Here is a 41516-nt window from a genome sequence, read left to right on the forward strand (position 1 = left end):
TGTTCATCCGTGAGCATTTGTCGGGGCATGGCAGGCTTGCAGTTTGTTGGCGTAGGAACCTTTATTCTGCGAGCTTGCCCCTATCCTGCCAATACCCCTGCCATGAAACGTCAACAGACCCTAACAACCGTCATCAAAGCTATTGCATCATCACCCAAGCTATCTACCAGAGACTCGCTCAATGCACAACGAATCTGATCCGGACTATCGCAGCATGCCGCTTCACGCCACCCTGGCGCTGGCCTCGCTGGTGATCATCGTTGCCGGCATGAAGCTGGGGGCCAGCCTGCTGGTGCCGCTTTTGCTGGCGTTTTTTATCGCCGTGGTATGCACCGAGCCGGTGCAGTGGCTGCACCGCCGCGGGCTGCCCATGCGCGCTGCCGTATTGCTTACTCTGCTGGTACTGATGGGGCTGGTCACGCTGCTGGGGTTTCTCGTCGTCAACAGTTTCAGCACTTTTGTCGAGGCGCTGCCGGACATCGAAACCCGGCTGCGCCAGACGTACTGGCAGGTGCTCAACCAGCTATCGGCGTTCGGTCTGGCAATTAACACCGAAGAGATCGAAGCGCTGTTTGGCGGGGCAGAGGACACGACTTGGGTCTCCATGCTGCTCAGCGAGCTGGGCAACTTTTTCATGCAGAGCATGGTGGTATCGCTGCTGGTAGTGTTCATGATGTTTGAAACGCTGCACTTCCGCGGGAAAGTGTCGCTGGCGCTGGCCAACCCGGCTCCCAGCCTTGAGCGCTTTGCCGAGTTCAGTTTGACGCTGAAGCGCTACCTGGCGGTAAAAACGGTGATCAGCCTGACCACCGGGGTTCTCATCTGGCTGGCCTGCCTGCTGGTGGGCGTCCAGTTTGCGCTGCTTTGGGCCGTGCTGGCGTTTGCGCTGAACTTCATTCCCAACATCGGCTCGGCAATTGCCGCGGTGCCGCCGGTGTTGCTGCTGTTGGTCAGCCAGAATGGCGGCATCGGCGAGGCGTTTTTGCTTTCGCTTGCCTACCTGGGGGTCAACTTCGTGCTAGGCAACCTGGTGGAGCCGCGCCTGATGGGACGGGCGCTGGGCCTTTCCACCCTGGTGGTGTTTTTGTCGCTGGTGGTGTGGGGCTGGATTTTCGGCGTGGCGGGACTGCTGCTGTCGGTGCTTTTGACCATGACGCTCAAGATCGCACTGGACAGCCACCCGCAAACCCGCTGGATGGCCCATCTGCTGGGGCCAGGGTCGCGTATGGGCGGAGAAGAAGAGAGCCGCCGGCTGCGTCAGGCCAAGCGCCCGCCTTCACGGCGCCGGCGAGAAGCCGAGGGCGAATGATGGGCAGTAGTGATAGGTAGTGAAGGGGGCAGGTGCGCGCCTGAAGCCCGGCCGCGTCAGCGGCCGGGCTTGCGCTAGTAGGTTCTGTCCTAAGGGTTCGGTGCTAAGGGGGCTGCGCTATCAGGCGTTCTGGTCGAGAAACTGGCTGAGCTGGGACTTGGACTGCGCGCCCACCAGCGAGGCCACCTTGGTGCCGGACTTGAACAGCATGACGGTGGGGACGCCGCGGACGCCCTGCTCGGCGGCGATTTCCGGGGCATCATCGACGTTGATGCTGGCCACCTTGACGCTGCCATCGCGCTCGTCGGCGACTTCGTCGACCACCGGCGCCATTACCTTGCAGGGGCCGCACCAGGGCGCCCAGAACTTCAGCAGCACCGGCTGCTCGGCGTTGAGGACTTCCTCTTCAAAGTTGGTGTTGGTGACGTCTACGTTGGACATTATCTTCTCCCGTTTGCGTTGCTCTTGATGTGTCGTTGCCGTGTCCCAAGCAACGGCTCCAGGCGTGTTTCGAGCGCTTTTTCACCGCGCCAAGCCGGCAAATGTTAGCCGGCGTGGCCAGGGCTGGCAACTCTGCGGACGCCCGGTGCCGCTGATGATGCGCTGACCGCTTTTGAAACGGGCCGCGATGCTGGTATTGCCTATGCTTTAAAAGTATTATAAAAATGTTTTTTATTCGTTATTGAAAATGTCAGCCGCTTGATCGGGCTGCCACCAAGAAAAGGCCAAAGCATGAAGCTACAGCAGCTACGCTACATCTGGGAAGTCAGGCGGCACAATCTTAACGTTTCGGCCACCGCGCAGAGCCTTTACACCTCGCAGCCGGGGATCTCCAAGCAGGTTCGCCTGCTGGAAGACGAGCTGGGCGTAGAGATCTTTGCCCGCAGCGGCAAGCATCTTACCCGGGTTACGCCGGCGGGTGAGGCGATTATCGAGCTGGCGGGTCAGGTGCTGCGGCTGACGGAAAACATCAAGGACGTGGCCCAGGAGCACAGCGACGAGCGGCGCGGCAGCATGGCTATTGCCACCACGCACACCCAGGCACGCTACGCGCTGCCCCCGGTGATTGCCGAATTTACCCGCCAATATCCGGACGTGGCGCTGCACATGCAGCAGGGCACGCCCAAGCAGATCGCCCAGATGGTCAGCGAAGGCCAGGCCGACTTTGCCATTGCCACTGAGTCGCTTGAGCTGTTCACCGACCTGATACTGCTGCCGTGCTACCGCTGGAACCGCTGCGTGCTGGTGCCCAGGGGCCATCCGCTGACTCGCCTCGACGGCGGCCTGACCCTGGAGGCCCTGGCCGGCTACGCCCTGGTCACCTACGTGTTTGGCTTTACCGGCCGCTCCCAGCTGGACGACGCCTTCAAGGCCCAGGGTCTTGCGCCCAACGTGGTGCTGACCGCGGCCGATGCCGACGTGATCAAAACCTACGTGCGCCTGGGTATGGGCGTGGGCATTGTGGCCGGCATGGCGGTTGACGAAGTCCTGGACAGTGACCTGGTCGCGCTCAGGGCCGACCACCTGTTTGAAAGCTCGACCACCAAGATCGGCATTCGTCGGGGCACCTTCATGCGTGGCTACATGTATGACTTCCTCGCCCGCTTTGCGCCGCACCTGGACCGGGACCTGGTAGACGCCGCCCTCACGGCCGGGCCGCGCCATGAGAAAACATTGTTTGACGACATCCGCCTGCCGGAATACTAGCGGCCGCGCCGGGCGGCCTTTTGTTTTCAGTGCTGCAGGTGCAGCCCGCATTCGCGCTTTTCTTCGCCTTTGGTGGGGTCAAAATAGTCGAGGTTGTTGGGCAGGTCGTGCGCCACCAGGTAGTCGTGCATCTGTTTGGCGCTCCAGTTAAGTACCGGGGCGATTTTTACCAGGCCGTTTTCGCCCGGGCTTGCCGGCTGCATTTTGGCGCGCGCGGCGGTGTCCTCGGCGCGCAGGGCGGTGAACCAGACGTCCGGGCGCATCTCGCTCAGGGCGCGTTCGAACGGCTCGATCTTGACCTCCCGGGTAAAGGCGGCGTGGCGCGGATCGTCAATGTCGGGAAAGTCGCCCTCTAGCGCCTCGCGGTGGGCTCGGGTGCGCCGGGGCACGTAGCTGATGACGTTGAGGGCAAGCCGGCGGACAAGCTCGTCGGCAAAGCGATAGGTGGCCGGCGTGTTGTAGCCGCTGTCCATCCACACGATCGGAATATCCGGCTTCACCCGGGTGACCATATGCAGAATGACCGCTTCAAATGGGCGGAAGTTGGTGGTGCAGAGGGGCCGGTTGCCCTGGCGCATGGCCCATTCGATCAGGGCGCTGGGGTCGTGACCGAGGTCGCGGTTGACGGTATCAAGCGCTGGAATTGCCATATTGTCTCCTGTGGCCGTGGGGTTGGCAGAAAGGCTAACAATAAGGCCAACCGGGGGCCCAATACCGTTTTGTTTGGTTTTTATATTCCTAAATATTTGGTTTTATCACTTTTTTATTCCAAAGAAGCTATCAGATGGCGGATTTTGTCCAGGGTCTCGGCGTGTTCGGCGTGCGGGTCAGAGTCGGCGACCAGGCCGCCGCCGCCCCAGACGTGGAGCGTCTCGCCGTCGGCCAGCACCGTGCGGATGGCAATGGAGGTGTCCATGCGCCCGCGCACGTCCACGTAGCCGAGGCTGCCGCAGTAGAGGCTGCGCTGGCAGGGTTCCAGCTCATTGATGATCTGCATGGCGCGGATTTTCGGCGCGCCGGTAATCGAGCCGCCGGGGAACGCGGCTTCCAGCAGGGCAAGCGGTGAGTAGCCGGCGGCAAGCACGCCCTGCACAACGCTGACCAGGTGATGCACGTTGGGGTAGCTTTCCAGCCCGCAAAGCAGCGGCACGCGCACGCTGCCCGGCCGGCATACCCGGCCGAGATCGTTGCGCAGAAGATCCACGATCATCACGTTCTCGGCGCGGTCCTTGGCGCTGTGCCGCAGCTCCTGTGCCCGGGCACGATCGCTTTCCGGCGTGTCGCCTCGGGGCCGGGTGCCCTTGATCGGGCGGGTTTCCACCCGGCCGTCGCGGACCTGGATAAAGCGCTCGGGCGACAGCGACATCACGGCCTTGTCGTCCCATGCCATGAAGGCGGAAAACGGCGTCGGCGTCGCTCGGCGCAGGCGGCAGTAAGCGGCCCAGACATCGCCCCGGTAGCGGGCAGAAAGCCGCTGGGCGAGATTGATCTGGTAGCAGTCACCGGCGCGGATGTAGTCCTTCACCCGAGCGAAGCGCTCGGCATATTCGTCCTGGCTCATGTCGGCACGAAACGGCGCGACAAGATGGAAGTCTCCGCTGGCGTCCGCCGGCTGATCAAGCCATTGCTTGACTGCCTCGGCGCGCGCCGGCGTGGCGGCAAGCCAGGCCCGATGCGCCTCGTGGTCGAATATGATTGCCCAGTTGTAAAGCCCCAGACGCGCGGCAGGAAGCGACGTCGCGGCGGGTTGGGCGCCGGCAACCCCCTGGTGCTGGCGGCCCAGGTCATAGCCCCAATAGCCCACCAGGCCGCCGAGAAAGGGCAGTTCGCTGGAAAGCCCGGGGGCCGGCAGCTGGTCCAGTAGCCAGGCCTGGGCAGCAAAGGCATCGGTAAGCTCGGCGGGCAGCGCGGCCAGGGCGTCGTCATGGCGCATTAGGCGCGGATGACCGCCGGCGTCTACATGAAGGGTGCCCAGCGGGTCGCTGGTCATGATGTCGTAGCGGCCGCGGGTCTCGGGGCGGCCGCTGTCGAGCAGCACAGCACCTGGGCGATGGCGCAGCCGGGCAAACAGCGCCAGCGGATCGCGGGCGTAGGACAGCGGGGTAAGCGTTAGCGGCTGGGTCATGTACGGGGTGTCGCCTTGCCGGAATGGGAGCGTCTTAAGTTCATATGAGCGCCTTATTCTAGGGGCGAGCCGCCGGCCTTGCCAGATACCGGCGGCGCTGCCGGGCAAGGGCCGCCGTTACGCGCGCAGCGTTTATACCTTTGGAGTAAACCGGGGGCCGCTGCTGGCTGGCGCATGAAACGATCTGTAGTATTTGGGGAAGTCTTTTCAGCGAGGATGACCATGACCGCACTCACCCCCGGCGCGCGCTTTCGCGCCGCGCTCAACCGGAGCCACCCGCTGCCGATCCTCGGCACGATTAACGCCTACACTGCGCTGATGGCCGAGCGCGTGGGGCACCAGGCGATTTATCTCTCCGGTGGCGGGGTGGCCAACGCCTCTTTTGGCCTGCCGGACCTGGGCATGACCACCATGAACGACGTGGTCGAAGACGCCCACCGCATCTGCGGCGCCACGGAGCTGCCGCTGCTGGTGGATATCGATACCGGCTGGGGTGGGGCCTTCAATATTGCCCGCAGCGTCAAGGAGATGCAGCGCGCCGGCGTGGCCGCCGTGCACCTGGAGGACCAGGTAGCCCAAAAGCGCTGCGGCCACCGGCCCAACAAGGCGATCGTGTCCCAGGCGGAAATGGTGGATCGCATCAAGGCCGCCGCCGATGCGCGCCTCGACCCCGAGTTTTTCCTCATGGCGCGTACCGACGCCTTCCAGAAAGAGGGGCTGGACGCCGCCATCGAGCGGGCCAACGCCTGCGTCGAAGCCGGCGCCGACGGCGTGTTTGCCGAAGCGGTGCACAGCCTTGACGACTACCGCGCCTTCTGCGAGCGCGTCGATGCGCCGATCCTGGCCAACATTACCGAGTTCGGCGCCACGCCGCTGTTCACCCAGGCCGAGCTTGGGGAGGCGGGCTGCGACATGGTGCTTTATCCGCTGTCGGCGTTTCGCGCGATGAACGCGGCAGCCCTCAACGTTTATCAGCGCATCAGGGACGAGGGTCACCAGCAAAGCGTGGTGGATACCATGCAGACTCGTGACGAGCTCTACGACATCCTTGGCTATCACGAATACGAGCAGAAACTGGACGCGCTGTTTGTCGGGCAGAGCGATGACGACTGATAGGGGCACGCTCTGACGCGGCCGGCGCGCCTGCGCCATTCACTTTTGTTCAGGAGACAACTATGGCGGAGCAGAAACTCAGCGGTGCCGGCCTGCGTGGCCAGAGCGCCGGCGAAACCGCGCTTTGTACCGTGGGCAAGTCCGGCTCGGGGCTGACCTACCGCGGCTTTGACATCCAGACGCTGGCGAATAACGCCCGCTTTGAAGAGGTGGCCTACCTGCTGCTCAAGGGCAAGCTGCCCAACCGCGCCGAGCTTGACGCCTATGTCGCCCGGCTGAAAAGCCTGCGCGGGCTGCCCGACGCGCTCAGAACCGTGCTCGAGCAGATTCCCGCCGATGCCCACCCCATGGACGTGATGCGCACCGGCGCCTCCATGCTTGGCAACCTGGAAACCGAGGAAAGCTTTGACGCCCAGCAGGATGTGGCCGACCGCTTTGTCGCCGCGCTGCCCTCGATTATTGCCTACTGGTACCGCTTCAGCCACGGCGGCGAGCGTATTGATACCCAAACCGACGATGAGTCCACCGGCGCGCATTTTCTGCACCTGCTTCACGGTAAGGCGCCGAGCCGGCTGCACGCCGACGCCATGAACGTCTCGCTGATCCTCTACGCCGAGCACGAATTCAACGCCTCGACCTTCACCGCCCGGGTGTGCGCCTCGACGCTCTCCGATCTGCACTCTTGCGTCACCGGCGCTATCGGCACCCTGCGCGGCCCGCTGCACGGCGGCGCCAACGAGGCCGCCATGGAGATGATCGAAGGCTTTGACTCTCCGGGTGACGCCGAGCGCGGCATGCTGGAAAAGCTCGAGCGCAAGGAAAAAATCATGGGCTTCGGCCACGCCATTTATCGCGAGTCCGACCCGCGCAACGCCATCATCAAAAAGTGGGCGGAAAAGCTGGCTGATGACGTGGGCGATACCGTGCTCTACCCCGTCTCGGTGCGCTGCGAAGAGGTCATGTGGCGGGAGAAGAAGCTGTTTTGCAACGCCGACTTCTTCCACGCCAGCGCCTATCACTTCATGGACATTCCCACCAAGCTGTTCACGCCGATTTTCGTCATGGCCCGGGTGACCGGCTGGTGCGCTCACGTATTCGAGCAGCGCGCCAATAACCGCATTATCCGCCCCAGCGCCGACTACACCGGCCCCGAGCACTGCGACTGGGTGCCCATCGACCAGCGCGACTGATGGCGCTTTTGCCAGCCCGATTTCCGCCAATGAAGCAAAGAGGTTTGCATGTCCGACGACAATCAGCGCCCCGACTATGATCACGAACTGCAGCGCATTGCCGACTATGTGCTGAGCGCACCGGCGCCCTCAGCCGAGGCCTGGGAAACGGCTCGCTACTGCCTCATGGATACCCTGGGCTGCGGCCTGTTGGCGCTGCGCTTTCCCGAGTGCACCAAGCACCTGGGGCCCCAGGTGCCCGGCACCCAGGTGCCCCAGGGCGCGCGGGTTCCGGGGACGTCGTTTTGCCTGGACCCGGTCAAGGCGGCCTTCGACATCGGCACCGCGATCCGCTGGCTGGACTACAACGACACCTGGCTTGCCGCGGAGTGGGGCCACCCCTCGGATAACCTGGGGGCGATTCTCGCCGTGTCCGACCACCTATCCCAGCAGCGCACGGCTCGGGGTGAGGCGCCGCTGACCATGGACGACGTGCTTCAGGCGATGATCATGGCCCACGAAATCCAGGGCGTGCTGGCGCTGGACAACAGCTTCAACCGCGTGGGACTGGATCACGTGGTGCTGGTCAAGGTGGCCTCGACCGCGGTGTCGGCGTGGCTGATGGGCGCGGACCGCGAACAGCTGCTTTCCGCGCTGTCCCACGCCTTTGTCGACGGCCAAAGCCTGCGCACCTACCGTCACGCGCCCAACGCCGGGTCGCGCAAAAGCTGGGCGGCGGGGGACGCCACCGCCCGGGGCGTGCGCCTGGCCGACATGGCCATGCGCGGCGAGATGGGCATCCCCGGTGCGCTGAGCGCCCCCCAGTGGGGCTTTTACGACGTCGCCTTCAGCCATACCAACCGGGACCTGGCCACCAAGCCGGAAGGCGAGCGCCGCTTCAGCTTCCAGCGCGAGTTTGGCTGCCACGTGATGGAAAACGTGCTGTTCAAGATTTCCTTCCCCGCCGAGTTTCACGCCCAGACCGCCTGCGAGGCGGCGATGGCGCTGCACCCGGACGTTGCCGGCCGGCTGGACGAGATTGAACGCATCGAGCTTGTCACCCACGAGTCGGCCATTCGCATCATTGCCAAGACCGGGCCTTTGGCCAACCCCGCCGACCGCGACCACTGCCTGCAGTACATGGTCGCCGTGCCGCTGATTTTCGGCGCGCTTGAGGCCGAGCACTACGAAGACGACTTTCACGCCGCGCATCCCCAAATCGACCGGCTCCGTGGGCTCATGCAGGTGGTGGAAGAGCCGCGCTACTCCGCCGACTACCTGGACCCCGACAAGCGCTCCATTGCCAACGCCGTTCAGGTGTTTTTCAACGACGGCAGCCATACCGACAGGGTCGAAGTGGAATATCCCATCGGCCATCGTCGCCGGCGGGAAGAGGGGATGCCGGAGCTGGTCGAGAAGTTTACCCGCCATCTGGCCACGCGCTTTCCGCCCCGGCAGGCGGACGCCATCCTGGCCCAGTGCAAGAGCACCGACGCGCTGGAAGGCACGCCGGTGCACCGGTTCATGGATCAGTGGCGGATATAGCGGGCGCTTAAAACTCGACTTCGTCGCGAATCTTGTCCACCGTGGCCTCGCCGATACCGCTGACCCGGGTGAGGTCGTCGGCGTCTTTAAACTCGCCGTTGGCTTCGCGTTCCTTGATCAGGGCTTCGGCGCGGCTGGGGCCGATACCCGGGAGTTCTCCCAGCAGCTCGGCGTCGGCGGTGTTGACGTTGATGGGGGCTACCTGCTGCGCGATAGCGCCGCCGGAAAGGCCGAGCGTAAGGCTGAGCAGTAGGGCAGCGGTGAGTCCTTTGAGCGTCATGTTGATCCTCCATGGGAGTGCTGTACGGGCAACGTGCGTGGCGGGAAGGCCTCACGCCCTTTCACGTTAGCCGGCGGGCAAGCGCGGCATGTCAGCCAGCCCGGGCCGGGGATGTAAGACAACGGCTACGGCGCTGTCATCCATGGCGTACAGGCATTGCTGGCGTACAGGGCTTGCCGGGTCAGGCTTCACCGGCGCGCCGCGGCTGATATACTGCGCCATGCTGACACTCTCCCGGGGAGCCATAACGTGACGACGCCACCTTCGCTGATTATCGCGCTGGATTACCCTTCGCTGGATGCCGCGCTGTGCATGGCCGACCAGCTCGATCCCGCGCGCTGCCGGCTGAAAGTCGGCAAAGAGCTTTTTACCCGTAGCGGCCCGGCCGTGCTGGAAGCCCTTCACGGGCGCGGCTTCGAGGTCTTTCTTGACCTGAAATTCCACGACATTCCCCACACCGTGGCCAGCGCCGTCCAGGCGGCAGCGGAGCAGGGCGTGTGGATGGTCAACGTGCACGCCGGCGGCGGGCGCCAAATGATGGCAGCCGCCGCCGAGCGCCTGGCCGCTCATCGCCTGGCCACCCACCTGATTGCGGTGACCGTGCTGACCAGCATGGAAGCATCAGACCTGGAAGAAGTGGGGGTCGGCGGAACGCCGGAAGACCAGGTTCGGCGCCTTGCGCTCCTGGCCCGCGACAGCGGCATGAGTGGGGTAGTCTGCTCGGCCCGGGAGGCGCCGCTGCTGACCGCCTGCTGCGGCGAGAACTTTTTGAAAGTGACGCCGGGCATTCGGCCGCGCTTTGCCGCCGCCAACGATCAGCAGCGCATCATGACGCCGGCGGACGCCATGCGGGCCGGCAGCACGCACCTGGTGGTGGGGCGACCGGTAACTCGGGCCGATGCCCCGATGGCTGCCCTCGAGGCGATTGAAGCCGAGCTTGCCGGCGATTGATGCGATGGCAGCCGCCGAGCAGCGGCTACTCGCCTTCGACCCCGGTGATCGGCTTGACGCTTCCCCAGTGGCGGCAGCTGGGGCACTGCCAGGTAAGGGTTTCGCCGCTGAAGCCGCAGCGCTGGCAGCGATAGCGGGGGCGGTTTTCCAGCAGCGCCCGGGTATGATGCTTGAGCAGGAAAAGCCGCGAGTCCGGGGGTTCCCGCCCGCTCAGGCGCTGGCTTTCAATGTAGAGGTCGAGCAGGTAGTCGAGCCCGCCAAGGCTTGGCGATACGCCCAGGCGCTCGCCGGTGCGTTCAATGGCGACGTCTACCCCGTCGCGCCGGTGAGTCAGTTCGCCAAGGGTCACGATGACGCTGGTATAGGGGGCGTCTTCCAGCAGGGCGAGCAGGTGGCGCTCGAAGCCGGCCTCGTCACCGGCGCGGCGGTAGGCACGCTGCAGGCCCGGCAGCATGGTGGGAATATGCGCTTTTTCTTGGTCAGCGACCTGGCCCAGCCGGGCAATGGCGTCCGAATAGTGGCCTTTGTCCATGGCCAGCTCGGCGAGCAGCAGGTTGGCGCGTACGCAGCGGGGGTCAAGCTGCAGCGCTTTTTTTAGCCGGCGCCGGGCCAGGGTCCGGCTGGCCTGGATCACGTCCTGTTCGGCCAGCTCGCACTGCCAGTGGGCGGCCGCCCCCTGCATGTCGGGCTGCTGTTCCAGCAGCGGCTGCATGACCTCAAGCGCGCTCTGCCAGTCTTTCTCGCGTTCAAAGAGATCGATCAGTAGCCGCCTGGCGGTGGTCCGGTGGGCTTCGTGGCGGCTGTCGGCATCGACCTGCTGCAGGAGACGCTGGGCTCGGTCGTGTAGCCCAAGCGCCATGAAGTCCCGCGCCAGCTCCAGCTGTACCTGCTCATTCTGCAGGGCAGGAAGCGCCGGGCGGGCGAGCAGATTCTGATGGATGTTGACGGCCTTGTCGGCTTCGCCGCGAGTGCGGAAGAGTTTGCCCAGGGCGATATGGGTATCAACGGTGTCGCTGTTGACCTCAAGCGCCTGGATAAAGGTATTGATGGCTTCGTCGGGTTGCTCGTTGAGCAGGTAGTTGAGCCCGATAAAGTAGTCCCGGGACAGCGCCTCGGACGGGTCTGGCAGCGTTTGTCTGGCACGGCGAAGCGCCTGGCGGTAACCCAGCCCGAAGCCGATGGCAATGGCGGCCACCAGCACCCCCAGCAGCACGGCATCGAGCATTCAGGCGCTGTCCTTCATTCAGGCGAGCTCCTTGAGCTCCCGGGTGCGCAGGCGGTCAAGCTCCTTGCGCTGCTGTTTATTGCTGCGCCGGGCGCTGGCTAGCCGCGCCTTGAGGCGCACGTAGACGCCGAGCATGGCGAGCATCCCGACGATCACCCCGGCGGTAAGCGTTGCCAGCAGCCAAACCGAAAGCGATACCGGCGGCAGCTCCAGCCAGATAAGGTCGAGTGCTATGGTTTGTTGGTTGTTGACGGCGAAAAGAATGCCGACCAGCAATACCACCAGCAAAATGGCAGCAAGTAAAAGCCCTTTGATCCAGCGCATGATGAATGTCCTGATTGGTAGCGTATCCGGTGCCCTATTGTGTATGACTCGGGGCGCCGCGTCACCCCGCGGCGGCCGTGGCCGGGAGCGGACTGACCCGTGCTAATAGCCCTGGGTGCGGCTCTCGTCGACCTGCTCGCGCAGCTCCTTGCCGGGCTTGAAGTGCGGCACATATTTGCCGTCGAGCTCCACCGGGTCTCCGGTTTTGGGGTTGCGGCCGGTGCGCGGCTCGCGGTAGTGGAGCGAAAAGCTGCCAAAGCCGCGGATTTCTACCCGGCTGCCGCTTGCCAGGGTATCGGTAATGTCGTCGAGTATCAGGCGCACGGCGGTTTCTGCTTCCTTGAGGGAAAGCTCCGGCTTCTGCAGTGCAATCTGTTCGATCAGCTCTGATTTGGTCATCGGTTGGCTCCATGCAACGACAGGGGTGGGGCGCCGGCGAGAAACGCAGAGGCAAAGAGTATCGGCGGCCGCGGCGCGGTGTCGCCCAAGTGTGCAGCGGTATTCAGCATACTGCTCCATTGTGGATAAAACAATTCAGCGAAAACAAGGTACTAGCCTGCGTCGCCGATAATGGCAGCATAGGCCGGAAGTGCCGCTGTCGCGAACGTGCGTGTGCGCTATACTGGCGTTTCCTTTCATCAACGCAAAAGAGGCCGACGTTGAGCGACGCGACTTCCCCGGAAGCAATCCAGCGCAAACGACTGTACTGGCACTCCCGCCGCGGCATGTGGGAACTGGACCTGCTGCTGATCCCGTTCCTTGAACGGTGCTATGACACCCTGAGTGCCGATGACCAGGCGGTCTACCGCCAGCTGATTACCGAAGAAGACCAGGACCTGTTCGCCTGGCTGATGCGTCGGGAGTGGCCTCAAGATGCCTCGCGCCGGCGCATTGTCAAAATGATTGTGGCCCATGCGGAAAGCCTCGATAGCGCTGCCTATCGCGGCCTCTAAGGTCCGCTTGGGAGCTCACGGACTGCTGCTGGGGCTGGCGGCGTGGGTTGTCGGGCTGTGCCTGGGTTTCATCGCAGCGACGGTCTGCGCCGCGCTTGGCGCTCTCTGGCTGTGGCAGGCGCGCCGTCGCGAGCCAAGGGGGACGCTTGAGGTAAGCGTTGACGAGACGAGCGTACAGGGGCGTTTTCTGCCCGTGCCCTCCACGGCGTTGCCGCCTGTCTGGGCGCCGCTCGAGTGCGACTATCTCGGCCCTTGGCTTGCCGGTCTGAGGCTTGGCGGCAAGCGGCTATGGCTATGGCCTGACAGCGCGCCTGCGGATGCCCGGCGCCGGCTTCGCCGGGTGTTCCACCGCCCCGGCAGCTGAGTCAGCCGGTGGCCGGCGAGCTGCATGGCCAGCGTCAGGCCGGCCATGCCGCCGCCAATCATCAGCACCTTGGTATGTGGGCAGGCGCGATAAGCCCATCACGATAAGCGTGGGGCGAAAGATTTGAGCCTGTGAGCGAGACTCAAGGATAGACGATGACTCCGCGCCATCTTTCCATGATGGCCGGAAAGGCGATTTCTTGAATTATCAACAATGCTAACTAAGCTTTATTTGGAAGGCTCTTGGAAAATACCCAATGAAGTTGTTGATACAAAAATAACTAATGGAGAAACTGATGTTTAAGAAAATGCTCTTGGCTTCCGCTATATCAGCTCTCTTGGTCACAGGCAGCGCCGCTGCCCAGCAAAGCGGTGAGCAAGGCTGGATGAATAGCGAACGTAGCTATGATTCCAGCACTCAGCGCTACGACAGCGGACAGCAAAGCCGTTCCGGCAACATACATCAAAATCGTGACTACAACGATCAGCGCAGCCGCTACGACAACGACCGGCAAAACCGCTACGACAGCGATCAGCGCAGCCGCTACGATAGCAACCGGCAAAACCGCTACGACAGCGATCAGCGCAATCGCTACGATAGCGACCGGCAAAACCGCTACGACAGCGATCAGCGCAACCGCTACGACAGCAACCGGCAAAACCGCTACGACAGCGACCAGCGCAACCGCTACGACAGCAACCGACAAAACCGCTACGACAGCGATCAGCGCAATCGCTACGATAGCGACCGGCAAAACCGCTACGACAGCAATCAGCGCAATCGCCATGACAGCAACCGGCATAACCGCTACGACAGCAATCAACGCAATCGCAACGACTATTAAGTAGGCTGACAAGGTCGGAGTGATACTTGGATAAACATTAACAATTAACCGAGCGCCCGTGCGCCTCGATAAATACCCAAGGAGTAGTCATGTACAGCCAACTTCTAATGGCTTCCATCGTGTCGGCCACACTCGTTACCAGCAGCGCCGCTATGGCTCAGCAAAGCGATAATCAGGATCGTCAGCCATGGCGCGATAGCCAAAGCAGTCAGCGGTTTGATAATCAGGAACGCTACGATAGCGACCAGCATCGCCAGCAATGGCGTAACCGGGACTACGAGGATCGCCAGGCACAGAATCAGCGCTTTCGGCCTGATCATGACAGCAGCGACCGAGAACGTTCCCGTTCTGGCTCGTCGGATCGATCCTGGCAACAGGATCGCAATGCCTCCGGGAAGAGCCATCGGGGCGGCGATTCGCAAGAACGGTGGGACCGGGGCAGCCGGCAGCAGGACGACTCGTCGCAGTTTTTCCAATACATCTATCTACAGGGATATATGGAGGGCAAGGAGGAAGGCATCCAGCAGGGGCTATTGAGAGGTTTCCAGCAAGGCTACACCCAGGGGCTCCAGCAAGGCGACAGCGATCAGAATGATCCACGCCGCCAAGGGTATCCCGGCGCTCAGGACGAAAGAAGTCAGCGCAAGAACCCGAGCAGCCAAGGCACCCCTGGTAGCGAATCTGACGACGCGTCAAGCCTCGGGTCTCGCTCCACCACGAATAGCGGCGACGATAACAAGCAGGACAAGGATGAATAATGGCATCAGCTGAAGTCGGCGATAAGCTCGGCCCATCGGGGACCGGGCTTTTTTTATCACGGTCAGCACAAGCAGCAAGAGGCAAGGATGTAGCGCAATGCCGCTGCGCGAAGTAGCGATACGAATATCGCTAAAAGTAACGGTAACTAGCTGATAATAAAAACTAAGATTAGTTTTCAGCAATAGGGAAAGCGCATGTGGTGCCCGGAGCCGGACTTGAACCGGCACGCCATTAGGCAAGCGATTTTAAGTCGCTAGTGTCTACCTATTCCACCATCCGGGCGAGGCATGCGAAAACTAAGAGGGGGAGGATACTCAAAGAAATGGAGGCTGGAGTCGGAATCGAACCGGCGTTAACGGAGTTGCAGTCCGCTGCATCACCACTCTGCCATCCAGCCTCAAGTCGTTGGAGCGGGAAAGGAGATTCGAACTCCCGACCCTCGCCTTGGCAAGGCGATGCTCTACCACTGAGCTATTCCCGCTCGACTCGCTGGCGAATTATACGCAGGTTGCCCCCGTTGTCAATGGACGAATCACTGCATCGGGCGATTTACATCTCCCGGCTAAGATGCGGCCAGGCGGCCTTGAGGTACTGGATCATGGACCACAGCGTCAGCAGGGCAGCGGCGTAGAGGGTGACAATCCCCAGGTTAGCCATCAGGTGTCCCGGAGGAAAGCCCAGCAGCACCAGTATGGCCGCCATCTGCAGCGTGGTTTTTAACTTGCCGATCCAGGACACGGCGACCGCGCCGCGCTTGCCCATTTCGGCCATCCATTCGCGCAGGGCAGAGATGACGATTTCGCGGCCGATGATCACCAGCGCCGGTAGCGTCAGCAGCCAGGTATCAAAGCGTTCGATCATCAGCGCCAGCGCCACGGCGACCATGAGCTTGTCCGCCACCGGGTCGAGAAACGCGCCGAAAGGGGTGGATTGATTCCAGCGCCGGGCCAGGTAGCCGTCCAGCCAGTCGGTAACCGCGGCCAGGGCGAAAAAAATCGCGGCGGCCGACATGCTCCACTTGAACGGCAGGTAAAACAGCACCACCAGTAGCGGGATGAAGGCGATTCGGGCGAGCGTGAGGATATTGGGTATGTTCATCGCGGGGTGCGATCCTTGCCGGAAAAACGGAAGAAAGCGTCGGAGCGTCGTGAGCGCCCGGCTATTCTATCCCTCTTGTCGAGCGGCATCCATGCTCGCCGCGCTTTATCCGTGGAGCGACTGATAAATCACGTCGGCCAGCGCTTCGCTGATGCCGGGGACCCGGGCAAGCTCGGTGCGGTCGGCTTTTTGTACGCCCTGCAGGCCGCCAAAAAAACGTAGCAGCTCCCGGCGGCGCTTGGGGCCGATGCCGGGGATCTCCTGTAGCGTCGAGGTGCGTCGGGTCTTGTCTCGGGCGGCGCGGTGGCCGGCGATGGCAAAGCGGTGGGACTCATCGCGGATGTGCTGCACCAGATGCAGCGCCGGCGAGGTGGCCTCCAGGGCCAGCGGGTGTTCGGGGGTCTCGAGAAAGAGCGTTTCCAGCCCCGCCTTGCGGGTGGTGCCCTTGGCCACGCCGAGCAGGATAATGTTGTCGATGCCGAGCGTTTTCAGCACCTCGCGGGCCATGTTGAGCTGGCCTTTGCCGCCGTCCACGATTAGCACGTCAGGAGCAACGCCGGCGTCGTCGGTCACGCGCTTGAGCCGCCGAGTCAGCGCCTGCTGCATGGCGGCGTAGTCGTCGCCGGCGGCAACGTTCTTGATGTTGAAGCGGCGGTAGTCGCTTTTGCGCGGCCCGCCGGTATCGAATACCACGCAGGAGGCGACGGTGGCCTCACCGTGGCTGTGGCTGATGTCAAAGCATTCGAGCCGTTCGGGCATGGCATCGAGCCCCAGGGCTTGCTGCAGTGCGGCAAAGCGCTCGTGCATTTGCTGCTGATCGGCAAGGGTGGTCGCCAGGTGCTGCTCGGCGTTGGTGATTGCCAGATCCTGCCACTGCGCGCGGTGGCCACGCACCTGATAGGCCAGACGAATGCGCTTGCCGGCGTGCTGGGAGAGCGCGCTTTGCAGCAGCTCGGCGTCGTCCAGGGCGTGGGAGGTAATGATCTCGGCGGGGATTTCGTGCGGCTGGGCAAGGTAATACTGGCCGATCACGTTGGCGAGCAGCCTGCCGGGGTCAAGATCAAGGTCGTTAGGCGGAGTATGGTGGCGCGCGCCCAGCAGGCGGCCGTCGCGCACGCTGAGCACGGCTACGCTCAGGCCCCCGGGGCGCTGGGCCAGCGCGAAGACGTCCGCATCGCCGCCTTCAGTATCGACAAACTGGCGCTGCTGCAGCGCTCTGAGCTGCTGAATCTGGTCGCGCAGCCGCGCGGCTTCTTCGAAATCCAGCGACTGGCTGGCCTGCTCCATGGCATCGGTGAGCGTTTGGGTCACGTGCTCGCTCTTGCCTTCCAGGCACATGATCGCGTGCTCCAGATCCCGGCGGTAGTCGGCTTCGCTGATGTAGTCCACGCAGGGCGCGCTGCAGCGGTCGATCTGGTATTGCAGGCAGGGGCGCGAGCGGTGAGCAAAGACGCTGTCTTCGCAGCTGCGGATGCGGAAAATTTTCTGCATCAGCGCCAGGCTCTCGCGCACCGCGCCGCTTCCGGGGTAGGGGCCGAGATAGCGGCCGTCGTTTTTTCGCTGGCGGGCGCGCTTGTACTCCAGCGCGGGAAACGGGTGGCGATCGGTGACGAAGATGAACGGGTAAGACTTGTCGTCGCGAAGCAGGATGTTGTAAGGCGGACGCCAGGACTTGATCAGCGTTTGCTCAAGCAGCAGGGCCTCGATTTCGCTGCGGGTCACGGTGATCTGGATATCGGCAATGCGCCCGACCATGGCCTGGGTCTTGGCGTTCAGGCGCCCGCGGAAATAGCTCGCCAGGCGGGCGTTCAGCCGCTTGGCCTTGCCCACGTAAAGGGTGTCGCCCTGGGCGTCGAGCATACGGTAAACGCCCGGCGAGGCGCCGACGGTACTCAGAAACTGCTTGTGGTCAAAGCTCATGGGGCAAGATTAATGACGCAACGTTCGTGTTCATGGGGTGCCGCCCAGTCTAACAGACTTGGCCCGGCGTATAGCCGGACGATCCTTGTCGGTACCGCGGCCGAGTAAAAGGCAGTGCTAAGGCGGCGTGGCGTCAAAACCGTCCACCAAGCCGTGGTGCAGCGCCAGGTGAGTCAGCTCTACGTCGGTGCTGACGTTGAGCTTTTCAAACAGCCGGTAACGGTAGGTGTGAACGGTTTTGCTGCTCAGATGGAGGCGGTCGGAGATTTCCTGAACGCGCTGGCAGTTGACAATCATCAGGGCGATTTGCAGCTCGCGCTGGGAAAGCCGGTCAAATCGGCCGGCTTCTCCGGCAATGTTGGCCAGCGCCAGACGCTGGGCAACGCTTTGCCCGATATAGCGCCGGCCGTGAAAGACGTGGCGAATGGCGTCGAGCATTTCGTGGTAGCTGGAGCTTTTGTTCAGAAAGCCGGCGGCCCCTGCCTCTAGAATGGGGCGGGCCAGACTGTCCTTGGTTTGGGTGGTTAACGCCAGCACTTTAATCTCGGGCATGCTGCGATAAAGCCGCCGGGTGGCTTCCAGCCCGCCGATACCCGGCATGCGGATGTTCATGAGCACGACATTGGGGCGCTTCTCGCGACACTGGGCGATCGCGCTTTCGCCGTCGGCGGCCTCACCGGCAATGGCAATATCGCACTCCTGGCTGAGCCGATGCGCGATGCTTGTTCTGACCAGATGATAATCGTCAGCAATCAGTAAGTGGATCAAGGGGCAGCTCCTGCGTGGCAAGTCAGCTGAACCGCTACAAGGCCGGGTCATATAAGGGGTAGGCGTTAAACCGTCAAGCGCAAGCCGTCAAGCCGATAGTGCCACACCTTTTTCCGGGAGACGTAGTGCAAGATGCGTTTTTTATGGCGGCTTGACTCGGCTAGGTTCTGCCCTTATGATTCGCCTCGCTGCTGAACGCAGCCTTGGGGCCTTAGCTCAGCTGGGAGAGCGCAACACTGGCAGTGTTGAGGTCAGCGGTTCGATCCCGCTAGGCTCCACCAGATTTAAAAACCGCCCGATGGCTCAGACCATCGGGCGGTTTTTTGTATGGCTCGGCAGCGGCTGGCTGCCACGGGGCAGCGGCTTAGCTGACCCGCCCCAGCAGCAGAAATTCGATCAGCGCTTTCTGCGCATGCAGGCGGTTGCCGGCTTCCTGCCAGACCGCGGCGCGGGGGTCGTCCAGCAGCGTGGCGCTGATTTCCTCGCCCCGGTGGGCGGGGAGGCAGTGCAGAAACAGGGCGTCTTCTCTGGCGCGGTCGAGCAGCGCCTCGGTGACCTGAAAGCCGGCGAAGTCGGCCTCGCGCTTGGCCTGCTCTTCTTCCTGACCCATGGAGGCCCAGACGTCGGTGGTGACCAGGTCAACGTCGTCCACGGCCTGCTGCGGATCGTGAAGAATGCTGACGCGATCCCCCGCCGCGGCGACGATATCGGCTCGGGGCTCGTAGCCTTCGGGGCAGCAGACGCGCAGGTTGAAGTCGAACTGGCGGGCGGCGTTGATCCACGAGTGGCACATGTTGTTGCCGTCGCCGATCCACACCGCCGTGCGGCCCTGGATTCGGCCGCGCAACTCGGTCCAGGTCATCACGTCGGCCAGCAGCTGGCAGGGGTGGTAGTCGTCGGTAAGCGCGTTGATGACCGGCGCAGCGCTTGCCGCGGCGTATTCTTCAAGCCCCGCGTGGGAAAAGGTGCGGATCATCACCGCATCAACCATTTCCGCGAGCACCCGGGCGGTATCGCCGATGGGTTCGCCGCGGCCCAGCTGGGTATCCCGCGGAGACAGAAACAGCGCGTGGCCGCCAAAGTGCGCCATGGCGGTTTCAAACGACACTCGAGTGCGCGTCGACGACTTCTCGAAGATCATCGCCAGGGTGCGGTTGGGTAGCGGCGCGTAGTTGGGCCCCTGCGCCTTAAGGTTGCTCTTGATGGTGATGGCCCGCTGGATGAGGTAGTGCAGCTCGTCTGGAGACAGGTCCAGAAGGGTCAAAAAATGGCGCGCCATGAGAGCTCTCCGTGCAAAAAGACTATCCTAGCGGCGCGGTAGGGGATGCGCAACGCGGGCCGCATTGGGTAGGATGGCGCTAGGCTGCAAGGCCTAGTAGCATGGTCGGGTATTGGCAGAGCCGGAGTTGATTCGGCGACGCGACCGTTCTCGAAACCGACGCAGGGCGATGCCTTGCGTCGGCAATCCCAAGGAGGCCTCATGAGCACAACCGTGGAAAACATTCAGCAGCAGATCAGCGAAAATCAAATCCTGATTTACATGAAAGGCACGCCGCAGCTGCCCCAGTGCGGCTTTTCGGCCCAGACCGTACAGGCGCTGATGAGCTGCGGCGAGCGCTTTGCCTTCGTCAACGTGCTGGATAATCCAGACGTCCGTGCCGAGCTGCCCAAGGTGGGCAACTGGCCGACGTTCCCCCAGCTGTGGGTAGAAGGCGAACTGGTTGGCGGCTGCGACATCGTCGTCGACATGCACCAGAACGGCGAGCTGGAAAAGCTGGTCAAGGGCGCGGCCCAGCGCGCCGGCACCGCCGAAGAAGGCGACAACGCCTGAAGCGTCGCTTCTGCCGTATCTCGGCAGCGGTTGGCGGGCACGGTGGCAGCCGCTAGAATGGCGCCTTTCCCTGTCTCTTTGCCCGCCGAAGGATATTCTGCCCCATGAGCTATCAGGTTCTGGCCCGCAAATGGCGGCCGCGCACATTCCATGAACTCGTGGGGCAGACGCACGTGCAGCGCGCCCTGGTCAATGCCCTTGACCAGGGGCGTTTGCATCATGCCTACCTGTTTACCGGCACCCGCGGCGTGGGCAAGACCACGCTGGCGCGGATTCTGGCCAAATGCCTCAACTGCACGGCAGGCGGCAAGGGGGATGAAGGCGTCACGTCGACCCCCTGCGGGCAGTGCGACAGCTGCCGGACCATCGACGAGGGCCGCTTTGTCGACCTGATCGAGGTGGACGCCGCGTCGCGCACCAAGGTGGAAGATACCCGCGAGCTTCTGGACAACGTCCAGTACGCGCCGACCCAGGGGCGCTACAAGGTCTACCTCATCGACGAGGTGCATATGCTTTCCACCAGCAGCTTCAACGCGCTGCTGAAAACGCTGGAAGAGCCGCCGCCCCACGTCAAGTTTCTGCTGGCGACCACCGATCCGCACAGGCTGCCGCCCACGGTGCTGTCGCGCTGTCTACAGTTTACTCTCAAGCATCTGCCGCCGGAGCGCGTGGTCGAGCATCTGACCCACGTGCTTGGCGAAGAGGGCATCGCGTTTGAAGAAAGCGCGCTGTGGCTGCTGGGCAAGGCCGCCGAAGGCTCCATGCGCGATGCCATGAGCCTCACCGACCAGGCCATCGCCTTTGGCCAGGGCGTCGTTCACCATGCCGACGTGGCCGCCATGCTGGGCACGCTGGACCATCGCCACGTGCTGGCGCTGGTCGAGACGCTTGCCGAGGTAGACGTAGCTCGCCTGCTGGAGGAGGTGGCCCGGCTGGCCGAGCAGGGCCCGGACTTTGCCGCGGTGCTCGACGACGTTACGGCTATTTTGCACCGCCTGGCGGTGGCGCAGATGGTCCCCGACGCGGTGGACAGCGGCCACGGCGATCGTGAGACCGTGCTCGCGCTGGCGGCGCGTTTCACTGCCGAAGATGTCCAGCTTTACTATCAGATCGGCATCCAGGGCCGCGGCGACATGGCCCACGCGCCGGATTTACGCAGCGCCCTGGAAATGACTCTGATGCGCATGCTGGCGTTTCGCCCCCAGGGCGTGCCCCGGCCGCCGGCCACGCCGCTACCGCTGCAGCCCGAGCGGCCGGCTGAGCCGCCACCGGCGTCGCCCATCCCAAAGTCTGAGCCGGCTTTGGAGCCGGCGCGCGACGCCGCGCCGGAGCCGGACTCAACGTTGGAAGCGGCCCCCGAGCCGGCATCTCAGCCTGCTCCTGAGCCGGTGATTGAGACGGCTGTAGAGACGGCGCCCGTACCGCCCGAGCCCGATCCGGCTGCCCCCGAGCCTCGGGAGCCGGCAGCGTCCGATCGGCTGGACCACGCCGGCTGGCTTGACGGCTTCGCCGCGCTGGGGCTCGGCGGGCTGACGCGCAGCCTGGCCGCGAACTGCCAGCTCAAACACGACGACGGCGCGACCCTGGAGCTGCGCCTGGATCCGGAGCAGGCGGCCATGCAGGCGGAGATACACGAAACCCGTATTGCCCGGGCGCTTGCGGCCCAGGGGCTAAAGCGCCGGGTAGCCTTTACCCCGGAGCCGCTGGATCCGACGCTGGAAACGCCCCGGCAGCGCGAAAGCCGGCTGGCGCAGGCGCGCCACGCCCGGGCGCTTGATACGCTTAACCGTGACCCCCATGTTCAACAGCTCAAGGAAACGTTTGGCGCCACCTTTATAGATAACGGCGTGACGCCTGCCCGGGGCACCGACTGAAAACGATATTTTACCTGTCTGGAGAGAGACCATGATGAAAGGCGGAATGGGCAACATGATGAAGCAGGCCCAGGAAATGCAGGAAAAGATGCAGCAGGCCCAGGAAGAGGTCGCCAAGGCCGAAGTTCAGGGCGAAGCCGGTGCCGGCATGGTCAGAATCACCATGAACGGCCGCCACGACGTCAGCAAGGTCGACATCGATCCGAGCGTCATGGAAGAGGACAAGGAGCTGCTGGAAGACCTGCTGGCCGCGGCGGTCAACGACGCCGTGCGCAAGATCGAGGCCAATTCCAAGGAGATGATGGAAGAAGCGACCGCGGGCCTGAACCTGCCGCCCGGCTTTAAAATGCCGTTTTAAGCGATGCGCTTTTCTCCGCTTGTCGAACAGCTGATGGAAGCGTTCCGAGTGCTGCCGGGCGTGGGGCCAAAAACCGCCCAGCGCATGGCCATGCACGTGCTGGAGCGCGAGCGCGAAGGCGGCAAGCGCCTGTCAACCACGCTCGCCGAGGCGGTCGAGGCCGTGGGCTACTGCAGGCGCTGCCGTACGCTGACCGAGGCCGAGCTGTGCACACTGTGCGAAAGTCCGCGGCGGGATGAAACGCTGCTGTGCGTGGTCGAGTCGCCGGCCGACCAGCTGGCCATCGAAGAGGCCGGGGGCTTTAGCGGGCGCTATTTCGTGCTGCACGGACACCTGTCGCCCATTGACGGCATCGGGCCCGAAACCATCGGCCTTGAACAGCTGGAGCAGCTCGTGGCCGAGGGCGCGATAGGCGAAATCGTGCTGGCCACCAACCCCACGGTAGAAGGGGAGGCCACCGCGCACTACATTGCGACCCGGCTTGACGCTTACGGCGTGACGTTCTCACGCCTGGCCTACGGCGTGCCCATGGGCGGCGAGCTTGAGTACGTCGACGGCGGTACGCTTAGTCGGGCGTTCAACGGCCGCCTGCCGTTCACCAGCGAATAAACTCTGCCGTGCACGCCGCGCGTGCGCCCTGACCGGAAATCCTGCTTTTGTCCTTGATTGACTCCCCCTCGTACCAGTGGATTGCCACGCCCCGGGCGCTGGATGATGCCTGCGCGCAGATGGCGACGGCCGACGTGATCGCGCTGGATACCGAGTTTTTTCGTGAAAAGACGTTTTATCCGCTGCCGGCGCTGTTTCAGTTTGCCGCGGGCGGCATGACCTGGCTGGTCGATCCGCTGGCGATTGACTGCACGCCGGCGTGTCGGGCGCTGTTGCAAAGCGACGCGCTCAAGCTGATCCATGCCTGCAGCGAAGATCTTGAGGTGTTCCAGCGCTGGGCCGGCGTGCTACCGGCGCCGCTGATGGATACCCAGGTAGCCCAGGGTTTCCTGAGCGACACCCCGGGCATGGGCTATCAGAAACTGGTAGAGCACTGGCTGGGGGAAACCCTGCCCAAGGAAGAAACCCGCTCCGACTGGCTCAAGCGTCCGCTGAGCCGGGCCCAGTGCGACTACGCCGCGCTGGACGTGATCTGCCTGCTGGAAGTGTGGAAGCGCCAGGGTGAAGCGCTGGAAAAAAGCGGGCGCATGCGCTGGGCGCTGGCCCAGTGCCGGGCGCTGGTGGAGCAGGCCGGGCGCGGCGCCGACCAGGACGCGAAGTGGTTTACCCGCCAGCGCCAGCTGTGGCGGCTTGCCCCGCGCCAGATCGAGGCCTACCGGCTGATGACCACCTGGCGCGAAGGCGAGATCCGCCGGCGCGACCTGCCGCGCAACTGGCTGGTAAGCGACAAGGTGCTATTCGCCGTGGCCGATGCCATGCCCAAAAACCGCTTTGAGCTGGCCGCGATAGAAGAGGTGAAGCCGTCGCTGGTCAAAAAGGAGGGCGATACTCTGCTGGCGCTGGTGCAAACAGCCCGGGAGCGGGATGCAGAAGCGCTGCCCCGGGTCTGGCCGGACCCCGCGCGGCCGCCGTTCAAACCCTTGTTCAAGGCGTTGAAAAAGACCGTCAGCGACCGCGCCGCCGCGCTGGGTATGGCGCCGGAAATGCTCCTGCGCCGGCGGGATATCGAAGCCATTGCCATGCAGGCGCTGGCCGGTGAAACGCCCGTACTGCCCGACGGCTGGCGCGGCGAATGCCTGAACGAATCGTTGACCCGAACCCTTGAGGAAGCATCATGACCGCCGCCGACCGCATCATCTGCGAGGTGTTCAAAAGCTCGCGCAAGGAAGAGATGTACCTGTACGTCGACAAGCGCCAGGGGCTTGAAGAGATCCCCGAGGCGCTGCTCGAGCAGTTCGGCAAGCCGGTGCCGGTGTTTACTCTGCTGCTGACCGCGGACAAGCCGCTGGCCCGAGTCAATGCCGCCGACGTGCTGGCCGCCATCGCCGATCAGGGCTACTATTTCCAGATGCCGCCGGCGAAAGACGACTATCTGCTCGATCTGTACCGGACACCCACTCAGGCCGTTTACTAGGCGTGGCGAGAGCCACCAGCTCGGTAAACCGTGAAGAAGGAGGGCAGACGACCATGCCGATGCGCGAACGCTTCTGGGAGCGCTTCTCCCTGGAAGAACTCAACGACGCCGAATGGGAGGCGCTGTGCGACGGCTGCGGCCAGTGCTGTCTGCTCAAGCTCCACGACGAGGACACCCAGGAAGTGGCCGTCCTCAACGTGGCCTGCCGGCTTTTGGACACCCACAGCTGCCAGTGCAGCGACTACCCCAACCGCTTTGACAGCGTGCCCGACTGTATTCAGCTCACGCCGGCGCTGGTCCGCGAGTTTGCCTGGCTGCCGTCCACCTGCGGCTACCGCCGCGTGGCCGAAGGGCGCAAGCTTGCCGGCTGGCATCCGCTGCTCAGCAACGACGCCGAACGCGTCCACCGCAAGGGCGTGAGCGTGCGCGGCTACGCCATCTCCCAGGACTGGGTGCCCGAGCACCGCCTGGAAGAGCACGTGATTGCCGTGTTGCCAATCTAGGCGGTGAAGCGGGCGGCTTAGGCGTCGGGCGCAAGGCCCAGCGCCCAGAGTATGAACGCATCCTGCCGGGCGGCGTCGCGCCAGGCCTTGAACCGCCCCGAAGCGCCGCCGTGGCCGCTCTGCATGTCGGTATACAAAAGCACCGGCGCCTCGCCCTGTTGGCATTGCGTGACCCGGGCCTGTGTTACTTTTGCATAGTACTTGGCCGGCTCCCAGTAGGCCACTCGGGTATCAAACCAGCTGCCTTCGATCCACAGCGCCGGGTATGCCTGCGCCGTGACGTTATCCACCGGCGAATAGCCGCCGATGCGCGCCGCGACCTCGGGGGTTGCTGGGTTGCCCCACTCGCTGTATTCGGCGGTGGTCAGCGGCAGTTCGGGGGTTTGCATGGTGCGCAGCACGTCCACAAAGGGCACCTCCAGCACCGCCGCGCAAAAAGCGTCGGGAGCGCGATTGACGCAGGTGCCTACCAGCATTCCGCCGGCGCTGGCGCCGAAGGCGACGATGCGCGCGGCCTGGCTGACGCCCTGCTCTACCAGGGCGTTTCGGGCGGCGAGAAAGTCATCAAAGCTGTTTTCCTTGTGCGCCATCTTGCCGTCGAGGTACCAGGGCTCGCCGCGCTCGCCGCCGCCGCGCACGTGGGCCACGGCAAAGGCGACGCCGCGCTCTAGAAGTTCCAGCCGGGCGATGGAAAACCACGGATCCTGAGGGTCGCCGTAGGCGCCGTAGCCGTACAGCAGCGTCGGCAGCGGTCGATCGGCGAGGTCGGCACGCATGACCACGGATACCGGGACGCTTTCGCCGTCAGCGCTTGTCGCCCAGAGACGCCGACTGGTGAGTTTTTCCGGCGTCAGCTCGCCGTACACCGGCAGCGTCTTGAGCACCTGGCGTTCGCCGCTTTCGAAGTCCACCTCGACCCAGCGCGGCGGGCGAGTGAAGGACTCCTCGCGCAGCCTGAGCGCTTGGGCAGCAAAGTGCGGAGCGTCTTCCAGCAGCTGGGAGCAGGGCGTTTCCGGGAGCGCCAGGGTTTCGTCGCTTTTGATGCGGTGGGCGTCGTCGAGCACCAGCCGGCGCAGGGTCACCTGGGCCAGCGCGTGGTCGCGCTCGGCCAGCATCAAGCCCCAGGAGAAGGCGTCAACGCCTTCTAACGTGGCACTTTCCCGGTGGGCAACCAGCGGCCGCCAGGCGATGCTCTCGTCCCCGGTTCGGGCCGCTGCCAGGGCCGTCTCTTCGGCGGCCACGTCCAGCTGGAAGTGGGCGCCGGCGCGGTTGTGCAGGCAGTAGAAAAAGCCCGGGCGGTGGTCGATGCCAGCCTCCACGCCGGTGTCGCGCGGGTATAGGCACACCGGCGTTGTGGCCGGCGCGGCGGCGGGCACCACCCAGGTTTCGCCGGTGTCCTTGGAGGCGCTTTCCAGTACGATCCAGCGCCGGGAGCGGGTCTTGTCCATGCCTACCCAGAATTCGGGGTCGTCTTCCTGCCAGATCAGCCGCGGCGTGTCGCCGACGGCCGGCTCGGCAAGCGTCAGCGGCAGGCGCCAGACGCTGTCCGGGCGCTGGGTGGCATCGAAGCGGGTGAACAGCAGGGTGGCGGCGTCCGTCGTCTGGTCTTCGGCCCAGCACAGCGCCGGGCCGATGTCGTCAAGCAGGCGCTGGGGCTGGCCGTCGGGCAGGGCCTTTAGCCACAGCATAAAGCGCTCGTCGCCCCGGGTGTCTTCGGTCCAGGCAAGCCACTGCTCGTCCGGCGCAAGCGCCATGTCGCCGATCTCGAAAAACGCCTGGCCGGCGGCCCGGGCGGGCAGGTCAAAAAAGCATTCGCGCTTGCTCGGGTAGCCGTTGGGGTAGCGCCACCAGCGGGGATAGTCGTCGTCGGCGCCGGTGACGCTGTAGAACGTATAGTGATCTAGGGCGGTTTCAAGGCTTGTCGAGGCCAGCTCGCGCCGAGCCAGGTGGCCGCGATAGAGCGCCTCGGCCAGCGGCTTGAGCGGTGCAAACCAGGCGGCGTGCTCGGCGTTGGCGGCGTCGAGAAACGCCCGGGTAGCGGGCGCCTCGTCGTCTTCAAGCCAGTGCCATTCGGGGGCGTCGGAACGGAAATAACGCAATACCGGTGAAAGCTCGGTACGTTCTGGCTGTGCTTTGTTCAATTGACGGGTACCATAACGGAAAATGTTGCACGGATACTGAGATCCACAAGAGGAATACTATGCTGTTTGCCGATTCAATGTCACAGCTCTGGCTGGCGTATTACGGCGTGTCGATTCTGGTGCTGGGCGCGGTTTATCTGGCGTTTGCGTTTTTACCGCGCCTGGCGCGGCTGGTGCTCACCTGGGCCATTGTCGGCGCCATCTGGATGCCGGCGAGCTTTTCGCTACCGCTGGTGGAAGAAGGCGAGTTTTATCACGGCTGGGCGCCGTCGGCCATGGTCGCCGCCGTGGGCTTTCTGGAAGGGGACTCGACGGCGTTTGCCGGCGGCCTGATGTGGCTGCTGAGCGGCGTGGTGCTGGGAGCGCTTGTCGGCATTGCCCTCTGGTGGTGGCGTCGCCCGAGCGCCAGCGCTGAGGACGACCGTACGCCCCCGGCCGGCAGGAAGACAGCCTCGGCCCGAGGAACCGGCGCCGAGACCGAAACCCGCCGCCGGGAGCCGGTCCTCGGCTAGGCGTTCGTCCGGGCGGTACCCCGCGAAAGGAGTCAGCGATGTGTGAGCTTCTGGGAATGAGCGCCAACGTGCCCACGGATATCTGCTTCAGCTTTGCGGGGTTTTTGCACCGCGGCGGCGGCACCGGCCCGCACCGCGACGGCTGGGGTATCGCCTTTTATGAAGAAGGCGGCTACCGCGAGTTTCGCGATCCGCATCCGTCGGTGGATTCGCCCATTGCGCGGCTGATCTGCGACTATCCGATCAAATCTCACGTGGTGATCAGCCATATTCGTCAGGCCAACGTGGGCGACGTGACCCTGGCCAATACCCATCCCTTCACCCGGGAAATGTGGGGGCGCCCCTGGTGCTATGCGCACAACGGCCAGCTTTCCGGCTGGCAAGGCCTGCCGCTGGGTAGCTATACCCCGGTGGGCACTACCGACAGCGAGCACGCCTGCTGTTTTCTGCTCGGCGAGGTACGCCGGGTCTTCCCCGTGCCGCCGGACGATCCGCGACGGCTGTGGCAGTATCTTCACGCGCTGTGCGAGCGGCTGCGCGGGCTTGGGGTGTTCAATCTGCTGCTCTCCGACGGCGACTACCTCTATACCTACTGTGCGACCAAGCTTGCGCATATTACCCGGCGCGCGCCCTTCGGCGAGGCCGAGCTTTCCGATGCCGAGATGACGGTCAACTTTGTCGAACACACCACGCCTGACGATATTGTGTCGGTGATTGCCACCGAGCCCTTGACCCATAACGAGAAATGGCGGCGTATGGCGCCGGGGGAGCTGCTGGTGTGGAAGGACGGCGAGATACAGGCGCGCTATACAGGCGATGGCCAGGCAGCCAGTAGCGCCTGACAAAGGCAATAGCTGAAAGCAGAAGCGCCGCAGCCGGGCTCGAAAGAGTGGCGCCGGCCGAGACAAGCGCCGCCATGGCTGATACAACAACCGTATCTGACACAATAACAACGTCGGTAATCTGGCCGACGCGGATAGCGGAGACTGCCCCATGAGCGAACACGCTGCTTTTTCCGGACCGGGAAGCGACCCGGTGCTCCACGGGCCCGCGCTTGAGGGCGTTGAGCAGTACGGCTCGATTACCGACGTGTGGCGCAAAGCCGTCGCGCGCTTCGGTGACCGTCCGGCCTTTACCTGCATGGGGCAAACGCTGAGCTTTAGCGAGCTGGACCGCCTGTCGGCAAGCTTTGCCGCCTGGCTGACCCACGAGACCGACCTTGCGCCCGGGGACCGTATCGCTATTCAGCTGCCCAACGTGCTGCAGTTCCCGGTGGCGGTGTTCGGCGCGCTGCGCGCCGGCATGGTGGTGGTCAATACCAACCCGCTCTACACCGAGCGCGAAATGGCCTACCAGTTCAAGGACGCCGACGTCAGCGCGATCGTCATTCTGGCCAACATGGCGGCCAAGCTGGAAAAAATACGGGAGCAAACCAGCATTCGCCACGTAGTGGTGACCGAGCTTGCCGACCTTCATCCGGCGCCCAGGCGCTGGGTGATCAACGCCGCCGTCAAGTACCTGAAAAAAATGGTGCCGGCGTATTCGCTTCCCGATGCGACGCCCTGGCGCCGGGCGCTGAGCAAGGGGCGTACCCTTGAGCAGCGCGATGCGCCGCAAACCCTGGATGATCTGGCCGCGCTTCAATATACCGGCGGCACCACCGGCAAGCCCAAGGGGGCGATGCTTACCCACGGCAACCTGGTGGCCAACATGCTGCAGGCGCGCCAGGCCATCGGGGAGAATATCGGCGAGGGCAGCGAGCGGGTGATCGCGCCGCTGCCGGTTTACCACATCTATACGTTTACCGTGAACTGCCTGTTTCTGGTAAATACCGGCAATCATTCGGTGCTGATACCCAACCCGCGGGATCTGGGCGCTTTTGTCAAAACCCTGGCGAAGGAGCCGTTCAGCGCCTTTATCGGCCTGAACACGCTGTTTAACGCGCTGTGCCACCGGGAAGACTTCAAGCGGCTGGACTTTTCCCGGCTGCATTTGACCATTTCCGGCGGCATGGCGCTGACCCGGGCCGCCGCCGAGCGCTGGGAAGAGGTCACCGGCTGCCCGGTGGCCGAAGGCTACGGCCTGACCGAAACCTCACCGATTGTCGCCTTCAATCCAAGCGACGCCATTCAGCTGGGCACCATCGGTAAGCCGGTAGCGGGCACGGCGGTAAAGGCAGTGGACGCGGACGGTCACGACGTGGCGCTGGGCGAGCCGGGCGAACTGTGCGTCAAGGGCCCCCAGGTCATGAAGGGTTACTGGGGCATGGAAGAGGAAACTCGCCGTGCGCTCCGGGACGGCTGGTTTGCCACCGGGGACATTGCCGTTCTGCAAAAAGACGGCTACGTGCGCATCGTCGACCGCAAGAAGGACATGATCCTGGTGTCGGGCTTCAACGTTTATCCCAACGAAATCGAAGACGTGGTCACCGCCCACCCCGACGTGCGCGAAGCCGCCGCCGTGGGCATTGCCGACGACGACAGCGGCGAGGCGATCAAGCTTTTTGTGGTCACCGACAGCGCCGAACTCGACGCCGAGACGCTGCGCCGCTGGTGCAAGAAGGAGCTCGCCGGCTACAAGGTGCCCAGACACGTCGAGTTCAGAGACGAGCTGCCCAAGAGCAACGTGGGCAAGGTGCTGCGCCGCCAGCTGCGCGACGAGGATCCCGACGCGGCAGCGCCGTAGCGGTTGCCTTCTACTCGGCGCCACGAAGCGGGAATGGCTGCGGCCGCGTTTGTCGCCGGGTGCCGTGCGGACCAGTCGTGCTGATCGGGATTAGTGCCTTGGGGTAGGTGCCCCTTGCCTGAAAGCGTTATACTCGCCGGCCCGCTCACCCGAGCGGGCCGATTGTTGATGGCCACCGCCGATGAAATTGAGCCGACCGTGACTGCCGATACCTCAGATTCTTCTACCATAACGCCGCCCGTATCCCCGGCTGACACCGACGCCAGCCCTGCCGAGCGCCTGCAGGCGTTGCGTCAGGCAGCCGCTGCGCTGATGCTCAAGGACGCGCAGCGTTTTGAGCGTCGCCTGGCAGGCCTTGAGCGGCGGCTTGGCGACGGCAAGCCGATTGATCGCGGCCTGGGCGAGATCACCCGGGAAATGGAGCGCGCCGCCTGCCTGGTTCAGGCGCGCCGAGAGCAGCGCGTCACGCTCAACTACCCGCCGGAACTGCCGGTGGCGGAGCGCCGGGAGGATATTCTCGAAGCGCTTAACGAGCACCAGGTAGTCATCGTTGCCGGGGAGACCGGCTCGGGCAAGACCACCCAGCTGCCCAAGCTCTGCCTGGAGCTCGGGCGCGGCCGTCGCGGCCTCGTTGGCCATACCCAGCCGCGCCGGCTGGCGGCCAGAAGCGTGGCGACCCGCCTGGCCGAAGAGCTCGAGACGCCGCTTGGCGAGCAGGTAGGCTATCAGGTGCGCTTTACCGACCAGAGCCGGGATACCACCCTGGTCAAGCTGATGACCGACGGCATTCTGCTGGCGGAAACCCGCAACGATCCGCTGCTGCTGCGCTATGACACCATCATCATCGATGAGGCACACGAGCGCAGCCTGAACATCGACTTTCTGCTGGGCTACCTCAAGCGGCTTTTGCCCAAGCGCCCCAATCTGAAAATCATTATCACCTCGGCGACCATCGACGTGGACCGCTTTGCCGCCCATTTCGGCACTCGGGAGACGCCGGCACCGGTGGTCGAGGTAACCGGGCGCACCTACCCGGTGGAAGTGCGCTACCGGCCGCTTGTCCGCGAGGCCGACGACGAAGACGATCTTTCCCTGCAGGACGGCATCGTCCAGGCGGTAGAAGAAATCGAGCAGATCGAGCGGGAGAAGGGCTGGCAGCACGGCCCAAGGGATGTGCTGGTGTTTCTTCCCGGCGAGCGCGAAATCCGCGAGGCCGCCGACACCCTGCGGCGGGCCGATCTGCGCGGCACCGAGATTCTGCCGCTGTACGCGCGGCTGTCCAACGCCGAGCAAAACCGCGTTTTCGCCCCGCACAAGGGGCGGCGCATTGTGCTGGCCACCAACGTCGCGGAAACCTCGCTCACCGTGCCCGGCATTCGCTACGTGATCGACCCGGGCTTGGTGCGCATCAGCCGCTATAGCTTCCGCGCCAAGATCCAGCGCCTGCCGGTGGAGCCGGTGAGCCAGGCCAGCGCCAACCAGCGCAAGGGCCGCTGCGGGCGGATTGCCGAAGGCGTGTGTATTCGCCTCTACGACGAAGAGGACTTTCTCACCCGGCCCGAGTTTACCGACCCGGAAATTCGCCGCACCAACCTGGCCTCGGTGATTTTGTCCATGCTCTCGCTGAAGCTTGGCAGCATCGAGGCGTTCCCGTTTGTCGACCCGCCGGACCCGCGCTTTGTCAAGGACGGCTTTCGGCTTTTGTATGAGCTCGGCGCGGTGAGCGATAAAAACGCGCTGACCAAGCTTGGCCGGCAGATCTCACGGCTGCCTATCGACCCGCGGCTGGCGCGCATGGTGCTGGCCGGCGCCGATCGCGGCAGTTTATACGAGGTGCTGGTGGTGGTCTCGGCGCTGTCGATCCAGGATCCCCGGGACCGCCCGGCGGACAAGCGTCAGGCGGCGGACCAGGCGCATCACCGCTGGCATTCGCCGGAGTCGGACTTTGTCGCCCTGGTCAACCTCTGGCACGGCATCGAAAACGCCCGGGAAGCGCTTTCCGGCAACCAGCTCAGGCGCTGGTGCCGCGAGCGCTACATCAACTACCTGCGCGTGCGCGAGTGGCACGATACTTTCCGCCAGCTGCGTCAGCTGCTGCGCGATATGGATATTGACGTGCCCAAAGCACCGCCGGGCGATCCCGAGCAGAGCGAGGAAGAGGCCCGCCAGGCTCGGCGCAAGACCTCGGGCAAGCTGCATCAGGCGCTGCTTTCGGGGCTGTTGTCCAACCTGGGGATGCTCACCGAAGATCGTGACTATCTCGGCGCGCGCAACCGCAAGTTCGTGATTCACCCGGGTTCGGGGCTTGCCAAAAAGACGCCCAAGTGGGTGATGGCCTTTGAGCTTATTGAAACCTCGCGGCTGTTTGCCCGCACCGTGGCAAAAATCGACCCGGCGTGGATCGAACCCGAGGCCGGCCACCTGGTCAAGCGCAGCTACAGCGACCCGCACTGGGAGATGAAGCGCGCCCAGGTGGTGGCCAAGGAGCAGGTGGCGCTGTTCGGCCTGCCCATCGTCAGCGGCCGGCGGGTCAACTTTGGCGCCATTGCGCCGGAAGAGTCCCGAGAGCTGTTTATCCGCCGGGCGCTGGTCGAAGGCGAGTTTCGTACCCAGGGCGAGTTTTTTGCCCACAACCGCGCCCTGATCGACGAAGTTGAGGATCTGGAAGACCGCGCCCGGCGGCGGGATATCCTCGTCGACGAAGAAACGCTGTTTGCCTTTTACGACACTCGTATCCCCGCCGATATCGTCAACGGCAAGGGCTTTGAGAGCTGGCGCAAGAAGGCCGAGCGCGACAACCCGGATCTGCTCAAGTTTGACCTCGACGCCCTCAAGGCCCGGGAGGCCGAGGAGGTTACCCGAGGGCAGTACCCGGATCACCTGACCCTTGGCGGGGTGAGCTACCCGGTCAGCTATCATTTTTCCCCGAGGGCGGAAGACGACGGCGTGACGCTCACCGTGCCCGCCGCCATGCTGCCCCAGCTGCCGGTGTACGCGTTGGAATGGCTGGTGCCGGGGCTTCTGCGCGACAAGTGCATTGCGCTGATGAAGTCGCTACCCAAGAGCCTGCGCCGCCAGGTGGTGCCGATCCCCGACTGGGTGGACGCCGCGCTTGAGACCCTGGTACCCGATAACCGCCCGCTCACGGAAGCACTGGGCGAGTTCATTCGCCGGCGCACTGGCACCCGGGTCAGCCCCGACGACTGGCGGCTGGAGCAGCTGGAGCCGCACCTGATCATGAATATTCGCGTGGTGGGCCACGACGGCCAGACCCTGGGCCGGGGGCGCGACGCCCGGGCGCTGGAGCAGCGCTTTGAAGACGCCGCCAGCCAGGGCGCGCGTGCGCTTGCCGCCGAGGCAAGCGAGGCGCCGGTGGTTGAGGGCCTGCCGGAAACGCCGCTGCCGGCGTCCCGGGTGACCGAGCAGGCAGGCATCCGCGTGGAAGCCTATCCGGCGCTGGTGAAGGAAGGGGGATCCTTCAGCGTGTCGCTGCTGGATCACCCGGCCAAGGCCGAAGCCGCCCACCGGGAGGGCGTTGCGCGACTGGCCATGGCCAACCGCCCGGAGTGGGTCAGGCAGATTCGCCAGCTGCAAGGAATGGAAACCTGCGCGCTGCTGTTTGCCAAGGTAGGCAGCAAGCAGGCGTTTATCGACGATCTGGTCGAGGCCGTTTTTACCCAGGTAGTGGCGGTGGCGCCGCTGCCGCGCTCGGCCGCCGCTCTGGAAGAGCGCTTGCAGGAGGTTGGCGACGCCGTCATTCCCCACGCGGAAACCTTGCTGGAACAGGCCCACGCTGCCCTCAAGGAGCACCTGGAGGTAACCAAGGTGCTCAAGGGCAAGCTCAACTTTGCCCTGGCGCTGGTCTACAGTGATATCAAGGCGCAGATGCAGCGGCTGGTGTACCCGGGGTTTCTGTGCGATTCGGGTGATTGGCTGGCGCACTACCCGCGCTACATGCAGGCCGCGCTGATCCGGCTGGAAAAGGCCCCGCGCGAGCGCGGCCGCGACCAGATGCTGATGGGCGATATCCAGTCGCTGGAGGCGCGTTTTGACGCCCGGCGCGAAAGCGAGCGCCGGGGGCGGGTAGAATCTCCGGAGCTTGTGGCGTTTGGCTGGTGGCTCCAGGAGCTTCGGGTGTCGCTATTTGCCCAGCAGCTGGGCACGGCCATGCCGGTATCGGTCAAGCGGCTGGAAAAGCGCTGGCAGGATATCACTCAGGCGTAATCGACGATCGAGCAGGCGGCGTGCCGCCGGGAGGAGAGGGCGAATGACACAGGTGGTGATTACCGGTACCGGGCTTTATACCCCCGAGCACGCCGTGGACAACGAGGCGCTGGTGAGCGCGTTCAACGCCTGGGCTAAAGCCGAGAACGACCGCCATGCCGAAGCCATTGCCGCCGGCAAGCGCGAACCGCTCGCGTATTCCAGCAGCGCCTTTATCGAGAAGGCCTCGGGTATTAAAAGCCGCTACGTGCTCGATGCCGAAGGCATCCTTGATCCGGAGCGGATGCGCCCGCACCTGCCCGAGCGGGGTAACGACGAGCCGTCGATCCAGTGCGACATGGCGCTTGACGCGGCCCGCCAGGCGCTTGCCAGCGCCGGCATAGAAGCGGAAGATGTCGAGCTTGTGATCGTTGCCTGCTCGAACCTGGAGCGCGCCTATCCGGCCATGGCCGTAGAGCTTCAGCAGGCGCTGGGTGCCGGCGGCTACGGGTTTGATATGAACGTGGCGTGCAGCTCGGCCACCTTTGCCCTGGAAACGGCCGCCAACGCCATTGCCTCGGGCAGCGTCAAGCGCGCGCTTATCGTCAATCCGGAGATCTGTTCGGCGCATTTGAACTTCCGCGATCGCGACAGCCATTTTATCTTTGGCGACGCCTGTACCGCCATGGTGCTGGAGAACGACGCGGTCGCCCGGGCCGAAGAGCGCTACGCGATACTCGGGACCCGGCTGGTAACGCAGTTTTCCAACGCCATCCGCAATAACGCCGGGTTTTTGAATCGCGTGGCCGATGCCGACCCTAACGCGCTGGACAAACTGTTTGTCCAGGAAGGGCGGCGGGTGTTCAAGGAGGTTTGCCCGCTGGTGGCAAGGCTGATCAGCGACCATTTGGCTTCTCTCGAGCTTGGCGCAGATGACGTGCGCAGGCTCTGGCTGCATCAGGCCAACCAGAACATGAATGACCTGATCGCGCGCAAGGTGCTTGGCGCCAAGCCCGGTCCGGAGCAGGCGCCGGTGATACTCGACCGCTATGCCAATACCAGCTCGGCGGGCTCGATTATTGCCTTTCACCTGCACCGCGACTCGCTTGCGCCCGGCGATATCGGCATTATCTGCTCGTTCGGTGCCGGCTACAGCGCGGGCAGCGTCGTGCTGCAGAAAGCCTAGCGTTGCCGGTTTGATTTCATGACCACCCCTGAAGAGACTCCCATGTCAGATAATTTCCGCCTCACCCCTGCGCCGGGCGTTAAACGCGCAGCCCTTTTGATGCCTACCGTGGCGCTTGCCGTGGTGCTTGGCGGCTGTGCCAGCAGCGCGACGAAAGGCGAGCCGCATCCGGAGGATCCCTGGGAAGGCTTCAACCGCAAGGTGTTTGTGTTCAACGACGTGCTGGATCGCTATGCGTTGCGCCCGGTTGCCAAGGGCTATCGCACGATTACGCCCGAACCGGTCGAGGACAGCGTGGGCAATTTCTTTTCCAACCTGGGGGAAATACGCACGGTGCTGAACAGCCTGCTGCAGGGCAAGGGCGAAAATGCCAGCCGCGCTACGTCGCGGCTGCTGATCAACACCACGGCGGGCGTCGGCGGGCTTTTTGACGTGGCGAAGAAGATGGACATTCGCCAGGAGAAAGAAGACTTTGGCCAGACGCTGGCCACCTGGGGTTGGACGGATTCGCGCTACTTGGTGCTCCCGTTCCTGGGGCCGAGCACCCTGCGCGATGCCACCGGTCTGCCGGCGGATATCGCCGCCTATCCGGTCACCTACGTCGACGACGATAAAACCCGGATTGCTCTGGGCGCGCTCAACCTGATCGACCAGCGTGCCAGTCTGCTCGACCAGGAAGACCTGATCCAGGGAGATCGCTATCGCTTTATGCGCGATGCCTATCTGCAGAATCGCGCGTTCAAGATCAGCGATGGCGAGCTGGGTGACGATCCCTTTGCCGCAGACGACTTTGACTTTGATGACGCGGATTTTGATGACGCGGATTTTGATGACGCAAACGTTGACGACGCGGATCCCGGCGACGATAACGCCGCCGATTGAGGCTCGGGATGAAGCACGAAAACAAGCGCGATACCGCCATGCGTGAGTCGCTCGATGTGTACCGGCAGCGCTGCGAGGAGCTGGCTCGGGAGAATGCCAGTCTCCAGGCCCGGCTTGAGCTGTTGCGTCTGGACCAGCAAAGCGGGGGCTATATCCAGCGCCGGCTGCTGCCACGGAGTTTGCGCGTGTTCAGCGGCGTGCGCTTTGACTACTGGCTGGCGCCGTCGCTGTATCTCTCCGGGGACTTTCTGGGCTATCAGCGCTACAGTGACCGCTATAGTGCCTTCTACTTTGCCGATGTCTCCGGTCACGGGGCATCGTCAGCCTTTGTGACGGTATTGCTTAAATACCTGTTTACGCGCTGGCTGCATGAGTGGGACGGTAAAGCCCCCGAGCGCATGCCGGCAGACTGGCTCGCCTCTCTCAACCGCGAGCTTCAGGACAGCGATATTGGCAAGCACGCGACGCTGTTTGCCGGCGTGATTGACCACGTCAACAGGACGCTGCACTATTCGCTGGGCGCCCAGCTGCCGATGCCCATGCTGCAGGCCGGCGGCACGCTTGAGCGCCTGGAAGGTGAGGGCATGCCGGTTGGGCTGTTTCCGGATGCGGTCTATCCTGTCCTTGAGTGCGCGCTGCCGGACGACTTTGCCCTGTGGCTGTGCTCCGACGGCGTGCTGGAATGCCTGCCGGGGAAAACGCTCGATGCGCGGCTGGGTCAACTGGAGCAGCTGTTAGCGCAAAGCGCGTCGCTTGAGCAGTTCCGCGACGGGCTTGCCCGGACCAGCACCCATGTTGACCTGGCAAAGGCGCGCCAGCCGGACGAGGCGAGCGATGACCGGCTGGCGTTACCCGATGATTTAACCATCATGATGGTGAGCGGATTTGGTCATGCTGACTGAGGAAGGCCGCATTAAAGCGGCGTTCGATTCCGGGGTGTTTGTCCTCAAGCTATGCGGTGATGTCCGCCTGACACTCTGTGCCACGCTGGACACCCAGGCGCAGCAGCTGGCGCAAACGCCGGGGCTGCGCGCGGTCATTATCGACCTGCGCGAAGCAAGCAACGTTGACTCGACGGCGCTGGGGTTTCTGGCCAAGGTCGCCATGGCGGTGAGAAGTCGCCTGGAGCAGCCGCCGACCATTATTGCCGACAACCCCGACGTGCGTCAGATGCTCGACGTCATGGGGTTTGCCCGCTTTTTCACGCTGCTTTCAGCGCCGCTTTGTCACAGCCCGGCCGATGATGCCGAGGATCTTCCCGAAGTGCAGGCGGACGAAGGCGGGCTGCGCGAGCGCATTCTGGAAGCCCACCGTATTTTGATGCACATGAACGAACATAACCGTGAGGAGTTTCAGCCGCTGGTGGAAATGCTCGAAGCCCAGGACACCTCGACTCGCCACTGACGTTGGCGTGGCAGCTCGTCGTGGCGGCCCCGGCTATCCGCCTTTTTGGCCAAGATCACCCAGCAGCGTTTCCAGTCGGCGCTGATCTGCCATGAACTTGCGAATGCCTTCGGCAAGCTTTTCGTCTGCCATGGCGTCTTCGTTCATTTGCCAGCGAAAGGTCGCTTCGTCAAGCGGCGCCGTGCGCTTGGCAGCGGTGCCGGCGCCGGCAGCGTCGAGCTGGCGGGGCAGGGTGCCTGACCGCTCGTCCAGCTCGCCGAGCAGCTTGGGCGAAATAGTCAGCCGGTCGCAGCCGGCCAGCGCCTGGATTTCGCCGGCGTTACGGAAGCTGGCGCCCATGACGATGGTGGGGTAGCCGTTCGCCTTGAAGTGGTCATGGATCTTTTTCACCGAAATGACGCCGGGGTCGTTATGGCCGCTGAAGTCCGTCTCGGGATCCCGGGTCTTGTGCCAGTCGAGTATACGCCCCACAAACGGCGAGATTAGCGTGGCGCCGGCGTCGGCGCAGGCCTGGGCCTGGGTAAAGCCGAACAGCAGCGTCAGATTGGTCTGGATGCCCTCGCGCTCCAGCCGGGATGCGGCCTGAATGCCTTCCCAGGTAGAGGCAATCTTGATCAGGATGCGCTCGGGGCCCACGCCGGCCTGCTGGTAGCGCTCGATCAGCGAATGGGCCCGAGCAACGGTAGCTTCGCGGTCGAACGACAGCCGAGCGCTGACTTCTGTGGACACATAGCCGGGCACCAGCGCGCTGATTTCGCTGCCGATATCCACGGCGATCCGGTCAAGGGCATCGTCCAGGTCGCGGCTTTCACCGGCAATGCGCGCCAGGCGTTCGCGGCGGTCTTCGTGCTGAGCAGCCTGCAGAATCAGCGAGGGGTTGGTGGTGGCATCGTGGGGCCGAAAGCGGCGGATGGCGTCCAGATCGCCGGTGTCGGCGACCACGGTCGTCATTTGCTTGAGTTGGGATAGCAGGCTTCTCGCCATGTCACGCTCCTTTGATATCGTGGCTGTACTCTAGCAAGGCAGCGGCGCCTCGAACAGCGCAGCCAAGAGGGGCTGAATCGTCTATGATTAGCTACCTCATGAGCACCTTTATGCCGCTTGTCGGCGAGCAGGGTGCTGCCACTTATTCTGTATTTAAGGAGCTGCATGGAACTTAACCCTCGCCGCGTGGCGTTGCTGGTCGCTGCCAATACGGCGCTGGCGCCGTTTGCGATTGATGCCTATCTGCCCGCCATGGGGGCGTTAGCGGATACCGTCGGCGCCAGCATCCATCGCACCGAGCTTTCCATCAGCGTTTTCCTGTTCGGCTTTGCGCTGGGGCAGCTGTGCTTCGGGCCGCTTTCCGACCGACTGGGGCGCAAGCCCGTGCTCACCGGCGGGCTTGCCATCTTTGCGCTGGCGAGCCTGATGCTTACCCAGGTGGACAGTTTGCCCGAACTGCTGGCGCTGCGCTTTGTTCAGGCGTTGGGCGGCGGCGCCTGCGTGGTCAACTCGGCGGCGATCGTGCGCGACTGTTTTCAGGGGCGGGAAGCAGCAAGGGTGATGTCGACCATGGCGATGATCATGATGCTTGCCCCGCTGGTGGCGCCGAGCGTGGGCAGCGCGCTGCTGCATGCCGTGGACTGGCGGCTTATTTTCGTGTTCCTTGCGGCCTATGCGCTGTTTTTGCTGTGGCTTTTAGGCACCAAGCTGCCCGAAACTCGAGATATGTCGCTGCCGGCCGCCTCACCCCGTCAGGTGCTCGGCAACTACGCCAGCATTCTGCGCCACCGCGAGGGCATGGGGTATATCTGTGCAGTCGCCGCTGCATTTTCCGGCCTGTTTGCGTTCGTTACCGCCTCGCCGTTTGTTTATATGGAGTATTTCTCCCTGTCGCCGGCGCTATATCCGTTTGTTTTTGGCGCCAACGTGATCATTATCGCCTCGTCCAACCGGGTGAATATCGCCCTGCTGAAGACGCGAACGCCCCAGCAGAACCTGCGCCTGGGGCTGGCGGTGCAGCTGGCGGCGTCGTCCGGTCTGGTGATCGTTACCGCGCTGGGGCTTAACAGCCTGCCGGTGGTGGTCGCCCTGGTGATGTGCTTTACCGGGATGATCGGCCTGATTACGCCCAACTCGATTTCCTCGCTGCTGGATCATTTTGGCCACATCAGCGCTACCGCCACGGCGCTGTTGGGAGGCATCCAGTTCAGCTGCGGGGCGCTCGCCGGCATGATGGTGGGCTATTTCGAAATCGAGAACATGTGGCCGATGGTGGTGACCATGCTGATAGCATCGGCGATAGGCAACGTGGGGGTGCGCTGGCTGACCCCGAGGCCCGTGCCCGACGCTTCCCCTGATCATGTTTGATGTCTTTGCCTGGCTGGAGATGACGCCGCGCCTGTGGCTCAGCGCGGCGGCGGTGCTGACGGTAGGCGCCTTTGTCCAGCGTGCCACCGGGTTTGGTCTGGCGGTGGTCAGCGCACCGCTCTTGCTGATGCTGGAGCCCCGACTGGTGCCCGTGGTGCTGGTGCTGTTTGGGCTGACGGTATCGCTGATGATGGTGCGCTACTACCGCCACGAAGTGAGCCTCGGGCCGATCAGCATGGCGTTGGTCGGGCGGCTACCGGGCAATGTGCTGGGCGCTTGGCTGCTGCTCGCCGCGCCCATGGCGATCCTGGAAAAGCTGATCGCCGCCATCGTGCTGTTTGCCGTTCTGGTCACGCTGTTTCGTTTTCGACTACCGGTAAATCGTCAGACGCTCTTTGGTGCCGGCGTGCTGTCGGGGATTTTCGGAACCGTGGCTTCCATCAGTGGCCCGCCCATGGTGTTGCTTATGCACGGTCTTCCGCCCGACCGCGTGCGCGGTAATCTAGCCGCGTTTTTTATCCTGACCTCAATTTTTACGCTGTTTACCCTGGCCGTGGCCGGGCAAATTAGCGTCTGGCATTTTGGCGTTGCCGCCACGCTACTGCCGGCGGTACTGCTGGGTAATGCCCTGGCCAACCGTATTGCCCCGAAGCTTAATCGGCGCTGGCTGCAAATTATATCGCTGACGTTGTGTACGGTGTCGGCGCTGAGCTTGCTTTTTCAGACAGGCTAATCCAGACGGGCTAACGTGCCTACCGGTGGAGGCGAAGCGGAAAATTCGTGGCTTCCCCCTTGTCAAACACCCTGTCAGATCCTATAGTACGCATCCGCTGCCGGCGACGCCAAGCGTCACCGGCGGTGATAGGGCCCAAAAAAGGCCTTGTTTGTCAGCCAGTTACGCGGTTTAATTCAAGCCGTTGACAAACGCTTCAAGGCGTGTAGAATGCGCCTTCCTCGCAGCCGCCGCGGCAGGTCATCGCCGGCGAGTGGTGTTAGCGAGACGCTCTTTAACAAGTTGATCAGGTAATTCATGTGGGCGCTTGCCTGG

The 41516-nt window shown here is 63.7% G+C and carries 39 protein-coding genes, 4 tRNA genes and 2 pseudogenes; 29 read left to right on the forward strand and 16 right to left on the reverse strand.

Annotated features, from left to right (window positions below; genetic code table 11):
* Window positions 1–198 (forward strand): hypothetical protein (locus tag RS027_RS10200; protein WP_311956550.1); only part of this gene is annotated, 198 nt, incomplete at its 5' end.
* On the forward strand, window positions 182–1309 hold the full coding sequence (locus tag RS027_RS10205; protein ID WP_311956551.1) for an AI-2E family transporter: 1128 nt from the start codon (window positions 182–184) through the stop codon (window positions 1307–1309). The genes RS027_RS10200 and RS027_RS10205, both read left to right, overlap by 17 nt.
* A 120-nt stretch (window positions 1310–1429) precedes the next feature.
* On the opposite strand, the pseudogene trxA reads toward RS027_RS10205, so the two are convergent.
* A pseudogene (gene trxA / locus RS027_RS10210) lies at window positions 1430–1774 on the reverse strand (thioredoxin); the annotation flags it as partial.
* A gap of 267 nt (window positions 1775–2041) precedes the next feature.
* On the opposite strand from trxA, the gene cysB reads away from it, so the two are divergent.
* Window positions 2042–3016, forward strand: coding sequence for an HTH-type transcriptional regulator CysB (gene cysB / locus RS027_RS10215; protein WP_311956552.1), 975 nt, complete (start codon window positions 2042–2044; stop codon window positions 3014–3016).
* A 26-nt stretch (window positions 3017–3042) separates the two neighbouring features.
* Here the strand turns inward: cysB and RS027_RS10220 are convergent, their stop codons facing one another.
* Window positions 3043–3666 carry a phosphoadenosine phosphosulfate reductase domain-containing protein gene (locus tag RS027_RS10220; RefSeq protein ID WP_311956553.1) on the reverse strand — a complete coding sequence of 208 codons (624 nt, stop codon included), beginning with the start codon at window positions 3664–3666 and terminating at the stop codon, window positions 3043–3045.
* 113 nt (window positions 3667–3779) lie between these two features.
* Window positions 3780–5141, reverse strand: coding sequence for an aminodeoxychorismate synthase component I (pabB, locus tag RS027_RS10225; RefSeq protein ID WP_311956554.1), 1362 nt, complete (start codon window positions 5139–5141; stop codon window positions 3780–3782).
* Window positions 5142–5363: 222 nt separating this feature from the next.
* Here pabB and prpB point away from each other — a divergent pair, with 222 nt between their 5' ends.
* The 3 genes from prpB to RS027_RS10240 all read left to right on the forward strand — a co-directional run bounded on the left by prpB (window position 5364) and on the right by RS027_RS10240 (window position 8968).
* Window positions 5364–6254 carry a methylisocitrate lyase gene (gene prpB, locus RS027_RS10230; RefSeq protein WP_311956555.1) on the forward strand — a complete coding sequence of 297 codons (891 nt, stop codon included), beginning with the start codon at window positions 5364–5366 and terminating at the stop codon, window positions 6252–6254.
* A 62-nt stretch (window positions 6255–6316) separates the two neighbouring features.
* A complete protein-coding gene (prpC, locus tag RS027_RS10235; RefSeq protein ID WP_311956556.1) occupies window positions 6317–7444 on the forward strand; it encodes a bifunctional 2-methylcitrate synthase/citrate synthase in 1128 nt (375 codons plus the stop codon).
* A 48-nt stretch (window positions 7445–7492) separates the two neighbouring features.
* Window positions 7493–8968 (forward strand): bifunctional 2-methylcitrate dehydratase/aconitate hydratase, encoded by a 1476-nt coding sequence (locus RS027_RS10240; RefSeq protein ID WP_311956557.1) that lies wholly within the window; start codon window positions 7493–7495, stop codon window positions 8966–8968.
* 7 nt (window positions 8969–8975) lie between these two features.
* Here RS027_RS10240 and RS027_RS10245 read toward each other — a convergent pair whose 3' ends face one another.
* Window positions 8976–9254 carry a ComEA family DNA-binding protein gene (locus RS027_RS10245; protein WP_311956587.1) on the reverse strand — a complete coding sequence of 93 codons (279 nt, stop codon included), beginning with the start codon at window positions 9252–9254 and terminating at the stop codon, window positions 8976–8978.
* A 243-nt stretch (window positions 9255–9497) separates the two neighbouring features.
* Between RS027_RS10245 and pyrF the strand changes: the two genes are divergently transcribed.
* Window positions 9498–10199 (forward strand): orotidine-5'-phosphate decarboxylase, encoded by a 702-nt coding sequence (gene pyrF / locus RS027_RS10250; protein ID WP_311956558.1) that lies wholly within the window; start codon window positions 9498–9500, stop codon window positions 10197–10199.
* A gap of 25 nt (window positions 10200–10224) precedes the next feature.
* On the opposite strand, the gene lapB is transcribed toward pyrF, so the two are convergent.
* From lapB to RS027_RS10265, 3 genes are all read right to left on the reverse strand, one after another.
* The gene (lapB, locus tag RS027_RS10255) at window positions 10225–11424 is read right to left on the reverse strand and encodes a lipopolysaccharide assembly protein LapB (RefSeq protein WP_311956559.1); all 1200 of its coding nucleotides are present in this window, start codon (window positions 11422–11424) and stop codon (window positions 10225–10227) included.
* A gap of 18 nt (window positions 11425–11442) precedes the next feature.
* Window positions 11443–11748, reverse strand: a complete 306-nt coding sequence (locus RS027_RS10260; RefSeq protein ID WP_311882412.1) for a lipopolysaccharide assembly protein LapA domain-containing protein — start codon at window positions 11746–11748, stop codon at window positions 11443–11445.
* 102 nt (window positions 11749–11850) lie between these two features.
* Window positions 11851–12147, reverse strand: coding sequence for an integration host factor subunit beta (locus tag RS027_RS10265; RefSeq protein ID WP_311956560.1), 297 nt, complete (start codon window positions 12145–12147; stop codon window positions 11851–11853).
* A 260-nt stretch (window positions 12148–12407) separates the two neighbouring features.
* Here RS027_RS10265 and RS027_RS10270 point away from each other — a divergent pair, with 260 nt between their 5' ends.
* From RS027_RS10270 to RS027_RS10285, 4 genes are all read left to right on the forward strand, one after another.
* A complete protein-coding gene (locus tag RS027_RS10270; RefSeq protein ID WP_311956561.1) occupies window positions 12408–12701 on the forward strand; it encodes an FAD assembly factor SdhE in 294 nt (97 codons plus the stop codon).
* Window positions 12702–12708: 7 nt separating this feature from the next.
* Window positions 12709–13065, forward strand: coding sequence for a hypothetical protein (locus RS027_RS10275; RefSeq protein ID WP_311956562.1), 357 nt, complete (start codon window positions 12709–12711; stop codon window positions 13063–13065).
* A gap of 385 nt (window positions 13066–13450) precedes the next feature.
* The gene (locus tag RS027_RS10280; RefSeq protein WP_311956563.1) at window positions 13451–13909 is read left to right on the forward strand and encodes a hypothetical protein; all 459 of its coding nucleotides are present in this window, start codon (window positions 13451–13453) and stop codon (window positions 13907–13909) included.
* Between the two features lie 89 nt (window positions 13910–13998).
* The gene (locus RS027_RS10285; protein ID WP_311956564.1) at window positions 13999–14667 is read left to right on the forward strand and encodes a FliH/SctL family protein; all 669 of its coding nucleotides are present in this window, start codon (window positions 13999–14001) and stop codon (window positions 14665–14667) included.
* Window positions 14668–14865: 198 nt separating this feature from the next.
* Here the strand turns inward: RS027_RS10285 and RS027_RS10290 are convergent.
* The 6 genes from RS027_RS10290 to RS027_RS10315 all read right to left on the reverse strand — a co-directional run bounded on the left by RS027_RS10290 (window position 14866) and on the right by RS027_RS10315 (window position 18454).
* Window positions 14866–14950: transfer RNA gene (locus tag RS027_RS10290), tRNA-Leu, on the reverse strand.
* A gap of 41 nt (window positions 14951–14991) precedes the next feature.
* Window positions 14992–15065: transfer RNA gene (locus RS027_RS10295), tRNA-Cys, on the reverse strand.
* 9 nt (window positions 15066–15074) lie between these two features.
* A tRNA-Gly gene (locus RS027_RS10300) sits at window positions 15075–15149 on the reverse strand.
* Between the two features lie 68 nt (window positions 15150–15217).
* Window positions 15218–15766 (reverse strand): CDP-diacylglycerol--glycerol-3-phosphate 3-phosphatidyltransferase, encoded by a 549-nt coding sequence (pgsA, locus tag RS027_RS10305; RefSeq protein ID WP_311956565.1) that lies wholly within the window; start codon window positions 15764–15766, stop codon window positions 15218–15220.
* Between the two features lie 105 nt (window positions 15767–15871).
* On the reverse strand, window positions 15872–17686 hold the full coding sequence (gene uvrC, locus RS027_RS10310) for an excinuclease ABC subunit UvrC (RefSeq protein WP_311956566.1): 1815 nt from the start codon (window positions 17684–17686) through the stop codon (window positions 15872–15874).
* Window positions 17687–17803: 117 nt separating this feature from the next.
* Window positions 17804–18454 (reverse strand): response regulator, encoded by a 651-nt coding sequence (locus RS027_RS10315; RefSeq protein ID WP_311956567.1) that lies wholly within the window; start codon window positions 18452–18454, stop codon window positions 17804–17806.
* Window positions 18455–18659: 205 nt separating this feature from the next.
* Here RS027_RS10315 and RS027_RS10320 point away from each other — a divergent pair.
* Window positions 18660–18735, forward strand: a tRNA-Ala gene (locus tag RS027_RS10320).
* A gap of 83 nt (window positions 18736–18818) precedes the next feature.
* Here the strand turns inward: RS027_RS10320 and argF are convergent.
* Window positions 18819–19733, reverse strand: coding sequence for an ornithine carbamoyltransferase (gene argF, locus RS027_RS10325; RefSeq protein WP_311956568.1), 915 nt, complete (start codon window positions 19731–19733; stop codon window positions 18819–18821).
* A gap of 201 nt (window positions 19734–19934) precedes the next feature.
* Between argF and grxD the strand changes: the two genes are divergently transcribed.
* The 7 genes from grxD (at window position 19935) to RS027_RS10360 (ending at window position 25103) form a co-directional block, all read left to right on the forward strand.
* Entirely contained in the window at window positions 19935–20285 is a 351-nt protein-coding gene (grxD, locus tag RS027_RS10330; RefSeq protein ID WP_311956569.1) for a Grx4 family monothiol glutaredoxin, read from the forward strand.
* Window positions 20286–20389: 104 nt separating this feature from the next.
* A complete protein-coding gene (gene dnaX, locus RS027_RS10335; RefSeq protein ID WP_311956570.1) occupies window positions 20390–22159 on the forward strand; it encodes a DNA polymerase III subunit gamma/tau in 1770 nt (589 codons plus the stop codon).
* A 31-nt stretch (window positions 22160–22190) separates the two neighbouring features.
* Window positions 22191–22517 (forward strand): YbaB/EbfC family nucleoid-associated protein, encoded by a 327-nt coding sequence (locus RS027_RS10340; protein ID WP_311956571.1) that lies wholly within the window; start codon window positions 22191–22193, stop codon window positions 22515–22517.
* Between the two features lie 3 nt (window positions 22518–22520).
* Window positions 22521–23126 (forward strand): recombination mediator RecR, encoded by a 606-nt coding sequence (recR, locus tag RS027_RS10345; RefSeq protein WP_311956572.1) that lies wholly within the window; start codon window positions 22521–22523, stop codon window positions 23124–23126.
* 47 nt (window positions 23127–23173) lie between these two features.
* Window positions 23174–24304 carry a ribonuclease D gene (gene rnd / locus RS027_RS10350; RefSeq protein WP_311956573.1) on the forward strand — a complete coding sequence of 377 codons (1131 nt, stop codon included), beginning with the start codon at window positions 23174–23176 and terminating at the stop codon, window positions 24302–24304.
* Window positions 24301–24600 carry a YcgL domain-containing protein gene (locus tag RS027_RS10355; RefSeq protein WP_311956574.1) on the forward strand — a complete coding sequence of 100 codons (300 nt, stop codon included), beginning with the start codon at window positions 24301–24303 and terminating at the stop codon, window positions 24598–24600. The genes rnd and RS027_RS10355 overlap by 4 nt, the downstream gene beginning before the upstream one ends.
* Before the next feature lie 53 nt (window positions 24601–24653).
* A complete protein-coding gene (locus tag RS027_RS10360; protein ID WP_311956575.1) occupies window positions 24654–25103 on the forward strand; it encodes a YcgN family cysteine cluster protein in 450 nt (149 codons plus the stop codon).
* Between the two features lie 17 nt (window positions 25104–25120).
* On the opposite strand, the gene RS027_RS10365 is transcribed toward RS027_RS10360, so the two are convergent.
* A complete protein-coding gene (locus RS027_RS10365; RefSeq protein WP_311956576.1) occupies window positions 25121–27244 on the reverse strand; it encodes a S9 family peptidase in 2124 nt (707 codons plus the stop codon).
* A 59-nt stretch (window positions 27245–27303) separates the two neighbouring features.
* Between RS027_RS10365 and RS027_RS10370 the strand changes: the two genes are divergently transcribed.
* From RS027_RS10370 to RS027_RS10405, 8 genes and pseudogenes are all read left to right on the forward strand, one after another.
* Complete coding sequence (locus RS027_RS10370) at window positions 27304–27756, forward strand: hypothetical protein (RefSeq protein WP_311956577.1); 453 nt, start codon at window positions 27304–27306, stop codon at window positions 27754–27756.
* Window positions 27757–27794: 38 nt separating this feature from the next.
* A complete protein-coding gene (locus RS027_RS10375; protein ID WP_311956578.1) occupies window positions 27795–28598 on the forward strand; it encodes a class II glutamine amidotransferase in 804 nt (267 codons plus the stop codon).
* Window positions 28599–28749: 151 nt separating this feature from the next.
* Entirely contained in the window at window positions 28750–30441 is a 1692-nt protein-coding gene (locus tag RS027_RS10380) for an AMP-binding protein (protein ID WP_311956579.1), read from the forward strand.
* A gap of 168 nt (window positions 30442–30609) precedes the next feature.
* A complete protein-coding gene (gene hrpA / locus RS027_RS10385) occupies window positions 30610–34665 on the forward strand; it encodes an ATP-dependent RNA helicase HrpA (protein ID WP_311956580.1) in 4056 nt (1351 codons plus the stop codon).
* A 43-nt stretch (window positions 34666–34708) separates the two neighbouring features.
* Complete coding sequence (locus RS027_RS10390) at window positions 34709–35830, forward strand: beta-ketoacyl-ACP synthase III (protein ID WP_311956581.1); 1122 nt, start codon at window positions 34709–34711, stop codon at window positions 35828–35830.
* A gap of 42 nt (window positions 35831–35872) precedes the next feature.
* Complete coding sequence (locus RS027_RS10395) at window positions 35873–36712, forward strand: MlaA family lipoprotein (protein ID WP_311956582.1); 840 nt, start codon at window positions 35873–35875, stop codon at window positions 36710–36712.
* Window positions 36713–36786: 74 nt separating this feature from the next.
* Window positions 36787–37614, forward strand: a pseudogene (locus RS027_RS10400) (PP2C family protein-serine/threonine phosphatase); the annotation flags it as partial.
* The gene (locus RS027_RS10405) at window positions 37604–38116 is read left to right on the forward strand and encodes an STAS domain-containing protein (RefSeq protein ID WP_311956583.1); all 513 of its coding nucleotides are present in this window, start codon (window positions 37604–37606) and stop codon (window positions 38114–38116) included. The pseudogene RS027_RS10400 and the gene RS027_RS10405, both read left to right, overlap by 11 nt.
* A gap of 33 nt (window positions 38117–38149) precedes the next feature.
* Here RS027_RS10405 and tal read toward each other — a convergent pair whose 3' ends face one another.
* Window positions 38150–39100, reverse strand: a complete 951-nt coding sequence (gene tal / locus RS027_RS10410; RefSeq protein ID WP_311956584.1) for a transaldolase — start codon at window positions 39098–39100, stop codon at window positions 38150–38152.
* A gap of 165 nt (window positions 39101–39265) precedes the next feature.
* Here tal and RS027_RS10415 point away from each other — a divergent pair, with 165 nt between their 5' ends.
* Together RS027_RS10415 and RS027_RS10420 are read left to right on the forward strand one after the other, a co-directional pair.
* A complete protein-coding gene (locus tag RS027_RS10415; protein ID WP_311956585.1) occupies window positions 39266–40468 on the forward strand; it encodes a multidrug effflux MFS transporter in 1203 nt (400 codons plus the stop codon).
* Complete coding sequence (locus RS027_RS10420) at window positions 40461–41201, forward strand: sulfite exporter TauE/SafE family protein (RefSeq protein ID WP_311956586.1); 741 nt, start codon at window positions 40461–40463, stop codon at window positions 41199–41201. The genes RS027_RS10415 and RS027_RS10420 overlap by 8 nt, the downstream gene beginning before the upstream one ends.
* The last annotated feature ends 315 nt before the right edge of the window (window positions 41202–41516 follow it).

This window comes from Halomonas garicola (genome assembly GCF_031935715.1).
In the GTDB taxonomy this organism is placed as follows: domain Bacteria; phylum Pseudomonadota; class Gammaproteobacteria; order Pseudomonadales; family Halomonadaceae; genus Vreelandella; species Vreelandella garicola.

Excerpts from the sequence above, each read along its gene's own strand:
- argF (WP_311956568.1), bottom strand. The coding sequence starts at position 19,733 with ATGGCGCGCCATTTTTTGACCCTTCTGGACCTGTCTCCAGACGAGCTG.
- RS027_RS10415 (WP_311956585.1), top strand. The coding sequence starts at position 39,266 with ATGGAACTTAACCCTCGCCGCGTGGCGTTGCTGGTCGCTGCCAATACG.
- lapB (WP_311956559.1), bottom strand. The coding sequence starts at position 11,424 with ATGCTCGATGCCGTGCTGCTGGGGGTGCTGGTGGCCGCCATTGCCATC.
- RS027_RS10360 (WP_311956575.1), top strand. The coding sequence starts at position 24,654 with ATGCCGATGCGCGAACGCTTCTGGGAGCGCTTCTCCCTGGAAGAACTC.
- RS027_RS10420 (WP_311956586.1), top strand. The coding sequence starts at position 40,461 with ATGTTTGATGTCTTTGCCTGGCTGGAGATGACGCCGCGCCTGTGGCTC.
- pabB (WP_311956554.1), bottom strand. The coding sequence starts at position 5,141 with ATGACCCAGCCGCTAACGCTTACCCCGCTGTCCTACGCCCGCGATCCG.
- uvrC (WP_311956566.1), bottom strand. The coding sequence starts at position 17,686 with ATGAGCTTTGACCACAAGCAGTTTCTGAGTACCGTCGGCGCCTCGCCG.
- RS027_RS10370 (WP_311956577.1), top strand. The coding sequence starts at position 27,304 with ATGCTGTTTGCCGATTCAATGTCACAGCTCTGGCTGGCGTATTACGGC.
- RS027_RS10390 (WP_311956581.1), top strand. The coding sequence starts at position 34,709 with ATGACACAGGTGGTGATTACCGGTACCGGGCTTTATACCCCCGAGCAC.
- RS027_RS10395 (WP_311956582.1), top strand. The coding sequence starts at position 35,873 with ATGTCAGATAATTTCCGCCTCACCCCTGCGCCGGGCGTTAAACGCGCA.
- RS027_RS10260 (WP_311882412.1), bottom strand. The coding sequence starts at position 11,748 with ATGCGCTGGATCAAAGGGCTTTTACTTGCTGCCATTTTGCTGGTGGTA.
- RS027_RS10355 (WP_311956574.1), top strand. The coding sequence starts at position 24,301 with ATGACCGCCGCCGACCGCATCATCTGCGAGGTGTTCAAAAGCTCGCGC.
- pgsA (WP_311956565.1), bottom strand. The coding sequence starts at position 15,766 with ATGAACATACCCAATATCCTCACGCTCGCCCGAATCGCCTTCATCCCG.
- recR (WP_311956572.1), top strand. The coding sequence starts at position 22,521 with ATGCGCTTTTCTCCGCTTGTCGAACAGCTGATGGAAGCGTTCCGAGTG.
- hrpA (WP_311956580.1), top strand. The coding sequence starts at position 30,610 with ATGGCCACCGCCGATGAAATTGAGCCGACCGTGACTGCCGATACCTCA.
- RS027_RS10380 (WP_311956579.1), top strand. The coding sequence starts at position 28,750 with ATGAGCGAACACGCTGCTTTTTCCGGACCGGGAAGCGACCCGGTGCTC.
- RS027_RS10375 (WP_311956578.1), top strand. The coding sequence starts at position 27,795 with ATGTGTGAGCTTCTGGGAATGAGCGCCAACGTGCCCACGGATATCTGC.
- RS027_RS10405 (WP_311956583.1), top strand. The coding sequence starts at position 37,604 with ATGCTGACTGAGGAAGGCCGCATTAAAGCGGCGTTCGATTCCGGGGTG.
- RS027_RS10220 (WP_311956553.1), bottom strand. The coding sequence starts at position 3,666 with ATGGCAATTCCAGCGCTTGATACCGTCAACCGCGACCTCGGTCACGAC.
- dnaX (WP_311956570.1), top strand. The coding sequence starts at position 20,390 with ATGAGCTATCAGGTTCTGGCCCGCAAATGGCGGCCGCGCACATTCCAT.
- RS027_RS10265 (WP_311956560.1), bottom strand. The coding sequence starts at position 12,147 with ATGACCAAATCAGAGCTGATCGAACAGATTGCACTGCAGAAGCCGGAG.
- prpB (WP_311956555.1), top strand. The coding sequence starts at position 5,364 with ATGACCGCACTCACCCCCGGCGCGCGCTTTCGCGCCGCGCTCAACCGG.
- tal (WP_311956584.1), bottom strand. The coding sequence starts at position 39,100 with ATGGCGAGAAGCCTGCTATCCCAACTCAAGCAAATGACGACCGTGGTC.
- RS027_RS10280 (WP_311956563.1), top strand. The coding sequence starts at position 13,451 with ATGAATAGCGAACGTAGCTATGATTCCAGCACTCAGCGCTACGACAGC.
- prpC (WP_311956556.1), top strand. The coding sequence starts at position 6,317 with ATGGCGGAGCAGAAACTCAGCGGTGCCGGCCTGCGTGGCCAGAGCGCC.
- RS027_RS10240 (WP_311956557.1), top strand. The coding sequence starts at position 7,493 with ATGTCCGACGACAATCAGCGCCCCGACTATGATCACGAACTGCAGCGC.
- RS027_RS10285 (WP_311956564.1), top strand. The coding sequence starts at position 13,999 with ATGTACAGCCAACTTCTAATGGCTTCCATCGTGTCGGCCACACTCGTT.
- RS027_RS10340 (WP_311956571.1), top strand. The coding sequence starts at position 22,191 with ATGATGAAAGGCGGAATGGGCAACATGATGAAGCAGGCCCAGGAAATG.
- grxD (WP_311956569.1), top strand. The coding sequence starts at position 19,935 with ATGAGCACAACCGTGGAAAACATTCAGCAGCAGATCAGCGAAAATCAA.
- cysB (WP_311956552.1), top strand. The coding sequence starts at position 2,042 with ATGAAGCTACAGCAGCTACGCTACATCTGGGAAGTCAGGCGGCACAAT.
- RS027_RS10205 (WP_311956551.1), top strand. The coding sequence starts at position 182 with ATGCACAACGAATCTGATCCGGACTATCGCAGCATGCCGCTTCACGCC.